Origin of the sequence: Mesorhizobium sp. M0292 (assembly GCF_040321695.1) — a bacterium.
Taxonomy (GTDB): Bacteria; Pseudomonadota; Alphaproteobacteria; order Rhizobiales; family Rhizobiaceae; genus Mesorhizobium.
In genome coordinates, this window is record NZ_JAMYSB010000003.1 from 1 (window position 1) to 55,148 (window position 55,148).

The following is a 55,148-nucleotide window of genomic DNA, read 5'->3' on the forward strand; positions in this document are numbered from 1 at the left end:
TCGCTCTTCGAGCTTCGCAGGACAAGCCCAACCCTCAGCGCGAAGCAGGATGGCGGAGAGGATGCCCTCCGAAGCCTTGGCGTAGAAGGGCCGGACCGTGTGGTGTGCTACGTGCCGCACAGCGTAAGCCCAGACAATCCCTTGCAAAATTCGATTGGCAGTCCTGCTTCGCTCTTCGAGCTTCGCAGGACAAGCCCACCTCAGCGCGAAGCAGGATGGCGGAGAGGATGCCCTTCGACGCCCGGCAAAGGAGAGCAGCTCATGTGGTAAGAGCAGCTCATGTGGTATGTGTATCTTCTGGAGAGTGCGGCTGCCGAACGCGAACGCTATATCGGCATAACGACGGACCTGAAACGACGGCTTGTCGAGCACAATGCGGGGAAATCCAGCCATACATCCAAGTTTCTGCCGTGGCGGATCGTCACCTATATGGCCTTTTCGAACCAGGGCAAGGCAGCTTCATTCGAGCGCTATCTCAAATCCGGTTCAGGGCATGCCTCCGCAAACAAGCGCCTGTGGTGATGGCCGCATCACCCGCAGCAAAGTTCCATTTTTCAATAGACCTCAACAATAACAACTGATTACAGCGAAAACGCCTGTCGCCGGCTTCACTGTCTTGTTCGATTCTGACTGGAGGTCAGAAAATGAACATTAAGAGCCTTCTCCTCGGCTCCGCTGCGGCCCTGATCGCAGTTTCCGGTGCGCGTGCCGCCGACGCCGTCGTCGTCGCCGAGCCGGAACCGGCTGAATACGTCAAGATTTGCGACGTCTACGGCGCCGGCTACTTCTACATTCCCGGCACCGAAACCTGCCTGCGCATCGGCGGCTATGTCCGCTACGACATCGGCGCCGGCGACGTCGGCTCGTTCGACGGTGCGAGGTCCTTCGACCATAAGGATGGCGACGAGCAGGATACCTTCTACAAGAACGCCCGCTTCACGCTGAAGACCTGGACCGGCCAGGAAACCGAACTCGGCACCTTGAAGACCTACACCGAGACCCGCTTCAACTTCGGCAATCGTAACGGCTATCCGTCGGCAGACGATCCGGCAACGGAAGCAGACGAGTTCAACTCCAACCCTGCCGGCAACAAGAACGTTTCGCTGAACTTCGCCTGGATCCAGCTCGGTGGTCTGCGCGTCGGTAAAGACGAATCGGCCTTCGACACGTTCATCGGCTACGCCGGCAACGTCCTTCAGGATACGCTCGTTCCCTACGGCGACTTCGACACCAACGTCGTCCAGTACTACTTCGATGCGGGCAACGGCTTCTCGGCCGTCATCTCTCTCGAAGAAGGCTCGGGCTTCGACACCATCGACAGCTACGTTCCGCATGTCGTCGGCGGCGTGAAGTACACGCAGGGCTGGGGCGCCATCACCGGCGTCGTCGCTTATGACAGCAACTATGAAGAAGTCGCCGGCAAGGTTCGGTTGGACATCACCCCGATGCAGAACCTGTCGCTGTTCATCATGGGCGGCTACGGCACCGACGACAATTTGACGGACTCGAGCTATGCGATCGACGCTGGCGGCCGCGGCTTCTACAAGCAGTGGGGCGGCAACTGGGCATTCTGGGGTGGCGGCACCTACACCATCAACGAGAAGACCTCGTTCAATGCCCAGGTCTCGTATGACGAATGGAAGAATCTCGGTGTTGCCGCCAACATCGCCTACGACGTTGTTCCCGGCTTCACGGTCACGGCCGAAGTCGACTACCTCAATGCAGGCAAGTTCGACGACGCCAATTTCTCCAACTTCACCAACGCCGACAAGAAGAGCAGCATCGGCGGTCTCCTCCGCTTCCAGCGCTCGTTCTAAGACGCTCAGCCTGGCTGAAAATCGAACCCGGCGGGCAACCGCCGGGTTTTCTTTTTGAAGCGCCCGTCGCCATTGGCTGCAGTGCTGGCCTTCAAAAGGGTTGCCGCCTACCGGCGGTCAGGTCGTAGAGCGTGGCCACCCGCGCCGATTTCATCACGGGCGTGATGGCCACTATTTCCAGCCGCGCCAGAACTTGCGCCGTCCTATTGGGCACGCTAGCAAGAAGGCCCATCTTCTCGTGAGCCTTTGCCATGCGCCAGCGCCCTGCCCTCACGCCGCTTGTCGGCGCGCTTCCCTCGACGGTGCCGTTTGTCGGACCGGAAGCGCAGGAGCGCGAGCGCGGACGTGCTTTTCGCGCCCGCATCGGCGCCAATGAAAGCAGCTTCGGGCCTTCGCCGCGCGTTATCGCCCGTATGGAGCGCGTCGCGCGTGACCAGTGGATGTATTGCGATCCCGACAATTACGAGCTGAAGCAGGCTGCGGCCGCCCATCTCGGCATCGGCGCCGAAAACGTCGTGGTCGGCGAAGGCATAGACGGGCTGCTTAGCCTGGTGGCGCGCATGTATGTCGCGCTTGGCGACGCGGTGGTCACCTCGCTCGGCGCCTATCCGACCTTCAACTTCCACGTTGCCGGCGTCGGCGGCCGGCTGGTCACGGTGCCTTACGAGAACGACAAGGAAAGCCTGGACGGCCTGCTCAAGGCAGTCATCAAGGAGAAGGCGCCGCTGGTCTATCTCTCCAATCCGGACAATCCGATGGGCAGCTGGTGGGAAGCAGGAAATATCACCCGCTTGGTCGAAGCGTTGCCGGAAACCACCATGCTGGTGCTCGACGAGGCCTATGGCGAATTGGGGCCGGCCTCGGCGCTGCCGCCGATCGATGTCGCGCGACCCAATGTCATCCGCATGCGCACCTTCTCCAAGGCATACGGGCTGGCCGGCATACGCTGCGGCTATGCGGTGGCGGAAGCCGAGGTGATCCGTGACTTCGAGAAGATCCGCAACCATTACGGAGTCAGCCGCATGGCGCAGATCGCCGGCGTCGAGGCGCTGGCCGACCAGGACTGGCTGCACAGCGTGGTGGCGCGAGTCGCTGCCGGCCGCACACGTATAGCCGGGATTGCGGAGACGAACGGGCTGAAGCCGCTGCCATCGGCGACCAATTTCGTCACCATCGACTGCGGCCAGGACGGCGCCTTCGCGCTGAAAGTGCTGCAAAACCTTTTGTCGCGCGACGTTTTCATCCGCAAGCCGATGGCGCCAAGGCTCGAACGTTGCATCCGGGTCAGCGTCGGCCTCGATCATGAACTCGACATCTTTGCCGAGGAACTGCCCGGCGCACTCGCCGCGGCGCGGGGAAACTAGCCCCGCCGATTGCCATCGCAACAGAGCCTGCCGAGGCCGCCAAGGCCAAAACAGAATCAGCCGCGACCCCGACTCCGTCGATCCAGCAGCAATCCGACACTCAAGCCTGTTGCTTTCGTCCGATTCCGCGCCAGTTTCTGTGCATGGGAGGCAACGATGGATGACCGGCAAAGGGCAGTGCAGGCGCGTGTGCATGGCAAGGTGCAAAGCGTCGGCTACCGGATGTGGGCGCGAGGCGAAGCGACAGGGCTTGGCCTCGTAGGTTGGGTACGCAATGAACGAGACGGCACCGTGACGGCCTGGATTGCCGGTGCCGATGCTGCGGTTTCCACAATGATCGATCAGCTCCGGCAAGGGCCAAGGGGAGCTTCGGTTTCGAAGGTCGAGACCAAGGAATTCGAACTCCTCGACGCGCCCATCGACTTTCGGATCATCGTCTAGACGGAACCACTTTATTGCCGCTTGAATTAATTGAACGTTCGTTTTATTATTGGTATCGGGAGACGTTCATGGCACGCACAACGGGATCCGACGGCGAAAAAACTGAAGCGGCCGTCCGGGAGGCTGCGGTCAGCCTGATCGCCCGCTTCGGCTACGAGGCAATGTCGATGCGGCAGCTTGCCGCCGAGGTCGGCGTTCAGGCCGCCGCGCTCTACCGCTATTTTCCGACCAAGGAAGACCTCCTGTTCACGCTGATGCGCGAGCATATGGAAGGGCTGATCGAAGCGTGGGACGCCGCACGCCCCGATGCCACCGATCCGGCAACGCGACTTGCCGCCTATGTCGAAAACCACATCGCTTTCCACATCGAGCGCCGCCACTCCACCCATGTCTCGAACATGGAATTGCGCAGCCTGTCGCATGAACGGCTGACGCAGATCCTGCGCATGCGCACCGCCTATGAGAAGGAGTTGCGCGCCATCCTGCGCGACGGCGCGGAGGCCGGCGCCTTCAGTGTCGATGACACCGGGCTCACTGCCATGGCCCTGATCCAGATGATGACCGGCGTCATCGTCTGGTTCCGGCCGGGCGAGCGGCTGTCGATGGCTGAAGTCACGGCGACATATCTTTCAATGACAATGCGCCTAGTTGGCGCGAACATAGACGATAGTTCCGGGAGGGAACGGCATGTACACGAACACACTCAGCTTCGGGCATGACGAGGACATCGAGGCGCTGCGCGATCTGGTGCGCCGCTTTGCCCAGGAGAAAATAGCGCCGATCGCCGCCGAGATCGACCGCAGCAACCAGTTCCCCGCGCATCTGTGGAAAGAACTCGGCGCGCTCGGCCTGCTTGGAATCACCGCCGATCCCGATTTCGGCGGTAGCGGCATGGGCTACCTCGCCCATGTCATTGCGGTGGAAGAGATTTCTCGCGCCTCGGGCTCGGTCGGCCTTTCCTACGGCGCCCATTCGAACCTCTGCGTCAACCAGATCAACCGCTGGGCGACACCTGCGCAGAAGGAGAAATTCCTGCCGGCACTTTGCTCGGGCGAAAAGGCCGGGGCGCTGGCCATGTCGGAATCGGGCGCCGGCTCGGACGTCGTCTCGCTCAAGCTGCGGGCTGAAAAGCGCAACGACCGCTATGTGCTCAACGGCTCAAAGATGTGGATCACCAACGGCCCCGACGCCGAAACGCTGGTCGTCTATGCCAAGACCGATCCGGAGCGGAAATCGCGCGGCATCACCGCCTTCATCGTCGAAAAGACGATGGCCGGCTTCTCGGCATCACCAAAGCTCGACAAGCTCGGCATGCGCGGCTCCAACACCGGCGAACTGGTGTTCGACAATGTCGAGGTGCCCTATGACAATATGCTGCATGAGGAGGGCCGCGGCGTCGAGGTCCTGATGTCGGGCCTCGACTACGAGCGCACCGTGCTCGCCGGCGGCCCGCTCGGGCTCATGGCGGCCTGTCTCGACGTGGCGATCCCCTATGTGCATGAGCGCAAGCAGTTCGGCCAGCCGATCGGCGAGTTCCAGCTCGTGCAGGGCAAACTTGCCGACATGTATTCGACGATGAACGCCGCGCGCGCTTACGTTTATGCTGTCGCGGCTGCCTGCGATCGCGGCCAGACGACACGCAAGGATGCCGCTGGCTGCGTGCTGTTTGCCGCCGAAAAAGCGACGCTGATGGCGCTCGACGCCATCCAGCTGCTTGGCGGCAACGGCTATACCAACGAGTACCCGACCGGCCGGCTGTTGCGCGACGCCAAGCTCTACGAGATCGGCGCCGGCACCAGCGAGATCCGCCGCTGGCTGATCGGGCGCGAGATCATGGCGGAAGGGGTTTAGTGCCTGCCAAGATGGCAGGCTGTTGTTTTGCGGGTATCGAGAGACAAGTAGGGCGATAGATGGTTACGTCATCGGGACATCCAGTCACAAGGCGGGGGATATTTGCGATGGCTTTGTTTTCCACAATCGCTGGCTTTCTCGGGCGCGCGAAGGCTCAGAAGCGTCGCTTTTCTAATATGGCGGAATTCAGAGAGCTCGTAATTGCCGAACTCAAACGGCAGCCAGGTGTCGATAGCGCTGTCGCTGACCCATCGGATCCTGCAAAAATCGGTGCAAAACTCGATGGCGCAGAAGTGACGGCAGACGTCACAAACGTGTTCGGGCACTTGAACTCATACCCCGACGAAGACGCCGATGCGGCCATACGCAGGCTAGTCCGAGGCCTCGCCGAAATACGACCTAGGGCGAGTGAAGAAAGTCTGATCGCGGTGATACGGACCCAGCAGTATGTCGAGCACCTCAGATCGATGGGTCTGGATTTATTGTGCGAACCGCTGGTTGGTGAAATTGCGGTCGTATACATGGCCGACCTTCCCGATTCAGTCTCACCTGTTGCTCCGAAGGACTTCCCCGGCCGGGCGCTTTCGGATTTGCGCGATGTCGCACTAGGCAATGTGAAGAAATGGCTGCCGAAAATTGTCTCCGACGGCCAGATTGGCACATTTTATCTCTATTACGTCGACGGCAATACGATGCTCTCCACGAGCCTTGTGCTGCTCGACGAGTTCTGGCTGTCGATCAAAGCACAGTTTCCCGGCGATGTTTTATTTGCGCTGCCGCGCCGGGATCAATTGTTCATCTTCGATGCGAGCAATCCGAAGGCCCAAAGCGTGGCCAGACAGATGATCGACGTCACGTTCGAGGATGGCTTCAATCTGCTATCCGATAAAATTTTCGAACGCCGCAACGGCAAACTCCTAGCGCAGGTGTAGAGATCGATATGGCCGTACTTCAAACCCAAATCTCGCCCTCCTCCGAAACCTTCCGCGCCAATGCCGAGCGCATGCGGGCGCTGGTTTCCGACATTGCGGAAAAGGCGGCCAGCATCGAGCGCGGCGGTTCGGATGAGGCGCGCGAGCGTCATGTTTCGCGCGGCAAGCTGTTGCCGCGCGAGCGGCTCGCACAATTGCTCGACACCGGCTCGCCCTTCCTCGAGATCGGCCAGTTCGCGGCATGGTCGATGTATGGCGAGGAGATTTCCTCGGCCGGCATGATTGCCGGCGTCGGCCGTGTCGAAGGCACCGAAGTGATGGTCGTGGTCAACGACGCCACGGTGAAGGGCGGCACCTATTATCCGCTGACCGTGAAGAAGCATTTGCGCGCGCAGGAGATCGCGCTGCAGAACAATCTGCCTTGCGTCTACCTCGTCGACAGCGGCGGCGCCAATCTGCCCAACCAGGACGAGGTGTTTCCCGACCGCGAGCATTTCGGCCGGATCTTCTACAACCAAGCCAACATGTCGGCAGCCGGCATTCCGCAGATCGCCTGCGTCATGGGCTCATGCACGGCAGGTGGCGCCTATGTGCCGGCAATGTCGGACGAGACGATCATGGTGCGCAACCAGGCGACCATTTTTCTCGGCGGCCCGCCGTTGGTGAAGGCCGCCACCGGCGAAGACGTCAGCGCCGAGGAGCTTGGCGGCGCCGACGTGCACACCAGGTTGTCCGGCGTCGCCGACCACTATGCGCTGGATGACGAACATGCGCTGGCCATCTGCCGGCGCATCGTGAAAAATCTCAACCGGCGCAAGACCGTAAGCCTGACCTTACAGAGCCCCACGCCGCCGCTTCACGACGCGCGGGAACTCTACGGCATCGTGCCGACCGATCTGCGCCAGCCCTATGATGTGCGCGAGGTGATTGCGCGGGTCGTCGACGGCTCCGAGTTCGACGAGTTCAAGCAGAATTACGGCACCACGCTGGTCACCGGCTTTGCCCATCTCCAGGGCATGCCGGTCGGCATCATCGCCAACAATGGCGTGCTGTTTTCGGAAAGCGCGCTGAAGGGCGCGCATTTCATCGAGCTATGCTGCCAGCGCAAGATCCCGCTGATATTCCTGCAAAACATCACCGGCTTCATGGTCGGGCGAAAATACGAGGCCGGCGGCATCGCCAAGGACGGCGCCAAGCTGGTGATGGCGGTCGCCACCGCGCGCGTGCCGAAGATGACGATGATCATCGGCGGCTCGTTCGGCGCCGGTAATTACGGCATGTGCGGGCGCGCCTATTCGCCACGCTTCCTGTGGATGTGGCCGAACGCCCGCATTTCGGTGATGGGCGGCGAACAGGCCGCAACCGTGCTGGCGGTGGTCAAGCGCGAGGGCATCGAGCGCAAGGGCGGCGAGTGGAGCGCAGACGAGGAAGCAAAATTCAAGAAGCCGATCCTGATGAAATACGAGCATGAGGGCCATCCGCTTTATTCCTCGGCAAGGCTGTGGGACGACGGCATCATCGATCCGGCGAAAACACGCGAGGTGCTGGCGCTCAGCCTGTCGGCCGCGCTCAACGCCGACATCGAAGAAACGAAGTTCGGCGTGTTCAGGATGTGAGATGAGCACGCTCGACCAACGCATCAGCATCCACACCGGCGATATCACAAGGCTTGCGGTCGATGCCATCGTCAATGCCGCCAATTCCTCGCTGCTTGGCGGCGGCGGTGTCGACGGCGCGATTCACCGCGCGGCCGGCCCGGAGCTCGAATTCAAATGCCGGATGCTCAATGGCTGCAAGGTCGGCGATGCAAAGCTCACCAAGGGCTACAGGCTGCCGGCGCGCTACATCATCCACACGGTCGGGCCAGTCTGGCAAGGTGGCAGCAGGGGCGAAGCCGGACTGCTCGCTTCCTGCTACCGCCGGTCGCTTGAAATCGCATTCGACCATAATTGCCGGACGGTGGCATTTCCGGCGATCTCGACCGGCATCTACGGCTATCCGAAAGACCAGGCGACCGGGATCGCCGTTGGCGCCGTAAGCGCCTTCCTGCAACTGAATGCAGTGCCTGATACAGTTACCTTCTGCTGCTTCGATGATCAGACGGCCGAACTATATCAGCGTGCCGTTGCCGCTCTTGGGGAGGGCTGAACTCATGGATCAAACGACTGCTATAGAGACGACTTCGATAGGGCGCTCCCTTGGTAAGGGAGAGGTCGGTAATGCACGAATGGTTGCCCTGACACGCTGGCGGGACAGCGCGCCCCTCTGTCCTGCCGGACATCTCCCCCACTTGGAGGGAGATCGGACGTCACGCCGGCTTTCGCCAATCGCCACCGTTGAAAGAAGGGCAGCAGCCTCAAAGCTGCCAATCTCCCCCCTCGTGGGGGAGATGTCCGGCAGGACAGAGGGGGGCGCGAAGGGATGCCGACGTCGACCAACGCAAAACCGGGAGGCTCCATGTTCGCCAAGATCCTGATCGCCAATCGCGGCGAGATCGCCTGCCGTGTGATCCGCACCGCGCGCAGGCTCGGTGTGCGCACCGTCGCCGTCTATTCCGACGCCGATGCCAAGGCCATGCATGTCGAAATGGCCGACGAGGCGGTGCATATCGGCGCTTCGCCCGTCGGCGAAAGCTATCTGCGCGGCGACAAGATTGTCGCGGCCGCGCTGGCGACAGGTGCCGAAGCGATCCATCCCGGTTACGGTTTCCTCTCGGAAAACCCTGATTTCGTCGACCAGGTGGTGGCGGCAGGGCTCACCTTCATCGGCCCGTCGGCCGCCTCGATCCGCGCCATGGGCTTGAAGGACGCGGCCAAGCGGCTGATGGAAAAGGCCGGCGTGCCGGTGGTGCCGGGCTACCATGGTGAGGCGCAGGAGATCGTGCTGCTGGCGTCCAAGGCGCGCGAGATCGGCTATCCCGTGCTGATCAAGGCGCGTGCCGGCGGCGGAGGCAAAGGTATGCGGCGGGTCGAACATGCCGACGATTTCTCCGAGGCGCTTTCGGGCGCACGGCGCGAAGCCAAGGCCGCGTTTGGCGACGACCGCGTGCTGGTCGAAAAATATGTCGACAAGCCGCGCCACATCGAGGTCCAGGTGTTCGGCGACAATTTTGGCAACGCCGTGCATCTCTTTGAGCGCGACTGCTCGGCGCAGCGCCGGCATCAGAAGGTGATCGAGGAAGCGCCGGCGCCCGGCATGACGCCGGCGCTGCGCAAGGCGATGACGGAAGCGGCGGTCAAGGCCGCCAAGGCAATCAGCTATTCCGGCGCCGGTACCATCGAATTCATCGTCGATGCCTCGCAAGGGCTGAAGGCCGACCGCTTCTGGTTCATGGAAATGAACACCCGCCTGCAGGTCGAACATCCCGTCACCGAAATGGTCACCGGCACCGATCTTGTCGAGTGGCAGTTGCGGGTGGCATCCGGCGAAAAGCTGCCCAAGACGCAGGGCGAGATCGCACTTTCGGGTCACGCCTTCGAGGCGCGCATCTATGCCGAGGACGCGGCAAAAGGGTTTTTGCCGGCGACCGGCACGCTGCATCACCTGAGATTTCCCGACAAAGCTCCCGAAGGCGCCACGATGCGCATCGAGACCGGCGTGCGGGCCGGCGATGCGATCTCGCCCTTCTACGATCCAATGATCGCCAAGCTGGTGGTCCACGCCAGGGACAGGCAGGCGGCGCTCGATGCGCTCGGCACAGCGTTGTCGCAGACCGAGATTGCCGGCTCGACCGTCAACACCGCCTTTCTCGCGGCACTTGCCGCGGACGCCGATTTTTCCGTCGGCGACGTCGATACCGGCCTGATCGGCAGGCATCAGGAAGCGCTGACCGCGGTCGCCCCGCCGCGCAGCGAGATCGTTGCCGCGGCGGCCCTTGCCGCGGCGGGCGCCGGTGCCTTGCCGCCGTCGAACGATCCGTGGTCGTCGCTTGCCGGCTATGCGCATTTCCACAGCATTGCGCGCCGCACGCGCCTGCGCCATGGCGAGGACGATATACTGGCGCGTGTTTCAGTGCGGCCGGACGGGCGCTTCGAGGTGGCGCTGGACGCGCCCTATGACAGCGTCAATTCGCATGATCTTCGCGCCGCCCCTCGCCTTGCCCGCTGGCCAGGCCACGTCACCGTATTCGAAGGCGCGGTCGGCTACAGTTTCCTCGTCCCGGATCCGCTGGCGCGCACCGACGAGGCGGCCGCCGCTTCCGGCAGCCTGCCCGCGCCGATGCCAGGCGTGGTCAAGCTGGTGCGCGCGGCAAAGGGCGAAAGGGTGATCAAGGGCCAGCCGCTACTGATCCTGGAAGCGATGAAGATGGAGCACACGATCGCGGCCAGCCATGACGGCGTGATCGCGGAAATCGCCACCGAGGGCGAGCAGGTCACCGACGGAACGGTGCTGGTGCGCTTCGTTGAAGAGGCTTCATAGCCGGCTGGAGGCTTGAATGAAAAATGGCCGGGACAAGCCCGGCCATTGCCATGAGCACGCGGCCGCTTACTGCGCGATCGGTGCGTATTTGCCGTCGTGCCACTGGTTGATGTCGTAGCTGGCGTTCTTCAGATCGCCCTTCTCGTCGAAGGTCACGTCGCCGACCACGGTGCTGAACGGCGTGCCGTTCTTCAGCGCTTCGGCTACCTTGACCGGATCGTCCGTTCCGGCGCGCTTGACGCCCTCTGCAAACGCCTGAACGACGGCGTAGGAGAACAGCGTAAAGCCTTCCGGCACGAAGCCGCCCGCCTTGATCTTGGCGATGGCCTCCTTGGCTTCCGGCTTGGCCTGCGGGTCCGACGGGAAGACGAACAGGGTGCCTTCACCGGCGGGGCCGGCGACCTGCCAGAATTCTGGCGAGGCGATCGAATCCGGCATGATCAGCTGGAACTTGACGCTCTGCTCGGCCGACTGACGCAGGATAAGCCCGGCTTCCGGGTGATAGCCGCCGAAATAGACAACGTCGGCCTTGAGGTCCTTCAGCTTGGTGACGAGAGCCGAATAATCCTTCTCGCCGGCATTGATGCCTTCATAGTCGATCTCCTTGAGGCCACCGGCATTCATCGTCGCCTTCACGGCATCGGCAACGCCCTGACCGTAGGCGCTCTTGTCATGCAGGATAACGACATTCTTGCCGGCATATTTCTTGGCGATCCACGGGCCAATGAAGGCGCCCTGCGCGTCGTCACGCGTATAGAGACGCATGATCGTCGGCCAGCCGGCCTTGGCGGCGGCATCGGTCAGCTCGGGATTTGAAGAGGCCGGGCTCATCATCAGCGCGCCGGCCTCGGCGTAGACGGCGGAAGCCGGGATGCTCGAACCTGAACAGGCATGGCCGTCAATAAACTTGACGCTGTTGGCAACGATCCGGTTGGCCACAGAAACCGCCTGCTTGGGATCGCACTGGTCGTCCTCGATGTCGAGCTTGATCATGGAGCCGTTGACACCGCCGGCGGCGTTGATCGCATCGGCGGCTGCCGTTGCGCCCTGCTTGAACTGATCGCCGATCGTGGCGAGCTGTCCGGTCATCGGGCCGACCACCGAAATGGTGATGTCATCGGCAAAGGCAACCGGCGCGCTCATCATCAGGCCAAATACGGCCGCGCTCAAAATACCCGTTTTTTTCATGGTGATAGAACTCCTCCCACACTCGCGCAGCCGCTCTGGCCGCGCTTCTTTCCGAAGGCGGGACAATTTCATCCTTCATTGGGCCTGTCTAGGCGCATCGGCGCCGCTCGATTGGGCCTCATCAACGCAAAAAGCCACGCCAGCCTGATCCGGCCGGTCGTGGCTTTTTGCTCGTAGCAGTCCCCATGCGCCCCCGCGCCACGAAAACCTGCCCGCCGTCCCCATTGTGCACGACTGGACCGTGCCGGCCTGCCGCGTTCTTGTTCTTTCATGGTCGGCCGTCTTGTCGCGGCCTTGTTGTCTACCGGTTCCGGCCGTCTATGCGGTCTTGATCCCGGAGCTTCCCTGTCTTTCGTATATCTGCTCGAGATCGCCGATCTCAGTGCATGGTCATCCATTCGCGGGCTTCGCGCAGCGCCTTGGCGATCTCGGCCTTGGACATCGCGGCCGACAGTTCCGAGCGCAGTTCGGCGGCGCGGACCGAGCCCTTGATGGCGGCGATGTTGAACCATTTGTGGGCGGCAACGACATCGGTCTCGCAATCGCGGCCGGTCGCATACATCATGCCCAGTTCGAAAAGAATGTCGGCCTGGGCAGTTGCCCCCATGGCGCCGAAGCCGGCTTCAAGCATTTCAAAACGTGCCATTTTAGTCCCCTGTCTGGCTCCCGAGAGCGGGCCTCTTCTGTCCCCCGGTGTTCCCTGGGGAGCCGCTCTTTCGATGCTTCCGAGAATGAGGCCGAGCCTTGAATCCGTCGTTAAATGGCGTGCTTAATTTGGAGAAAACAAAGCTAAAACAAGAGGTAAACGCGGAAATTCGTTAAGGATACAAAGTCAGCAATCCCGCCGTTTCTCGACCGATTTGACGAAAATTTGCAAGGCGCCGATCAACACTCTGCTAACCACGCGAACCAAAGCCAACGCCTCGATCGTTTCATTTCCACGGGCTGCACTCTCCCGACCCTGCATGAAAATTGCGAAACCTTCCGTCGCGGTACGCTTTTGTTTTGCCAGGAGCTGGATTAGCTTACGTTTGCGTAAGGGGCAGAGAGGCGGCTGCCCCATCTAACCAGGGAGGACAGATATGTTTCGCAAAGTGAGCTTGGCCCTGGCGGCCGCCGTGATGATGGCTGGTGCGGCTTGGGCCGATCCGATCGAAGGCAATTGGAAGACACAAGCCGGCGACACAGCAGTTATCGGCGGCAGCGGTTCATTCTCCATCACCCTGAAGACCGGCAAATATGCCGGGAAGACCATCGGTTCGCTCAAGGCGGCCGGGGCCAACAAATATGCCGGCAACATCACCGATCCGGCAAACGACAAGACCTATTCGGGCAAGGCAACACTGTCGGGCACCTCGCTCAAAATGAGCGGCTGCGTGCTCGGCGGGCTGATCTGCAAGAGCCAGACCTGGCACAAGCTCTGATCTTGCTGCTTTGAGTTGACCAACGGGGCCTTCACAGGCCCCGTTTTCTTTTGCAGGACGGTCCGCGCCATAGCGACGACCGTGCCGTTTGCGGCGGCGCAAACCCAAACCGACGCTCTCTCTAAGACCTCGTCAATCACTTTGAACCGCAGATGAACGTCGGCATCAGCGCCGGTTCAGTCGCATCAGGGCATTTTGATGGCGTGTTCAAGGAGACACTACGCAAATGCTCGCTCGCCGCTTCACCATCGTCTGCCTGTTGATGAGCCTGTTCGGGATGCTCTTCGCCATCCTCGTGGCCGAAGCCGGCCGCCCGGCCCGTTCCTGGGATGCAGCCAGTTCCTGCCAATTCGATTGCATGAACCATTTTCGCCCCTGAGACGACAAAGACATAGATCCAAACAGAAAAGCAAAAGCCATGAACCGCATCGCCATCAACGCCCTCCAGACCCTTCGGCTCCTGCCGCGGGCGGCGCTCGTCCTGGTCGTGCTGTCGGCGCCGGTCCTGGTCATGCCGATGATGCGGGCCAATGCCGACACGACGATCGACGCGCCGGCGACGAAGAAGCATGGCGTCGGCTTTGTCTTGCTGGTCAGTCTGCAGCGCGGGTAAGGTGTGCCGGTATTAAGGTGATGCCGGCCTGCAAGTGGCGGCCTTTGGTGCTCACATACTTCGAGTACGCTCCGCTCCGGTTCTCGAAGCCAACCAGTTTGGTCGCTTCGCGCCCGTCTTCGACTCCGGCTCAGCCTTACCTGAATCTCAGCACACCTTGGGCGTGGACGAATAAATCGACCACTTGGCGGCCATCCTCCCCTCCCAAGTGCGGCCTCAAGTCTCTATATTGAGCCATGGAAAAGCGAATCTACCCACAAGCTATCGAATCGGTCGTCATGCCTGAGCCTTTCGGCAAGCAGAGCTTCGACGACGCCAAAAAGGCCGTGGCCGCCTTGCAGGTGCTCTACGACCGCAACACCAAGTTTCTGCGCGACTCCTTTGCCACGCTTGCCGCCGGCGGCGACGAAAGCAAGCGCTACCGCGCCTTCTACCCGGAGATCGGCGTCACCACCAATTCGTTCACCCAGATCGACTCGCGCCAGGCTTACGGCCACATGCCGACCCCCGGGCATTTCTCGACCACCATCACCCAGCCGGTGCTGTTCGAACGCTATCTCGTAGAGCAGCTTCGCCTGATCATGCGCAATCACGGCGTGCCGGTAACGGTTTCGGAATCGACCACGCCGATCCCGCTGCATTTCGCGTTCCTTGAAGGAACCCATGTCGATGGCGCCGCCGCCGACCGCATCAAACGGCCGATCCGCGACCTGTTCGACGTGCCGGATCTTGACGGCACCGACGACCAGATCGCCAACGGCACCTTCGAGGTCGCGTTCGGCGAACCAAGGCCGCTGGCGCCGTTCACGGCGCAGCGCATCGACTATTCGCTGCACCGCATGACGCACTACACGGCGACCAGCCCGCAGCATTTCCAGAACTTCGTGCTGTTCACCAACTACCAGTTCTACATCGACGAGTTCGTCGCCCGCGCGCGGGCCCAGATGGCTGAAGGCGGCCACGGCTATACCGAATTCGTCGAACCGGGCAATGTCATCACCAAGGCAGGGCAAAACGCACCCAGCGAAGGCGTGGCGGCGCCGCGCCTGCCTCAGATGCCAGCCTATCATCTGAAGAAGCCGAACCATGGCGGCATCACCATGGTGAACATCGGCGTCGGCCCGTCCAACGCCAAGACGATCACCGACCATGTCGCGGTGCTGCGGCCACATGCATGGCTGATGCTCGGCCATTGCGCCGGCCTGCGCAACACTCAGGCGCTGGGCGACTATGTGCTGGCGCATGCCTATGTCCGGGAAGACCATGTGCTGGACGATGACCTGCCGGTGTGGGTGCCGATACCGCCGCTGGCCGAGATCCAGGTGGCGCTGCAGGAGGCGGTCGCCGAAGTCACCGGACTTTCCGGCTACGATCTCAAGCGCATCATGCGCACCGGCACCGTGGCCACCATCGACAACCGCAACTGGGAACTGCGCGACCAGCGCGGACCGGTGCAGCGGCTGTCGCAGTCGCGCGCCATCGCGCTCGATATGGAATCGGCCACGATCGCCGCCAATGGCTTCCGCTTCCGCGTGCCCTACGGCACGCTGCTTTGCGTCTCCGACAAGCCGCTGCATGGCGAGTTGAAGCTGCCCGGCATGGCGACCGAATTCTACAAGCGGCAAGTGGCGCAGCATCTGACCATCGGCATCAAGGCGATGGAGAAGCTGGCGGAAATGCCGATGGAACGGTTGCATTCGCGCAAGCTGAGAAGCTTTTCGGAGACGGCCTTTCAGTAGACCGGCTTGCCGTAAATGTTTGCCGCGAGGCGTTTCGTCATCTTGATTGGGCCGCATTTCAGCCGATAAAGGCCTGATACCTCGGCAATGTATTACCCGGTCTATGGGCAAAACCCGGTCTGATGGCACGCGTGCGAAAGATGATGGCTTCAATGGCGTTCCTGGCAATGCTCGGCCTCTCGGCCGCGCTTGTAGCCGGGTTCTTTGGCGCACTGCATCCGGCCTTCGATTCCTTTGCCCATTTCCGCATCCATTTTGCCGTGCTGATGGGGCTGATTGCGCTGCCGCTGCTCGCCACCTCGTTTCGCCTGCAGGCGGGCGTGGGCCTGCTGCTGGCCGTGGCCGCCTTCGCCAGCACGTTGAGCACCTTGCCGCGCCTGTGGCCGGTGCAGGCCGCCAATGACGCCGCGCCCGGCAACGAACCGGTCTACCGGCTGCTGCAGATGAACCTGCGTTTCAACAATCCGACGCCCAAGAAGGTTCTTTCGCTGATCGCCAGGACCAACCCAGACGTGATCACGCTCGATGAAGTATCGGCCATGTGGGCGACCGAACTCGGCTATATCCAGAACGCCTATCCCTATCGCATCCTGTGCGCCCATCCCGACGGCGTGTGGGGCGTGGCGCTTTTGTCCCGGCGACCTTTTGCGGCCGGCACCGAGCCGCATTGCGAACCGCGCGGCGCGATGGCGGCCGCCACCGTCGATTTCGGCGGCACTCCGGTCGATGTCGCGGCGATCCATTTGAGCTGGCCGTGGCCGAAGGAACAATACTGGCAGATCGGCGAGTTGACCGAGACGCTCACCTCGCTCGGCGAGACGGCGATCATGGCCGGCGACTGCAATGCCGTGCCGTGGAGCGCCGCGGTACGGCGCGTTGCCTCGCTCGGCGGACTGACCGTGATGCCGTCGGCCGGACCGACCTGGATCCACCGGACCCTGCCCGATTTCCTGCGGCGCTATGTGGGCCTGCCGATCGACCAGGTGTTTTCGAAGGGCGGGGTGACCATCCTGTCGTCGACGCAGATGGAAGAGACCGGCTCCGACCATCTGCCGGTGATGGTGGAATTTTCATTGATGCGCGACGAGACCAAGCCGGCCGACGAGGATTCTACCGCGACTGTGTCGCTGATCCAGCCCAGCATGGGCGGCTAGATCGTACGCCACGGGGCTTACGGTTTCACAAGCCTACCAAGGCCTCGATGATGCGCTCGACATGGCCGCCTTCACTGTGCTCGCGCGCGTCGAACGCGATCTGTTTTGCCTCATAGAGCTTGGAAGTGGCTTGCAAGCGCCGCGTGGCTTCGACGCGCGTTTTGTTGCATTGCGGATCGTTGGCAAATTTCAGGCCGCGAACCGACCGCTCGGCAGCCTGCATCATCTGCCCGGCGATACGGCCATGGGTTCCTTCATGAGCGAGAACGCCTGTGAAAAACCGGTTCCAGCGTTTGCGCAGCGCCGGCGTGACGGCCGAGGCGACGCGCGGGTAGGTGTAGGCGATGTTGAGCGTTCCATTGGCCTGGCGCAGGCGGCAGACGCCGTTGACCTGACCCAGGTCCAGGCTCCAGTCGGCGGTGTAGCTTGTCTGCGCGATGGCGTGGGTCATGAAACCGTGCTTGGGGCCTCTGCGGTTCATGGCGATAACCAGACCGGCACCTGTCGTGCCGGTGATGTCATAGGTTCGCGTCTTAACGACGGTTTTCACCCCGGCCGACGCCGTCCCGACGACGCCGCAGGCCGCGCTTATGGCGGCGACGCAAAACAAGACCAACACGCGCATGCCATTTTCCCCATGGACGCGGCAATGAGACCACAAGCAGACGACGGTTTCAACAATCTTTGGCGCCGAGCGCCTTACATGCCTTGGTAAACCCGGCCATCGCCGCCATTTTTTGCTAGTCGAGACGGCCCCGGTCGGTGAGGCTCACATGCCCTGATAGACCGGGCCTTCGCCGCCTTGTGGCGGCACCCAGTTGATGTTCTGGTTGGGATCCTTGATGTCGCAGGTCTTGCAGTGCACGCAGTTCTGCGCGTTGATGACGAAGCGCACATCCTTGGCAGACGGATCGGCGGCGGCGTTGCCGTCCTTGTCGACCCATTCGTAAACACCGGCCGGGCAATAGCGGGTCGAAGGCCCGGCAAAGACATCATGCTCGGAACGCTTCTGCAACTCCATGTCGCCGACGATGAGATGCACCGGCTCGTTTTCCTCGTGATTGGTGTTGGACAGGAACACCGAGGACAGGCGGTCGAAGGTCAGCACGCCGTCCGCTTTGGGATAGGCGATCTTCTTGTGCTTGGCCGCGGGCTCAAGCGTGGCGTAATCGGCCTTGCCATGTTTCAGCGTGCCGAAGGGCGAGAAGCCGAACAGCGTGTTCAGCCACATGTCGAGACCACCGAGGCCGACGCCGATAATGGTGCCGAAGCGCGACCAGAGCGGCTTGACGTTGCGGACCTTCTTCAAATCCTTGCCGATATCGGTCGCGCGCCAGGCGTCCTCATAAGACGACAGCTCGTCATTGGCGCGGCCGGAGCCGATCGCTTGCGCGACATGCTCGGCCGCCAGCATGCCGGACAGCACCGCATTGTGCGAACCCTTGATGCGCGGCACGTTGACGAAGCCCGCCGCACACCCCATCAGCGCGCCGCCGGGGAAGGAGAGTTTCGGCACCGACTGCCAGCCGCCTTCGGTAATGGCCCGCGCGCCATAGCCGATGCGCTTGGCGCCCTCGAAGGTGCGCGATATCGCCGGATGCGTCTTGAACCGTTGGAATTCCTCGAAGGGCGACAGCCAGGGGTTCTTGTAGTTGAGATGCAGGACGAAGCCGACCGCGACCTGGTTATCCTCGAGGTGGTAGAGGAAGGAGCCGCCGCCTGTCTTCAGGTCGAGCGGCCAGCCGAAGGAGTGCTGCACCAGGCCCGGCCGGTGGTTCTCGGGCTTGACCTGCCACAGCTCCTTGAGGCCGAGGCCGTACTTGCCGGGCTCACGCCCGTCGGACAGTTTGTATTTTGCGATCAGCTGCTTGGACAGCGAACCGCGCGCGCCCTCGCCGATCAGCACGTATTTGCCCATCAGCGCCATGCCCGGCGCAAAGCCCGGGCCATGTGTGCCGTCTTTTTCGACGCCCATGTCGCCGGTGATGACGCCCGTGACCGCGCCGGCATCGTTGTAGACGAGGCTGGCGGCAGCAAAGCCCGGATAGATTTCGACGCCCAGCGCTTCAGCCTTGGTTGCCAGCCAGCGGCAGACATTGCCGAGCGAGACGATGTAGTTGCCGTGATTGTTCATCAGCGGCGGCATCAGGATATTGGGCAGACGGAACGAGCCGGCGGGGCCGAGCACCAGGAAATCGTCGGCCGTAACCGGCGTCTTGAAGGGGTGGCCATCTTCCTCGCGCCAGCCCGGCAACAGGCGGTCGATGCCTATGGGATCGACGACGGCGCCTGACAGAATATGGGCGCCAACCTCGCCGCCCTTTTCCAACACCACGACGGAAAGCTCGGGATTGACCTGCTTGAGACGGATCGCTGCGGCAAGGCCCGCCGGACCGGCCCCGACGATGACCACGTCGAATTCCATGCTCTCGCGTTCGATCTCGCTCATCAACCCCTCCGCACTGGCCAACCGTTTCCGGCATTTTGCTGGCTCCTGCGCTGCATAGCGCATCAATCCGCGACAGGAAACCGGCGCTGACGTGACAATGCCGATTTCGACAAAAAGTCGCGGATGACAACTCTGCCGCAAGCGTTTTGCGCGCGACCGCGCTCAGCGTCCCATATTTTAATTGTTCGACGGCTCTCTTATCGGCCATACTTATTTCCATGCGCACGCCGTCCGGCTATTCATTGACGCGCTTCCCCCTTCCGCCCGGCCGGACCTGCCGAGCGATCCTTCTCGCCCTTTCAATGCTTACGCCGGTTCGCGCTCAGGCCGAGCCGGTGAAGGTGTGGGCGACCGGCGCCTATTCCTTTTCCGACGAGCTTGGCGGTTTCCACATCACCGGCGCCTCGGGCACCGGCACCAAGGAAGATCCGTTGGTCATCTCCGAGGAGCTGAATTCGTCGACGCCGGTGACGCTCACCATCCGCACCACCAAACCGATCCAGCCGTTCAGCACCAACGGCGAATTCGCCAGCGGCATCCTGTACATGCGTATCGAGGTGCTCAACAACAGCGGCCAGGCCTGGGTTGAATTCCAGTTCGAGCTGCAGGAGATACTCAACCAGCCGAGCGTGTTCGGCGACGGCCTGTCCTTCGACCAGCGCAACAAGACGCCCGACAACATCCTGTCGAGCGCGTACGCCGATTTCGACCGCGATTTCGAACCCTATGACCGGCTCTTGTTCAAGAGTGGACAGATCGACCCGCTGAAGAGGGGACGCTTCGAGTTTCTGATCACCGACTACACGCCGCGCTGGACGTTCTATCTGGTGCAGGATCCGCGGATACCGACGGGGTAAGCGGCAGACGCCGTGAAAATCGCCACGAAATGCCCTTCGTGATTGGCGAAAGCCGACGAGCGCGTAATCTCCCTCCTTGAGGGGGAGATTACTAACCGCCCAACCTTGCAAATCACCTCTCGGCGGACGAATGTGCCCGGCATGACTGCCGCCTCCCCCAACAACCGATCCGACCTGGCCGAGTTGCTCGCCTTCTACGCCTCTGCCGGTGTCGACGAAGCGTTGGAGGACGCGCCGGTGAACCGGTTTGCCGGGGCAGCACCGGAGCGCCCCGAGCGCACAACGGCGCCTGCCGCGCCGCCTCGCGAAAACAAGTTTCCGGAACAAGCCGCCGCCAGCCCCGGGCTGGACGCAAGCCGGGTGCCGGACGCGCCGGCGCGTTCCGTTCCGGCCATGGCGACGGTGCCCGACGAGGCACAGGCGGCCCTGGCCCGGCAAATGGCGGCAAGTGCCTCGACGCTCGACGAACTGCGCCAGCACATGGCGTCGTTCGATGGCTGCAACCTCAAATTCACCGCCAAGAACCTGGTCTTTGCCGACGGCAACCCGGAAGGTTTGGTGATGTTGGTCGGCGAGGCGCCCGGCCGCGACGAGGATATTGAGGGCCTGCCCTTCGTCGGCCGCTCCGGCCGGCTGCTCGACCGCATGCTGGGGGCGATCGGGCTTGACCGGACTTCGGTCTATATCGCCAACGTCATTCCCTGGCGGCCGCCCGGCAACCGCACGCCGACGCCGCACGAGACCGAAATCTGCCGCCCCTTCATCGAGCGGCAGATCGAGCTGGTCAATCCGAAGGTGCTGGTCAATCTCGGCGGCCCTTCGGCCAAAACCCTGCTCAACACGACCGAAAGCATTCTGCGCCTGCGCGGCAATTGGCAGGTGCACACGACGGTGTCGGGCACTGCCATTCCGGCCATGCCGACGTTGCACCCGGCCTATCTCTTGCGGACGCCGGCGCACAAGAAACTGGCGTGGCGGGATTTTCTCGAGGTGAAAGCGAAGTTGCGAGAGGTGGGCTAGCTAGCTGATCTCCCCCTTGAGGGCCCTTGGAGGGGGAGATGTCGCCGAAGGCGACTGTGGGGTCGTTGCGCGTGGAGCGCCAACGTCCATTTCCGTAAGAAGGTCGCATCCCGTCGAACCCCTTCTGGCCTGCCGGCCATCTCCCCCTCAAAGGGGGAGAAGATTTCGCCTCGGCCTCCGCTATAACCTCCGACGTAATTGAAATCCCTCTCCCGCCGCCTTAATCCTGCCCGATGACAACAGCCCAAACCTCCGCCGGCAGCCTGATCCGCGAATGGCGCACGCGCCGGCGCATGAGCCAGCTTGATCTCGCAATGGAGGCTGAGATTTCCCAGCGTCATCTCTCCTTCGTCGAAAGCGGCCGCGCCGCGCCCTCGCGCGAGATGGTGCTGCATCTGGCCGAGCAGCTTGAGATTCCGCTGCGGCAGCGTAATCAGCTGTTGCTGGCTGCCGGCTTTGCCCCGAGCTTCAGCGAGCGGCCACTCACAGATACGACGCTGGCGCCGGCGCTTGCCGCGGTCGAGAGCGTGCTCAAAGGGCATGAGCCGTTCCCCGCCCTCGCCGTCGACCGGCACTGGAACCTGATTTCCGCCAATGCCGCCATCGGCCCGTTTCTGGCCGATGTTGCCGAGCCGTCGCTGCTCCAGCCGCCGGTCAATGTGCTGCGCCTCAGCCTGCACCCGAACGGCATCGCACCGCGCATCGTCAATCTCGCGGAATGGCGGGCGCATCTGCTGGAGCGGCTGAAACACCAGAACGATGCCGCCGGCGATCCCGTCCTGGTCGAGCTGGAGCGCGAATTGCGAACCTATCCGTCCGGGCTCAAGGGTGCGCGGCCGGTGCCGGTCGAGCCCAACGGCATCGTCCATCCGCTGCGGCTGGCGCATGGCGACCAGGTGCTGTCCTTCATCAGCACCATCACCGTCTTCGGCACGCCGCTTGACGTGACGCTGTCGGAACTGGCGATCGAGTCTTTCTTCCCGGCCGACGAGCAGACGCGAGCGGTGCTGGTGCGGCTGGCGAAGGAACGTGCGGAAGCTAACTGAGCCAACCCCGCGGACCTCCTCACCCCTGTGGTGGCGCTGCCTTGCGCGTTCGGGTGCGTTCCAGGCCGAGTTGGCGCTCGCGCCAGATGATGAACATGCCGGCGGCAACGACGATCACACCGCCGACGAGCGTGTTGATGGTGGCGATATCGCCAAAGGCGAAATAGCCGACGACCACGCCGAGGATCATCGAGGTGTATTCGAACGGCGCCACCACCGAAGCTTCGGCACGGCGGTACGCCGCCGTCATCAAAATCTGCGCCAGCCCGCCACAGAACCCTGCTGCGACCAGCAGACCGGCCTGCAGCGGCGTCAGCGCCTGCCAGCCGAAGGGCAGCGTAAGCAGCGCCATGACACTCGCCGTCGCCGAGAACCACAACACGATGGTCGCTGTTCGTTCAGTCTGGACAAGATTGCGCACGAGCAGGATGGCATTGGCGGAGATTGCTGCAGAAACAAGAGCAGCGATGACGCCCAGCACCTCCTGGTCGCCGAGCGCGACGCCCGACGTGAGCAGCGTCAGCTCCGGCCAGGAGATGATCAGCACGCCGACCAGACCGACCGCAACCGCGCTCCAGCGATAGACGCGAATGGCTTCGCCGAGGAATAGCGAGGAGAACACCACCACCAGCAAAGGCTGGGCATAGTTCAGCGTGATCGCCTCAGGCAGCGGCAGCCGGGTCAGCGCAAAGAAGCCGAGCCCCATGGCGCAAACGCCGACGACACCGCGCGCAATGTGGTTCAGCGGGCGTTTGGTGGCGAACGCCGTACCGAGTTTTCTCTTGAAGGCCAGGAAGGCGATGATCGGGAAGATGGCGAAGAAGGAGCGGAAGAAGACGATCTGGCCGGCCGGCAAAGTGCCGGCGGCCTTGATGCAGGTTTGCATGCCGACAAAGACCGCCACCGACATGACCTTGAGCATGATCCCGGTGAGAACATTAGAGCGCCGCGCGTCGTCTTCGACGCGCAAAGGACGCTCTGACACTTTAAATCTGCGCATCGTGCTTTCCAAAAATCGACATCGATTATTGGGCCGATGCGCGCCGGGATGATCGGACAGTTTCCCGCCCGCTTCGTCTCCAGGCCCGGCTTTCACTGTTTTGTTGCTTCCCGGATCTCCGCTGAGATGCGCGTCGAACGACGCGGTACACAGGCGCCCATGCCGAACTTCGATCTGACGACGGTCATCAAGGCCTCACGATGATGGCGGAAGGGGAACGCCCCGAAATAGGCATTGGCGCAGTTTTGTCGAGTGACCGTTTCGTGTAAAGAGCGCGCAACTTTAGATTAATGGGCCAGGACACGTCAGCGGCTCCGACAGCGACAGGGAAACCCAAGGGAATGCGAACCGATACCGGCCAGGTCTTCAAGCTCGAAGACTACCGCCCCAACGACTTTTCCATCCCGCAAACCGGCCTCACCTTCCGCCTTTCGCCAGACGCAACGCGTGTCACCGGAGTGCTGACGATCGAACGCCGCGATGGCGCCGCCGCCTCGACGTCGCTGGTGCTGGACGGCGACGGGCTGGTGCTCAAGCGCATTGCCATCGACGGTCGCGAGCTTGCCCCGGCCGAGTATCTCGCCACGCCGGACCAGCTGACCATTTTGAGGCCGCCGGCCCGTTTCCAGCTGCTGCTCGAGACCGAGATCGCGCCGGCCAGCAATGAGGCGCTGATGGGCCTCTACCGCTCCAGCAATGTCTATTGCACGCAATGCGAGGCCGAGGGCTTTCGCCGCATCACCTATTTCCTCGACCGCCCCGACATCCTGTCGGTCTATACCGTGCGTATCGAGGCGAGGCTGGACGAAGCGCCGCTGTTGCTTTCCAACGGCAATCCGGTCGAAAGCGGCGCGCTTGCCGACGGCTGGCACTTTGCAGTCTGGGACGACCCCTTCCCCAAGCCGTCCTATCTGTTTGCGCTCGTGGCCGGCAATCTCGGCAAGGTTGCGGACAGTTTCGTCACCATGTCCGGGCGCGAGGTCGAACTCGGCATCTTTGTCGAGCCAGGCAAGGAGGGGCTTGCCGGCTACGCCATGGATGCGCTGAAGCGCTCGATGCAATGGGACGAGCAGGCCTTCGGCCGCGAATACGACCTCGACGTCTTCAACATCGTCGCCGTTTCCGACTTCAACATGGGGGCCATGGAGAACAAGGGCCTCAATATCTTCAACGACAAGTATGTGCTGGCCGACCGGGAAACCGCCACCGATGCCGATTTCGCCAATATCGAGGCGATCATCGCGCATGAGTATTTCCACAACTGGACCGGCAACAGGATCACCTGCCGCGACTGGTTCCAGCTCTGCCTCAAGGAAGGGCTGACGGTCTTTCGCGACCATGAATTCTCCGCCGACCATCGCTCGCGCGCGGTCAAGCGCATCGCCGAAGTGCGCACGCTGAGGGCACACCAGTTCCCCGAGGACCAGGGACCGCTGGCGCATCCGGTGCGGCCGCGCCGCTACCGCGAGATCAACAATTTCTACACGGCGACCGTCTACGAAAAAGGCTCGGAAGTCGTGCGCATGATCCGCACTATCCTCGGGGCCGAGGCTTTCCGCGCCGGCATGGATCTCTATTTCGAGCGCCATGACGGCGAGGCCGCGACGATCGAGGACTTCCTGAAGGTGTTCGAGGACGTCTCCGGGCGCGACCTGTCGCAGTTCGCGCTCTGGTATCACCAGGCGGGCACGCCGAACCTGACCGTCAGTTCGACGCACAATCCGGCGACGCGCGAGTTTACGCTCGAGATCGAGCAGTCGGTGCCGCCGACGCCGTCGGAAAGCCGCAAGCGGCTGATGCACATCCCGCTCGCCTTCGGGCTGGTCGGCGCCGGCGGCGAACCGGTTGCCTATGGCGGCGTCGAGGGCGCCGCCGTCGAGGACGGTGTCATCCATATTCGCAAGCGCCGTCACATGGTGCGCTTCTCAGGCGTTGCCGAGCGGCCGGCGGTGTCGCTCAACCGCGGCTTTTCGGCACCGATCACGCTTTCGGTCGAGCAGAAGGCCGACGACCAGTTCTTTCTCGCCGGCCATGACAGCGATGCCTTTGCGCGCTGGCAGGCGTTCAACACGCTTTTGACCGATGCGCTGATAGCGGCCTTCCGCCAGATCCTCGGCGGCGCAAAGCCGGCCTTCACCGCCAGGCTGACCGGACTTGCCGGCAAGATCGCCGGCGACGAGACGCTGGAACCCGCTTACCGGGCACTGGCGCTTTCGCTTCCGGGCGAGGCCGACATTGCTCGCGACATCGGCAGGAATATCGACCCCGACGCCATCTTCGCCGCCCGCGAGGCGCTGGCGCTGGCAATCGCGCGCGCCAATCAGCAAACGTTCACCGACCTATACGGCCGCCTCGCCGACGACGGGCCGTTCAGCCCCGACGCGGCAAGTGCGGGACGCCGCGCGCTGCGCAACATCCTGCTCGACTACCTCTCGCTGCTGCCGAAAGGGGCTGCGCTCGCCGCCCGGCATTTCGAGGTCGCGACGAACATGACCGACCGCGCCGCAGCGCTGACCGTCCTTGCGCACCGCCATGACGGTTCGCCGGAGGCGATCAAGGCGCTGGCCGATTTCGAGGCCCGTTATGGCGCCGATCCGCTGGTCATGGACAAATGGTTCCAGATCCAGGCCAGCGTGCCGGGACCCCGGACAGTCGACACGGTACGCGAGCTGACTGGTCACGCAGCTTTCTCGATGGCCAATCCGAACCGGGTGCGCTCGCTGGTCGGCACATTCGCCAGCGCCAACCAGACCGGCTTCCACCGCGCCGATGGCGAAGGCTACCGGTTTTTTACCCAGACCGTACTCGAGGTTGAAAAACGCAATCCGCAAGTGGCGGCCAGGCTGGCGACAGCGCTGCGCTCGTGGCGCTCGCTGGAGCCGGGCAGGCAAGCCAAGGCCAGGGAAGCGCTGCTGGCCATCGCCGGTGCCGAGAACCTGTCGGCGGATTTGCGGGACATTGTGGAGCGAACGCTGGCCTGATCCCTCCCCTTGAGGGGACGGTGGACAGCCGCCGAAGGCGGATGGACGGGTGGGGTCGTTGCGGCAGTGCGCGACCTCGACCAACTTCGACCGTGATTGAGAGAGTCGAGCGCTTCGCCGAGGACCCCACCCGGCCCTTCGGGCCACCCTCCCCTCAAGGGGAGGGATTTCAGCGTTATTTCAATCAATTTTTAATGTTTTTCGGCCGCGCCTCTGGACAAGGCGAATCACCTTTGATTCTTTACAGACGATTCGGATGTGCGGTGTTGCCGGATCGTCAAGCGTACGGAAATTCGGGGAGTGCCATTTATGGCCAAGGCGGACGCGTGGGGCGCGCCCGAAGGGACGGCTTTTGAGCGGCGCAAGGCGCGAGGCGACGGCCTCGCCGGCAATACGCGGCTCATCGCTGAACCAGCCTACCGGCGGCTCCTGGCTGCCGAACCCCTTCTGCGCCGTTCGATACCGGCTCTCATCATCATCTTCCTGATCGTCATCGCCGCACTGCGCGTGCTGTCGCTGATGAACGAGCGCGACGAGGCCGAGCGCGACGGCAAGGCGGTGCTAGGTCTCGCCGCCGGCCAGATGGCGAACGCAATCTCGGCCGACCCGACCGCGGCATCCAGCGGTGCAATTGATCTTCTGGAAAGCACGAGCCGCCAGGGCGCCATGGGCAGAAGCCATGTGCTTGTGATCACCGACAGCGCCTTCAAGATCATTGCCGTGTCGCCGCTGTCGACCGGCTGGCAAGGGCGATCGCTGGACAGCCTGGTGCTGGACGGCCAGCCGCTGTTCATGTTCGGCGACCGCGCCGGGGTCATGGATGTCAGCATCGGCGGCCAGGACTGGTACGCGGCGGTGAGCCTGACCCGGGACCGCAAGAACGCCGCCGCCGTGCTGGTGCCGCAGGAAGCGGTGTTCGACAACTGGCGCAAGACCGTCTCGCTCAACGTCACGCTGTTTGTGCTGACAGCCGGCGTGCTGATCATCATCCTCTACGCCTATTTCGGCCAGGCATCGCGCGCCCAGACAGCCGACCGCATCTATCTCGAAGCCCATCAGCGCATCGACATGGCGCTGGTTCGCGGTCGCTGCGGCCTGTGGGACTGGGACATGGTGCGCGGCAAGATGTACTGGTCGCGCTCGATGTACGACATGCTGGGCTACGAGCCCTGCAACTCGATGCTGTCGTTCGGCGAGGTCGACGACATCATCCACCCCGAGGACGGCGACCTGTTCGAGCTGGCCAACAAAATCGTCGAGCGCGAGATCGACCATATCGACCAGGTGTTCCGGATGCGTCACGCCGACGGCCAGTGGGTGTGGATGCGCGCCAGGGCCCAGGTGATCGACCCGGAAGCGCCTGAGATCCAGCTGATCGGCATTGCCGTCGACGTCACCGAGCAGCGGCATCTGGCGCTGCGCTCGGAGGCGGCCGACCTGCGCCTGCGGACCGCGATCGAAAACATCAACGAATCCTTCGTGCTGTGGGATGCCGCCCAGCGCCTGATCATGTGCAATTCCAAATACCAGAAGGACAACGGCCTGTCGGACCGCGACGTCATGCCGGGCGCTGCGCGCGCCGTGCTTGAAGAGCGCATGCTGGCCTTCGCCTCTGAACGGCGGCTGGCCAACACCAACGGGCCGCAAGGGGGCGCAACCTTCGAGCGGCAGCTCTCCGACGGCCGCTGGCTGCAGGTCAACGAACTGAGGACCCGGGACGGCGGCACGGTCTCCGTCGGCTCCGACATCACCCAGATCAAGCTGCACCAGGAAAAGCTGGTCGACAGCGAGCGCCGGCTGATGGCGACCATCCACGACCTCAGCCTCGCCCGCCGGGCCGAGGAAGAGCGCGCCAAGGAACTGGTCGAGCTCAACCGCGAATATATGAAGGAAACCGAGCGCGCCGAGGCCGCCAATCGGGCCAAATCCGAATTCCTAGCCAACATGTCGCACGAGCTGCGCACGCCGCTCAACGCCATCATCGGGTTCTCCGAACTGATGGAACAAGGCCTGTTCGGGCCGCTCGGTTCGCCGCGCTACGAGGAATATGCCAACGACATCAACGGCAGCGGCAAATATCTGCTCGGCGTCATCAACGACATACTCGATATGTCGAAGATCGAAGCCGGCCAATTCTCGGTGGACCGCGAGGAAATCGATCTCTGCCCGCTGATCCGCGAGACGGTGCGGGTGATCTCGCTGCAGGCGGCGGAGAAATCGATCACGGTCGAAACCCGCATCGCCGATACGATGACGCTGTTCGCCGACCGCCGGGCGATCAAGCAGATCGCCATCAATCTGCTGTCGAATGCGGTGAAGTTCACCGGTCAGGGCGGCCATATCTCGGTGCGCGCCCGCAACACGTCAGGCGCGCTGGTGCTGACCATCGAGGACAATGGCTGCGGCATTCCGAAGGAGGCACTGAGCAAGCTTGGCCGCCCCTTCGAACAGGTGCAGAACCAGTTTTCGAAGAACCACGCCGGCTCCGGCCTCGGCCTTGCCATCTCGCGCTCGCTGGCCGAGCTGCAGGGCGGCGCGCTGAAAATCCGCTCGACCGAAGGCGTCGGCACGATCGTGTCGGTGCGCATTCCGGTGAAGAAGCCGGCGCTGGCGGTGAAGGCGGCGGCCTGACGGCCCGCCAATGCGAGCGGTGCTCTCCGCCGCGTTCAAGGACTGAGTAGCCCCGGTCATGTAAGGGCTCCGGCGGCTTTCGCCGCCGGAGACATATCGCCATTTCACTCCATGCTGTCGTCGCCGCCGTCCCATTGGTGGTGGCGGCCCATGCGGCCTTTCTTTGGCAGTTCGTTGCGCTCGATCTTGCCGTCATTGTTGCGGTCGAGCATGGCGAACACCTTCTTCTCGCGCCCGGTGATGTCGTCCGTGGTCAGCGTGCCGTCGCCCTTGCTGTCGTAGCGGGCAACTATGCGCTTGGCCATTTCCTCGAACCGCGCCTTCTCCAGCGCGTCAGCGAGCTGGGCGACTGTCAGCTTGCCGCCATTATCGGCGACCAGCTTCTTCAGCCGCGCGTTCATGGCGTCGGAAAACTGGTCGAAGCTGATGGTGCCGTTGGAATCCTTCATCGCCTTGTCGAGGCGCATCATCGCGCCCTCGCGCATTCTGGCGCTGGCATTGTTCTCGGCATAGGCGGTGGTGCCAACGGCGCCGGCAAGCGCGACAAAGGCAAGGGCAAGTCCGGTTGTCTTTCTCATGGGTATCTCCTGTTGCATCGTCACCCCCGATGCGATCCGAAACAGCCGCCAACGCTTCACGCCCTCACGACCGTTTCGTACGAAGCAAAAGGTTGAAATCCTTTCTGACCTTTTGCGACGTTTCCTTGAGATGTGCTTCCAGCACACCGAAATCCGGCAGGTCAGTCACCGCCAGAAGCAGATCCGACAATCCCGGCGGAACGTCATCGCGTTCGAATGCACCGGTGAGGCAAAGCCGCGTCATCTGGGTCAGCGCCAGATAGAGTTGGTAGGCTTCGCAAAGCTGCTGCCTGACGTCAGCCTCGGCGAAATCCGGCGACAGATGCGCCAGGATTTCGCCGGTCGCGGTCACCCTGCGGCCGGCTTCGACCTGCCCGGTTATAACCGCCACCTGCGCGATGAATTCGAGGTCGATGAGGCCGCCGGAGATGAGCTTGATGTCCCAGAGATCGCGCGGCGATTTTTCCTTCTCGATCAGCGCGCGCATCTCGGATGCCTCCGCCCTCACCTTGGCGGCGTCGCGCGGCAAGGCCAGAAGTGCCGCCACCTCGGCCTCGACCTCGGCGCAAAGGGCCGCGTCGCCGCCGATGGCGCGCCCCCGGGCCAGGGCCATGTGCTCCCAGGTCCAGGCCTCCTGGCGCTGGTATTTCTTGAAGGCATCGATGTGGGTGGCCACCGGCCCCTTGTTGCCGGATGGCCGCAAGCGCAGGTCGAGCTCGTAGAGAACGCCTTCGGCGGTCGGCGCCGAGACAGCCGCGATCAGCCGCTGCGTCATCCTGGTATAGTAGTGCGATGGTGCGAGCGGCTTGTCGCCGTCGGACTCGTCGGCATTCGCGTCGTGGTCGTAGAGCAGAATGAGGTCGACATCGGAGCCGGCGGTGAGCTCGCGGCTGCCGAGTTTGCCCATGCCGAGCAGCGACACGGTGCCGCCGGCGATACCGCCGTGGCGCAGCGCGAATTCGGTGGTCACCGCCTGCAATGCGGCGTCGATGGTGAGGTCGGCGAGATCGGAAAAGGCGCGGCCGGCGCGCGCCGGGTCGATCGAGCCGGCGAGCAGCCTGACACCGATCAGGAATTTCTGCTCGGAGGCAAAGATGCGCAGCCGGTCAAGCACATCCTCGTAGGGCCTGTCGCCATCGATGAAAGCGGCCAACCGCGCTGAGAGATAGGCGCGGTTGGGCAGTTCGGTGAGCAGCGCCGGGTCGAGCAGACCGTCGAAGACATGCGGGCGCCTTGTGATGATTGCCGCCAGCCGAGGCGCGGCGCCCATGATCGTCGCCATAAGCTTCAGCAGAGCGGGATTCGACTGCAGCAGCGAAAACAGCTGGATGCCGGCGGGCAGGCCGGCGAGGAGTTCATCGAAGCGAACCAGCGCCTCGTCGGCCCGGCGCGTCTGGCCGAAGGCTTTGAGCAGCGCCGGCGTCAGTTCGGTCAGCCGCTCGCGCGCTTCCGCCGACTGGGTGGCGCGATAGCGGCCGAAATGCCAGCCCCGAATCACGCGGCAGATGTCGCTTGGCCGCTGGAAGCCAAGGCCGTGCAAGGTCTGCAGCGTGTCGGGATCGTCGACATCGCCGGTGAAGACCAGATTGCCGACGCCGGCCGACAATTCAGGCGCGGTCTCGAACAGCGCGGCGTAATGGCGCTCGACCTCATGCAAAGCCGCGCGAAAGGTTTCGGCAAATCTGGCGGCATCGGCAAAGCCCAGCATATGGGCGATGCGTTCCAGCCCTTCATCATCGTCGGGCAGAATATGCGTCTGCTCGTCGGCGACCATCTGGATGGCGTGTTCGACGCGGCGCAGAAACCAATATTGCTGCGTGAGCGCGTCGCGTGCATCGGCGGTGATCCAGTTGCGCGCCGCCAGCGCACCCAGCATCGGCACCGTCTCGCGGCCGCGCAGCTCCGGAAAACGGCCGCCGGCGATCAGTTGCTGGGTCTGGACGAAGAACTCGATTTCGCGAATGCCGCCGCGGCCGAGCTTGACGTTGTGTCCTTTGACCGCGATCTCGCCATGACCCTTGTGGGCATGGATCTGGCGCTTGATCGAATGAACGTCGGCGATCGCCGCATAGTCCATGTATTTGCGCCAGACATAGGGCTGCAATTCCCGCAGGAACGCATCCCCGGCATCGAGATCGCCGGCCACGGGACGCGCCTTGATCATGGCGGCGCGCTCCCAGTTCTGGCCGCGCGCCTCATAGTAGCGAAGTGCTGCCTCGACCGGGATCGCCAGCGGCGTCGAGCCTGGATCGGGACGAAGCCTCAAATCGGTGCGGAAGACATAGCCGTGCCCGGTGCGGTCCTGCAGGATGCGGACCAGCCTGCGGGTCAGGCGCGCAAACAGCTCTGTGGCGTCGAGCGGATCGACGATCGCCGGCGCATCCGGATCGAAGAAGACGACGAGGTCGATGTCGGAGGAGAAATTCAGTTCATGCGCGCCAAGCTTGCCCATGCCGAGCACGATCCAGCCGGATTGCCGTGACGGATTTTCGGGATCGGGCAATTTGAGCTTGCCTTGGCTGTGCGCCTCGCGCAGCAGGAAGTCGACCGCCGCGCAGGTGCAGGCATCGGCGAGATTGCTGAGGCGCCTTACCGTCAGCGCGGCATCGGCCTCGCCGGAGAGGTCTGCAAGTGCGATCAGGAAGTGAGCTTCACCCTTCCACTGCCTGAGTTCCATCATCAGGCTGGATTCGGAAACGGTCTCGGAAAAGGCGGCCTTGCCGATCGCTTCGGCGATGGCGAGCAGCCGAGCCTCGACACTGCCATCGAACAGCGCGTCGAGGATTTGCGGCCGGCGGCGCGCAACATCGCGGAGGAAGGGCGAGAGATCGAAGACGGCAGCGAGAAACTCCTGTGCGGTGCCCTTGCCTCCTAGGAATTTCGCCAGCCGCGGCAGGTTCTCGTCCTTGGCATCGCCAGCGATCTCCGACAGTTCACGCCGGGCGCGGGCCTCATCCAGCGGCGCGAGCTGCGCCGCCAGTTGCAGGCGCCATTCGGTCTCGATCCGTTTCGCAGCCATCCTCACCGCCATCAATGGTCCTCCCGCGCCGGGAAGCTCATGATAACGGACAATCCGGGATTGGCAGGCAGAAGTTCAAGCCGGCCATTGTGAAAAGTCGTGATCGCCTTGGCGAGGCTGAGGCCAAGACCGGATCCCGGCTGCGAGCGGCTCTTTTCCAGCCGCACGAAGCGCTCGGTCGCCCTGGCGCGGTCGGCATCGTCGGGGATGCCATGGCCATTGTCGGAAACGGAAAGGCGGATTTCGTGACCGACGCGCTGCAGGGCTACGCGCACGGCAGGCTTTTCCGTCGCATCGGTCGAGTATTTGATGGCGTTGTCGACGATGTTCGACAGTGCCTGGCCGATCAGCTCGCGGTTGCCATCGACGGAAAAATTCCCGTCCGCGGCAGTTTCAAGCACCACGCCAGCCTCCTCCGCCACCGGCTCATAAAGCTCGACAACGTCATGCACCGCGGCGGCGAGATCGACCTTGCTGGTGCTCTCCGAGGAATAGCCGGCCTCCAGCCTGGAGATCATCAGGATGGCGTTGAAGGTTTTTATCAGCTGGTCGGATTCGGCGATGGTGCCTTCCAGCGCCTGCCGGTAGTCGGTGGTCTTGTGCTTGCCCGAAAGTGTCGCCTCAGCGCGGTTGCGCAGTCTGGTCAGCGGCGTCTTCAAATCATGGGCGATGTTGTCGGAGACCTGCTTCAGCCCTTCGTTGAGCGTCGCTATCCTGGCCAGCATGGTGTTGAGGTTTTCCGACAGGCGGTCGAACTCATCGCCGGCGCCGGTCACCGGCAGCCGTCCCGTGAGATCGCCGCCCATGATGCGGCGGCTTGCCTCCGAGACGCTGTCGATGCGCTTCAGCGCGGCGCGGCCGACAAGGAACCAGATCAGCAGCCCGCCCAGGCCCATCATGCCCAGCGCCAGCATCAGGGCGCGGCGGACGACGGCGCGGAAGCGCTCGGGCTCGCCGAGATCGCGGCCGACCAGCATGATCATCTGGTTGGGCAGCCGCAGCACCAGCGCGATGGCGTTGTGGCCCTTCTCGCCCTCGGGCTGAATTTCGGTCTCGCCGGGCTGCGCGCCATTCGGGTCAGAAGCCTGGTTGCGCTGCCGTTCGAGCTCACCTTCGCCGAAACGGCGATAGGAGAAGGGTTCGGTCGTCCAGCCATCGGTCTCGAGCACCCCCGGTGCCAGGCTCTGCACGTTGCCGGTGAGGATCTGGCCGTTGACATCGGCAATGAGATAGAGGTTGGCGCCGGGCTGGCGCGAGCGCTGCTCGACGACGCGCACCAGCCGCGGCAGGCCGCCGCTCTGATAGGCACGAGCGAGGCCGAGCACCTCGTCATTGATGGTCTGCTGGGTCTGGCCGGTCAGCATGCGGGCCGACAACGACGTCATGTAGAAGACCAGCAACACGGCACATAGCGCGAAAAGCAGGAAATAAAGCGCTGAAAGCCGCGCCGCCGTAGTCCTCATGATGGCCGGCAGGGAAAGGGCCATCGAGTTCTAGCTCATGATGAGATTTGGCTGAAATCTCACCATGACCTACCCCTTTGTTGGAGCATGATCTTCTCCAAAAACCGGTACCTACTTTTTGGGATCATGCTCTAGCCGCTCTTCAGCATATAGCCGGCGCCGCGAACCGTATGCAGGATCGGCTTGTCGAAACCCTTCTCGATCTTGCCACGCAGGCGCGAGACGTGAACGTCGATGACGTTGGTCTGCGGATCGAAATGATAGTCCCAGACATTTTCGAGCAGCATGGTGCGCGTCACCACCTGGCCGGCATGGCGCATCAGATATTCGAGCAGGCGGAATTCGCGCGGCTGCAGCGTGATCTCGCGCGCCGCGCGCTTGACCGAATGGGACAGCCGGTCAAGCTCGAGATCGCCGACCCTGTAGACGGTTTCGGCCTCCCTGGCGCTGGCGCGGCGGTTCAGCACCTCGACGCGGGCGAGCAATTCGGAAAAGGCATAGGGCTTGGTCAGATAGTCGTCCCCGCCGGCGCGCAGACCGGTGACGCGGTCATCGACTTCGCCCAGCGCCGACAGGATCAGCACCGGCGTGGTGTTGCCGCGCGAGCGCAGGCCGGCAATGACGGAGAGCCCGTCGCGGCGTGGCATCATGCGGTCGACGACCATCACGTCATAGTCGCCGGCATCGGCCAGCGCAAAGCCGGTTTCGCCGTCGCCGGCTACATGGGCGGTGTGCCCAGCCTCGGCAAAGGCCTTCTGCATATAGTCGGCCGCCTCGCGATCGTCTTCTATGACGAGAATCTTCATAGAGCCGTTATACGCGATTTCGCCGGAAGATTGAGAGGCCGCCATAAGCGCAAAAGCTTTCGTTCAAGCATGTCGTTTTGCCAAACCGCCGTGCACTTTGGGCGACATGCTTCGATGTTAGAGCGGCAGCGGGCGATGGGGGCCCGCTGCCGCCGGGGGCAGAACACGATGACTGACTAACGCGTTCGGCCCCTTGCTTCCCGTGCGGCGGCTCGGGGGTGTTGAAACCGCCGCACTGGAAACTGTGTGATGTCAGCCTTTGGCGACTGGCAGCGCGACGAAGCGGTTTGAATCGTCGCGGGTGATCTGCATCAGCACCGCCTTGCGGCCGGACTTGACCGCATCGGCCATCGCCTTGGCGACGTCTTCGGTGCCGTTCACCTCCGTCGAATTGACCGAGGTGATGACATCGCCGGGCTGGATGCCGCGGTCGGCGGCATCGCTGTCGGGATCGACATCGGTCACCACCAGGCCCTTGCCGTTTTCCGACTTGGTGACGGTGAGGCCGAGATCGGCCAGCGCGGCGGGCTTTGCCGGTGCCGCGGGCTGCTGCGGGTCGGCCGAGGCCTGCTTGTCAGTGGATGGCAACGTGCCGAGATCGACCTTGATGGTCTGGCTCTTGCCGTCGCGCCACACCGTGACGTCGACCGACTTGCCGGGTGGGTACGCGCCGATCAGACGAGCCAGTTCCTTCGGCGATGCGACGTCCTTGCCTTCGACCTGGGTGATCACGTCACCGGCGGTGATGCCGGCCTTCTTGCCGGGGCCACCGTCCTGGGCGCCCGAAACCAGAGCCCCGTTCTGCGACTTCAGGCCCAGCGATTCGGCGATGTCCGATGTAACCGGCTGGATTTCGACGCCGAGCCAGCCACGCTGCACCGAGCCGCTCTTCATCAGATCCTGCACCACCTGCTTGGCGGTGGAGGCCGGAATGTCGAAGGCGATGCCGACGCTTCCGCCCGACGGCGAGAAGATCGCGGTGTTGATGCCGACGACCTGGCCGTTGAGGTTGAAGGTCGGGCCGCCCGAATTGCCGCGGTTGACCGAGGCGTCGATCTGGATGAAGTCGTCGTAGGGACCGGCGCCGATATCACGGCCACGGGCCGAGACGATGCCGGCGGTGACGGTGCCGCCGAGGCCGAACGGATTGCCGACGGCCACCACCCAGTCGCCGACGCGAACCTTGGAATCGTCGGCGAAATCGACATAGGTGAACTTGCCGACGCCATCGACCTTGAGCACCGCCAGATCGGTGCGCGGATCGGTGCCGATCAGCTTGGCGTCAAGCTCCTTGCCGTCATTCATTACCACTGTGAAGGCGGAGCCTTCCTCGACGACATGGTTGTTGGTGACGAGATAACCGTCATCGGAGATGAAGAAGCCCGAACCCTGGGCTACCGGACGCGGCTGGTCGTTGTTATGGTCGCGGTGGCTGAAGCGACGATTGCCGCCGCCCTGGCCGTTCTGATCGCCAAAGCCCCGGAATTGCTTGAAGAACTGGCGCAGCTGCGGATTGTCGGGCAGGTTGTTCATGCCGTCCGGATCGTCGGACTGGTCGGAGCCGTCATCGGCGGCAGGCTCGATCTTGGCCTTGACCTTGACGCTGACCACGGCCGGCGAAACGCGCTCGACGACGTCGGCAAAGCCCGGTACCTGCGGCGCTTCGACCCGCACGGCATCGGCCAGAACGGGAGCTGTACCAGTGGCAACGGCGCCGAAACCGATGCCGCCGGCAATGGCCAGCGAAGCGGCGGCGGCCAACAGGCGCTTGCGGGTCCGGGAATATGGGTTGGGGGCGATAGTCATGGGTCTCATATCCTCTTTTCACTGGATGCGGCTCAGGCAGAGCATCCTCGGACAAGAGAAATAGAGAGGCGCACATTACCGCGCCATTTCCGAAGCATGAAAGTTTTGTAATGTTGGGCGGACGCACAAATCGCTTGGTTGCGCTCGCCTGCTGCGCTATGGTGTACACAACTCAGCACAAGGCTTTCACAATGACAGCAAGCACCACCATGACCATTCGAGTCTCGTCCGAGACCAAGCTGAAGCTGGAGCAGATCGCTACCGATACCAGGCGTAGTAAATCATTCCTCGCCGCCGAGGCGGTCTCAGCCTATGTCGATCGCGAGCTGGATATCATCGAAGGCATAAAACGTGGCATGGCCGACGCAGAGGCTGGCCGCGTCGTGCCCCACGACGACGCCATGGCGGAGGTCGACGCGGTGATCGAAGCAGCGAAAGCCAGGCGCGCAGGCAAGGCGTGAAGCGGTTCGTCACCTGGTCGCGAGAGGCGCTGGACGATCTCACGCAGCAAGTTGCCTTTATCGCTCAGGACAATCCTGCCGCCGCCCGACGCCTCGCGGACCGTATCCGTGAAATGGGCCGGGGCCTTGGTGATATGGCGACGGGCCGACCTGGCCGGGTAACAGGCACTTATGAGAAGCCCATCGGCCGCCTGCCCTACATCATTGCCTATGAATTGCGCCTGATCGCCGGCCGTCAGAGCATTGTTATCCTGCGCGCCATCCACACGTCGCGGGACTGGCCTTTGGAGGAATGGCCGAGCTAGTCGCTCAGCATCTTGTCCAGCGCCGCCTGTTCCTCGGCGCTCAGCGCCTTGGTTGCCAACGAGCGGCGGGAGCGTGTGGTCAGCACAATGAAAATGCCGCCGACTAGAAGCAGAAGCACCGGCGTGCCCCAAAGCAAGGCGTTGCGCGGGCTGAAGCGCGGCTTCAACAGCACGAACTCGCCGTAGCGCGACACGATATAGTCCATCACCTGCTGGTCGGTATCGCCGGCAACCAGGCGCTGGCGCACCAGGATGCGCAGGTCGCGGGCGAGGTCTGCATCGGATTCGTCGATGGACTGGTTCTGGCAGACCATGCAGCGCAGGCCTTCCGACAGTAGCCGCGCCCTCGCCTCGAGCGCCGGATCGGTGAGAACCTCGTCCGGTTTCACCGCTTGCGCCGCGCCGGCAAACAGCAGCGCCAGAAGCAGGGTGAGCGAGGCCAACGAGAACCTGGTGCTCACGGCGCGCCTGCCGACGGCATGGAGGCTGCCTGCTTGCGGCGGCGCGAGGGTGCGCCAACCCGCAGGCGCCGGTCGAGCAGCGACATTGCGGCTCCCGCCATCATCACCAGAGCTCCGCCCCAGATCAGCGTCACCAGCGGCTTCCACCACAGGCGCACCACGACCGACCCATCGGTGCCCTCATCGCCCAGCGACAGATAGAGTTGGCTGAAGCCGATCGTCTCGATGCCGGATTCGGTCGTCGTCGTCTGCCGCACCGGAAAGAAGCGCTTGGCCGAGGTGATCTCGGCTGAAACGCCGCCACCGGCGCCGATCACGGAAAAGCGGCCGCGCTGCTCGCTGTAATTCGGACCCTGCGCCGGGAAGAGGCCGTCGAAACGCAGCGTGTGGCCGGAGAGTTCGACGCTCTCGCCGGCATGCATCGACAGTATCCTTTCGGTGCCGAAGCACAGCGTGCCGACAATGCCGAGCGTCGTCAGCCCGAGGCCGAGATGGGCAAGTGCAGTGCCGAACACCGAACGCGGCAGGCCGGCGAAACGGCGCAGCATGATGGCGGGCGACACATTGCCAAAGCCGGACTTGACGGCGAGGTCGGTAAGCGCGCCGCAGACCAGCCAGCAGGCGAGGCCGACACCAAGGGCGGCGAACACCGACGCGCCGTCGATGAACAGCCCCGTGACCAGCATCGCCAGGAGAGCGGCGCCGAAAGCCGCCATCAGGCGCTGGGCGACGGCATAGAGGTCACCGCGCTTCCAGGCTAGCAGCGGCCCGAACGGAACCACGACCAGCAGCGGCACCATCAGCGGGCCGAATGTCAGGTTGAAGAAGGGGGCGCCGACCGAGATCTTGCCGGCCGAAAGCGCTTCGACCGCGAGCGGATAAAGTGTGCCGACCAGCACGGTTGCGGTGGCCGTGGTCAGGAACAGATTGTTGAGGACAAGCGCGCCTTCGCGCGAGATCGGGTGGAACAGGCCGCCGGCCGTCAGCCGCGAGGCGCGCAGCGCAAACAGGGCCAGCGAGCCGCCGATGAACAGCGTCAAAATGCACAGGATGAAGATGCCGCGGGTCGGATCGGTGGCGAAAGCATGCACCGAGGTCAGCACACCGGAGCGCACCAGGAAGGTGCCGAGCAGCGACAGCGAGAAGGTGAGGATGGCTAGCAGCAGCGTCCAGATCTTGAGCGCCGAGCGCTTTTCCATGACGATTGCCGAATGCAGAAGAGCCGTGCCGGCCAGCCATGGCATAAAGGAGGCGTTTTCAACCGGATCCCAGAACCAGAAGCCGCCCCAGCCGAGCTCGTAATAGGCCCAGTAGGAGCCCATCGCGATGCCGCCGGTGAGGAACATCCAGGCGACCAGCGTCCACGGCCGCACCCAGCGCGCCCAGGAGGCATCGATGCGGCCTTCGATGAGGGCGGCGACCGAGAAGGAAAAGCAGATAGAGAACCCGACATAGCCGAGATAGAGCAGCGGCGGATGGATGGCGAGGCCAAGATCCTGCAGGACCGGGTTGAGATCGCGGCCCTCGATCGGCGCCGGATTGAGCCGGGTGAACGGATTGGATGTCGCCAGGATGAACAGGAAGAAGGTGGCGCCGATAGCCCCCTGCACGGCCAGCACATTGGCGCGCAGCGTCGCCGGAAGGTTGGAGCCGAAGACAGCGACCAGCGCACCGAAGAAGGTCAGGATCAGCACCCAGAGCAGCATCGAGCCTTCGTGATTGCCCCAGGTTCCGGTGATCTTGTAGATCAGCGGCTGCAGCGAATGCGAGTTTTCCCACACGCTCGCCACCGAGAAATCGGAACTTGCATAGGCGCCGGCGAGTGCTGCGAACGATAGCGCCGTGAGCGCGAAGCCTGTGACCGTGACGGGACCGCCGACAGCCATCAGCCTCTGGTTGCCGGTACGGGCGCCGATCAGCGGCACCAGCGTCTGCACCAGCGACAGCACAAAGGCGAGGACGAGCGCGAAGTGTCCGGTCTCAACCATTACTGGCTCTTGCTCTCTTGCCACACGCCCTTGGCCTTCAGCCCGTCAGCGACTTCCTTGGGCATGTAGCGCTCGTCATGCTTGGCCAGCACGCTGTCGGCGACGAAAACGCCGTCGGCGCCAAAGCTGCCTTCGGTGATGACGCCCTGCTCCTCGCGGAACAGATCGGGCAGGATGCCGGTATAGCTGACCTTGACCGATTTGTGCGCGTCGGTGACCGAGAACGCAACCGTCGCGCCCTGCCCGCGCACGACCGTGCCCTTTTCGACGAGGCCGCCGAGCCTGATGCGCTGTCCCGGCTGCAAGCTGGCGGTGGTCAGATCGGCGGGCATATAGAAATAGGAGGCCTTCTGGCCCAACGCATAGAAGGTCAGCCCGGTGGCGGCGCCGAGGAAGGCAAGACCTCCGACAATCACCGACAATCGCTTCTGCTTGCGCGTCATGTCCTACTCCGTCGCCGTCAGGCCGAGCGAGGCGGCAAAGGCGGTGAATTTCTTCGCTTCCTCACTGTCGGCGCCAAACACGGCAATACCGCGATGCAGCGCGTCGCGCGCCTGGTCGGCCTTGCCCAGCACAACATAGGAACGAATGAGCCGCATCCATCCTTCCGTGTCGCGCGGATTTTGCCGCAATTTTTCGTCGAGGCCGGCGACCATGGTTTCGATCATGGCCTGCCTGTCCTGCGGCGCCATCGACGAGGCGGCGTCGACGGCCGCGGCATCGGGGCCTTTCGCCGGCTCTCCTGAGGCGACGCTGCGGTTGGCAGCCTCGGCTAACGCCTGTTGGACAGCTCCGCGCCATGGTGAATCCTGCGGCAGGGAATCGAGCATTTTCTGCCACGCCGCGGTTGCCTCGGGTATGCGGCCTTCCTGGGCCAGCGCCATCGCCAAATAGAACGAGGCTTTCGCGTTTGCCGGGTCGAGTTTTAGCGCCTGTCCGAAAGCGGATTGCGCATCGGCCGAAACGATGCCGCCGGCCGCATTGGCAATCGCTTCGCCGAGGCCGGCCTCGCGGGCGGCCGTGTCGCCATCGAGGCGGATGGCATTGCGATAGGCGGTCACGGCATCGGGAAAGCGCTGCAGGCGCAGATAGATCGGGGCGAGCACGTCCCAGCCGCGTCCATCGCCAGGGTTGGCGGCAAGATGGGCCTCGGCGCGCGCCACCAACTCGTCGACCGAACTATCGGCCGGATTCTTGGCCAGCCGTTCGGCAAGCGGCTGCGACGGCAGATCCGGCGAGCCGAGCTGGCTGTACAGGCCCCAGCTGAGCAGCGGGACCACCAGCACCGCTGATGTTGCCATCAACCTGGCCGCCCTCGACGGCTGCCGCGCGCCAGGTGCATCGGCTTGACCGACATTGGCTTGACCAACATCTCCCAGGCGAAGGATGCGGCGGGCGATCTCAGTGCGCGCCTCCTCGGCTTCGGCCGGCTGAATCAGGCCGCGCGCGGCGTCACGCTCAAGCTCGGCCAATTGGTCGCGATAGACTTCGAGATCATGGTCGCTGCTGGTCGGAGCGCCCTTGCCGCCGCTGGTCAGCGGCAGCAGCACCGCCAGGCTTGCGCCCAGCGTGAGGAGTGCGGCTATGACCCAGAACAGCATGGTTCTTTCAATAGAGCGAGAGCCCTGCTCTCACAACATGAGGGTGCTGCGACGCTTTGACGGATTCCGACCCCGGCCCAATGTTCAGGTCAGCGGCGTCCAGCTGCCGTCGGCGTTGCGGCATGCGGTGCCCCGCGCGGTCTGGCCGGCCGTGCCGGTAAACACCGTATGGGTGTACTGGCGGCAATCCTGCGAGCCGACGCGGTAGGGCTGGGCCGCGACGACTTCGCCGGAATGAGCCGAACTGTCGCTCTTCCACGTCACCTTCTGGCCGCTCCCCGTATATTCGAGCGCCTTGTATTCCGCCTCGAGCGCCTTGCGCTTCTCGGTGCTGTTCAGGCCGCTGCCGATCGATCCGCCGACGAGCCCGCCGGCCATGGCCGAGATGATCGTCGTCGCGACTTTGGCCCCTGAAGGAGGCGACGCGGGCGGGTTGGTGATGGAGATATCCGGGCCACTGCCCTTGCCCAACGTTCCGCAGCCGGAAAGAGCGAGCAGTGCGGAAACGAGCGCAACGCGAATCTTCATGCCAACAACCGGTTTTCTTGAACGGGATGCGCTGGGGGCCGCGTCATCGGGGCGTCAGGACGTCATACTATTGATATTTGTCGGAAATTTGGCCGTTCTTAACGGCTTTTGCGCAATCGAGGGGCCGCCATAACACAGGCATTCGGCCGTGTCGATTGGCCCTGGGCAGTACATCATTGCAAGCTCCGCAAGCGCACAACCGCCTTCAGCCCGCCCATCGTGGAGCGTTCCAGCGCCAGCGCCCCGCCATACTCGTTGACGAGGTCGGCAACGATGGCAAGTCCGAGCCCGGTTCCCGGCTTTGTCTCGTCGAGGCGCCGGCCGCGTTTCAAGACATCGCGGGCCTTGTCCTCGGGGATGCCGGGACCGTCATCCTCGATCGATAGCTCGAACAGGCCGGCTGCGGCCGGCGTGACGGATACGGCAACAGTGCTCCTTGCCCATTTCATCGCATTGTCGAGGAGGTTGCCGACCAGTTCCTCCAAATCCTCGCGCTCGCCAGCAAAGACGATGTCGGCCGCCGGCAGCGTAAGCGACAGGCTGACATCAGGCTTGAGTTTTTGCAGCACGCGCACCATGCGCTGCACCAGCGGGGTCACCGGCGTGCGGTAGACGACGCTGTCGCGCTGCGCGGCGACCCGAGCCCGCTGCAGATAATGGTCGACCTGCTTCTGCATCGAGGCGGCCTGGTCGGCGATGAGCTGGCCCTTGGCGCCGCCGAGCGCCCGGCCCTCGTTGATCAAAACTGCGAGCGGCGTCTTCAGCGAATGGGCGAGGTTGCCGACCTGCGTGCGTGAACGCTCGACGATGCGCTTGTTGTTTTCGATCAGCGCATTGGTCTCGTTGGCGAGCGGCTCGATCTCGGCGGGAAACTGGCCGTCGAGCCGTTGCGCCGTGCCTTCGCGCACCTGGGCAAGCGCGTTGCGAACCCGGCGCAAGGGCTGCAGGCCGAGCAGGATGGCGATCGCATTGATGGCGATCATGCCGACGCCGAACAGGCTGAGATAGGTCAACAGGCGGCCCTGGAAGGTGGCGATCTCGTGCTCGAGCTCGGTCTTGTTGCCCATTACGCGGAAGCGCGCGGCGCGGTTCTTGGCATCGAGGACGAATTCGCTTTCGAACACTTGCAGTTCCTCGTCACCGATGCCGTCGGTGGAATAGCTGCGCTGGAAACTGGAATTGAAAGGCACCTCGGCAACGGTCGGCGACGGGATCGTCGTGGTCATCGAGGACGAATGAAGGTTGCCGTGCACGCCTTCGGAAGCCGGCTCCACCGACCAGTACCAGCCCGAATTCGGCTCCGAGAAGCGCAGGTCGCCAAGGTCGGGAGCACCGGTGAGCTGGCCGGATTCGGAAACGCCGACCGAGCCGATCAGATTGAACAGATGCGCCGACAGCAGGCTGTCGAAGCCGCGCTCGCTGGCCTGGCGGTAGAGCGTGGTGATCAGAGTGAAGATGACGATCAGGGTGAGGATCGCCCAGATCGTGGAAAATCCGATGACGCGGAAGGCCAGCGAGCGCGGCCAGAGCCGCGCCGAAAAAGGCTTCCTTGCTGGTATGGGGAGCGGTTCCGCCTTACGCCTCCGGCTCACGCATGCGATAGCCCATGCCGCGCACGGTTTCGATCATGTCGATGCCCATCTTCTTGCGCAGCCGGCCGACAAAGACCTCTATGGTGTTGGAATCGCGGTCGAAATCCTGGTCGTAGAGATGCTCGACCAGCTCGGTGCGCGACACCACCTCGCCCATATGGTGCATCAGATACGCCAGCAGGCGGAACTCATGCGAGGTCAGCTTCAGCGGCACGCCGTTGACATCGGCCTTGGAGGCCTTGGTGTCGAGGCGCAGCGGCCCGCAAGTGAGCTCGGACGAGGCATGGCCGGCGGCGCGGCGGATCAGCGCCCTCACCCTGGCCAGCACCTCCTCGATGTGGAACGGCTTGGTGACATAGTCGTCGGCGCCGGCATCGATGCCCGACACCTTGTCGCTCCAGCGGTCGCGCGCTGTCAGGATCAGCACCGGCATCTTGCGGCCGTTGCGGCGCCAGCGCTCGACGACGCTGATGCCGTCCATCTGCGGCAGGCCTATGTCGAGCACGACGGCATCGTAGGGCTCGGTGTCGCCGAGGAAATGCCCCTCCTCGCCGTCATAGGAGCGGTCGACGACATAGCCGGCATCGACCAGCGCGTCGGCCAGTTGCCGGTTGAGATCCTTGTCATCTTCGACGACGAGTACGCGCATGATCGGTCAGGCCTGTTGATGGGTCAGCTATAGGCCGATTCCGGTGGTCTGGGAAACGACCCTGCAAGGGGGAAGATTGGATCAGTTCGCCGGGACGACGATCTCGGAGCGGCGCGGACGCTGGCCGTCCTTGCCCGGCACAAGCACGACGATGACGCAGACCTCCTGGCCGCCACGCGTCGTCTGCGAAGCCTTGGCCAGCGTGCCGCCATTCTGCTCGGCAACCTGCTGGCCGATCGCGTAGCAATCCGCCGCGGCTGCCGGCGTCGCTTGCGACGCCAACAGGCCGGCCGCTGTGAGCGCCAGTATCGCGGTTCTGACATGAGAGCGAAGCGTTTTCATGGTCGGCGTTGTAACGCAACTGTGCTGAACGTGAAATGAACGGTGAACGGGTGAAAATCCATCCCCGCAATACCCCCTGCGCGCGCAACGAATGAATGCGATCCTACCGCCCAGTCCCTCAGACCGGGCAATGGATTCATAACCGGAAAACCGGCTGCGCGGCTATGGTGTTTGCGCGCAGGTTCTCAATTCGCAGCCAGATTGGGAACAGGTCAAGGCGAGACCATTCTGGGGCCGCCGTAAATAGCGCGGGAAAACGTCAAATCATCGGAGTGCGCCATGACGGATAAACACCTTGCCGACCTTTACCGGGGCTATATCGCTTGCCTGAATGCCCAGGACTGGGCGAAACTTGGAGACTTTGTCGGCGACGAGGTGCAGCACAATGGCGAAATGCTGGGCCTGTCGGGTTATCGCCGTATGCTCGAAGGCGATTTCGAGGCGATTCCCGACCTCCGCTTCAACATCGAACTGCTGGTCTGCCAGCCGCCGCGCGTGGCGGCGCGCCTGCATTTCGACTGTCATCCCAAGGGCGTGCTGTTCGGCCTGCCGGTGAACGGCAAGCGCGTGTCGTTCGCTGAGAATGTTTTCTACGAATTCGGAGAGGGTCGCATCCGCGAGGTGTGGTCAGTCATCGACAAGGCCGAGATCCAGGCGCAGATCTAGGTTGCTTCAATCACTTTGTTCGGTGAGAGCGCGTATCCGCAGCACCCCGTGGTAGAGCGCCAGGTCCTCGTCGTAGCGGGCCTCGGCGAACTCCAGCGACAGGCGGGTCTGGTCGCGCGAGCCGGTGGCGAAAGCGGCGCCGTCAAGGCGCGCCCGGATGCTGTCCATAATCAGACGCGTCTCGGCCTCGCCTTGCGCCTTCGACCAGACATGCAGCGTGATGAGCTGGTCGTCATCATTGTCGGCGCCGGTGTCCAGATCGAATGCGCTGGTCCTGCCATAGGTCACATAAGGGAAGGCGGCACTGTCGGCCGCCTGCTCGCGCAACCCGGCGCCGCCGAGCAGCGCCGTCAGCGGGGCATCGCTCTTCAATCTCATGAACAAGGCTTGCAGCAAATCGCCGGGCGCCGTCATCGTCGTCTCCGTTCGCCTGTCACGCTTTGAACAACCTCAGTTTCGCGCGCAACCTAACCGCGTTGCACGGATTTCGCCAGATGACGATCCGCCTGATGGAAGGCGGCGAATCGGGCGGCATGGCCCTTTCACGGACCGGGTTCTATTTGGCATGCGGGGAGTTTCAAGAAGGGTGTTATGAGGAGCCCTGTTTTCTCCGGCAATTCGAGGTCATTTCATGCGAACGCCACCGCTGCTGCCGGCTTTTGGAAAGCTTGGCGTCAAGCCCCCGGTCGCGATTGCGGCAGCACCCGCCCTGTCGAAGAGCACCGTGGCCCTGCGCATGCGCGAGATACTTTCAATGCATGGCGGCCTGGCCTTGAAGCTGTCGGTGGTGGCCTGGACAATCCTGATCCTGGCGGCGGCATTTTTCATGTCAAGGGCCTGATGCCGATATGACAAACCGCTACGCGTTGCGCATGTACGAGCCCGAGAGCTGGACTATCTTCGACATCTTCACCGGCCAGCCTGTCGAGCTTAAGCAACAGGTAATGGTGGCCATGAATTTGCGCGATGCGGAAGCGATGGCCGACCGCCTGAACAGCCGGGACGTCAAGCGGCGGGCAAAAGCCGACCGCAAGTCCTGACGCACGCTGATCTCAGCCGCTCTGATGCAAGACGAACGCGCGCTAGCCGAAATCCGCGGCTGTGAGCACATAAATGCTCTTGCGGGTGCGGGCGTAGGCCTTGCTGGCAATGTCATGGATGGAGCTGGACGCGGTGTCGAAGGCCGCCAGATAGGTGGCTTCCGCGGTCGCCGTCCCTGATGGCGCCTTCGAGAGGGCATCGGCGGCGACAGAGAAGGAAATCTGGAACATGCCGTCATGGCCGACAAAGCGGATGCGCTTGCCGGCCTCGTCATAGAAGCGGCTTGGATTGGGGAATGTCAGGCTCATGACGTGCCCCCCTTCGGCGCGGCGGCGGCTTTCTTGACGGTAGCCCGCTTCTTCTTCGGTGTCGGGTTCAAGGCTTCCGCGACGCGGTCGGCCTCTTCCTTGGCCAGGCGCAATTCCCTGAGCCTTGCCGTCTTGATCTCCCTGGCCCTCGCTTCGGACATGTAGTCGGAGGTTGCCTTGTTGCGCTCGGCCGTCTTCTTCTGCTTGTCCATGAAGCGGGCTTCAGCTTTTTCCATGATGCTCTGATTGCCTTCGGCCATCGCCTAAATCTCCTTCGTGCCTGAAATTGTGAAATCGAACTTACGATATAAATAGTCACTTTTGCCTCGAAATTCAATTTTTTGAAATATCTAGGCGCCTCGCGACGTTTCGAACCCTGCATACATCATAATACTTTTTAATATTTAATTTTGGCCACGAACAATTTTTGGCACTCCTATCTATCGAGTGCCAACACGCCTATAAGAACGGCGCGGTCGCCTATGCCGGCCCCAGAAAGAAGTTCTCATGAAGTTTCGGCCACTCCACGACCGCGTCGTCATCCGGCGCGCCGAAGGCGATGTCAAATCCAAGGGCGGCATCATCATTCCCGACAATGCCAAGGAAAAGCCGCAGGAAGGCGAAGTCATCGCCGTTGGGCCGGGCGCACGCGACGAAAACGGCGCGCTTGTTCCGCTCGACGTCAAGGCCGGCGACTTCATCCTGTTCGGCAAATGGTCGGGCACCGAGGTCAAGATCGACGGCGAGGACCTGCTGATCATGAAGGAAGCCGACATTATGGGCGTCATCGACAAGAGCGAGACGGCCGCTATCGGCAAGAGCGGGACGGTCGTCACCGAGAAGAGCGTCAAAGCCAAGAAGGCTGCCTGACCGGCCTGGCTTTGCCAGGCTCCGGCGAGCCGCTTGCTTCACCACACCAACGGGATTAAAAAAAATGTCTGCCAAGGAAATTAAATTCGCCACCGACGCGCGCGACCGCATGCTGCGCGGCGTCGAGATCCTCACCAATGCGGTGAAGGTCACGCTCGGCCCCAAGGGCCGCAACGTCATCATCGACAAGGCCTATGGCGCGCCGCGCATCACCAAGGACGGTGTGACGGTGGCCAAGGAAATCGAGCTTGCTGACAAGTTCGAGAACATGGGCGCGCAGATGGTGCGCGAAGTGGCTTCGAAGACCAACGACCTCGCCGGTGACGGCACCACCACCGCCACGGTGCTGGCCGCATCGATCCTGCGCGAAGGCGCCAAGCTGGTTGCCGCGGGCATGAACCCGATGGACCTCAAGCGTGGCATCGACCAGGCTGTCGCCGCCGTGGTCAAGGACATCAAGGCGAAGGCCAAGAAGGTCAAGTCGTCGGCCGAGATCGCGCAGGTCGGCACCATCGCCGCCAATGGCGATGCCAGCGTCGGCGCCATGATCGCCAAGGCGATGGACAAGGTCGGCAATGACGGCGTCATCACCGTCGAGGAGGCCAAGACCGCCGACACCGAACTCGACGTCGTCGAAGGCATGCAGTTCGACCGCGGCTATCTCTCACCCTATTTCGTCACCAATGCCGACAAGATGCGCGTCGAACTGGAAGAGCCTTACGTGCTCATCCACGAGAAGAAGCTCGGCAATCTGCAGGCGATGCTGCCGATCCTCGAAGCAGTGGTGCAGAGCGGCAGGCCGTTGCTGATCATCTCGGAAGACGTCGAAGGCGAAGCACTGGCGACGCTGGTCGTCAACAAGCTGCGCGGCGGCCTCAAGGTCGCGGCCGTCAAGGCGCCGGGCTTCGGCGATCGCCGCAAGGCGATGCTGGAAGACATCGCCGTGCTGACATCGGGCCAGATGATTTCCGAGGATCTCGGCATCAAGCTCGAAAACGTCACCATCGAGATGCTTGGCCGCGCCAAGCGCGTACTGATCGAGAAGGACACCACCACGATCATCGACGGCGCCGGCACCAAGGCGACCATCCAGGCGCGCATCGCGCAGATCAAGGGCCAGATCGAGGAGACCACGTCCGATTACGATAAGGAGAAGCTGCAGGAGCGGCTGGCCAAGCTCGCCGGCGGCGTCGCCGTGATCCGCGTCGGCGGCGTCACCGAGTCTGAAGTGAAGGAAAAGAAGGACCGCATCGACGACGCGCTGAATGCGACGCGCGCGGCGGTGGAAGAAGGCATCGTGCCCGGCGGTGGCGTGGCGCTTCTGCGCGCCAGATCGGCGCTGGCCGGGCTGACTGGCGCCAATGACGATGTGACGGCAGGCATTTCGATCGTGCTCAGGGCACTCGAAGCGCCGATCCGCCAGATCGCCGAGAATTCCGGTGTCGAAGGCTCGATCGTCGTCGGCAGGCTGTCCGACAGCAAGGACCACAATCAGGGCTTTGATGCCCAGAACGAGGTCTATGTCGACATGATCAAGGCGGGCATCGTCGATCCGGCGAAAGTGGTGCGCACCGCACTGCAGGATGCCGGCTCGATTGCAGCGCTTCTGATCACCGCCGAAGCGATGATCACCGACGTTCCGGCCAAGGATGCGGCGCCTGCGGGCGGCGGTGGCGGCATGGGCGGCTACTGACCATCGCCCGAAAATTGCCCGCCTGGGAATCTGGGCGGGCATAAATCAGAACAGGCTGCCGGGGACATTTCCCCGGCGAGCCAGGAATTTCCGTCAGTCAGTCAAGACCAGTCAGCAACGACAGGGAGATCGACAGATGATCACATTTGCCCCGAAGCCAAACGCTGTATCCGCGACCAAGCCGGCGGAGGAGAGCCGCTTCGATCGCATCCGCCGGATCGCCGCCGACAAGCACACGCAGGCCGATGCCGGGCCGATTGGCCGCGAGCCGTCGAAGACCGGCGACAAGCGGCCGATGTGACGGCTGCCAACCTCACGACATCGGCAACGCTCCGCCCTCTTCGGTGCGGCGGGCAATGAACTCGTCGAGCACATCGGATGTGGCAACGGCCGACGCCGGCGGCTGGAACTCGGCCAGCGTCCGCTTCCAGATGCCGGTGGCGCGCTCGGTGGCCGACTTCGAACCGGACTGCGTCCAGCTGCCGAAATTCGACCAGTCGGCGACCAGCGGCTCGTAGAAGGCGGTGCGGTAGCGCGTCATGGTGTGGCCGGCGGAGAAGAAATGCCCGCCCGGCTGGACTTCGGCGATCGCCTCGAAGCCGATAGAATCCTCGTCGCCGGGGGTCCTAGCGCAGAGTTCGGCAACCGTCTGCAATGCCTCGACATCGGTGATCAGCTTCTCGTAGGAGACGCTGAGGCCACCCTCCAGCCAGCCCGCGGCATGGATGCAGACGGTGGCGCCGGCAAGCACCGAGCCCCACAGCGCGAACTGCGTCTCGTGCGCCGCCTGCACATCGGAAATGTTGGCCGCACTGCCGCCGCCGGACCGCCAAGGCAGGCCGGTGAAGCGGGCCAGCTGACCGGCGCCCAGCGTCGCCTTGACGTGCTCGGGCGTGCCGAAGGCCGGTGCGCCGGACTTCATGTCGACATTGGAGGAGAAGGATCCGTAAACCACCGGTGCGCCCGGCCGCACCATCTGCGCCAGCGCGAGACCAGCCAGCGCCTCGGCATGCTGCAGCGTCAATGCGCCGGCGACGGTGATCGGCGCCATGGCGCCGGCCAGGCAGAAGGGCGTGATGATGGACACCTGGCCGGCCTTGGCGAAGTCGATGATGCCCTGCGCCATCGGGATATCGAGCTGGCGCGGCGAATTGGTGTTGATGACGGTATAGCAATGGACGCCGGCAAGGAACTCGTCCTGCGAGAGGCCGCGCGCCAACCGGATCATCTCGAACCCGTCCTCGACCTGCGGCGTGCCACGGGCGAAGACGAAGGGAAACTTGTCCGACAGGGTCAGCTGCGCACGGTTGACGGCATAGTGGCGCAAATGGTTGTCGACATCCTGCGGCTCGATCCAGGGGCCGAGCATATGCAGCACATCGAAATTCTGAACAAGCTTGGTCAGTTCTTCGAAAGCGGCGAGCGTGCCCGGACGCCGTCCGCGTTCGAGATCGGTGACGTTGGGCGCCCCGGCCCCGGCGAGGAACGTCATCGAGCCGAGCTCCAGCATGAGATCGCGGCTACGGTTGCCCGCCAGCGCCCGGATGGATTTCGGCGCCGAGGCCAGTGCGGCGGTGACGATATCGCGGCCGATGCGCACCATCTGGCTGTCCTCATCGACCAGCGCACCGGCTTTGGCGTAGATCGCCCGTGCCTCCGGCGGCAGCACCTTGATGCCGAGCTCTTCCAGCACGCGCAACGCCGTGCCGTGGATGGCCGCGACCTGGTCGTCCGAAAACACCGGCTGCGGCAGGAACGGGTTTTTGAGCGAGCGATAGTTCGGGTGGCGGCTTGACCCGCTGCCGGCCACGCCGGTGTGCCCGCGCCGGCGCTCGCGCCTGGTCTCCCTTATGATGTCATCGACCATGGCCAAAACTCCTCATTGCCGCATCGCCTGCCCTCGGGCCGTATGGCGAGCCGGAATAATTCGCGCCGGCCGCTCGACGCCGCCGACAATGTGCACCCAAAGCGCGGTCCCCTCCCCGGCGAATTCGTCGTCCAGCAACGCCAGCGCGACGCTTTTGCCTATTGTGTAGCCATAGCCGCCTGAGGTGACGAATCCGACCCGCCGGCCCTTGTGCCAGTCTGGCTCGAAGCCACTGGCGTCGGCATCGACGGAGCAGAACTCCAGCGTCACGATGCGGGCGGCGCTCAACAAACCGTGCGGTGTGGCCTGGCTGCCCTTGTGAGCCGGGCTGAAATGGAAGAATAGTCTTCGCCGGGTATGCCCGCCCTGAAATTGCCCGCTTGCGGTTCTCAGGTGGGTTGGGTGAGTTTCGGGAATGGCCAGTCCTTTAGAACGACGTCCAAGACGAAGAGGTCCGATCGCCGCCGCACTGCTGGCGGTGGACGCGTGGATCGATTCCTCGCTCTACGAAATCGGCTTCAAGGCCGGCCAGTTCTGGGAATCGGCAACCATTTTTTCGCGGCGCTTCCGAGTCACCGGCTGGCGACGCGGCATCATCGAGGTGCTGAGCGAAGGTTTTACGATGGGCGCCGGCGGCGTCGTCGTGCTGCTCGCACTCGCGATGCCGGCCTTCCAGATCACCACCGGCGACTGGCGCAGTCAGGGCGATTTCGCCGTCACCTTCCTCGACCGCTACGGCAACGAGATTGGCCAGCGCGGCATCATCCAGCGCGATTCCGTGCCTGTCGACGAGATGCCGGACCATGTCATCAAAGCGGTGCTGGCGACCGAGGACCGGCGCTTCTTCGAGCACTACGGCATCGACGTGCTCGGCCTGTCGCGCGCCATCTTCGAGAATGTGCGGGCCAATTCCGTCGTCCAGGGCGGCTCCAGCATCACCCAGCAGCTGGCCAAGAACCTGTTCCTGTCGAATGAGCGTACCTTCCAGCGCAAGATCAAGGAAGCCTTCCTGTCGCTGTGGCTGGAGGCCAATCTGTCGAAGAAGGAGATCCTGCAGCTCTATCTCGACCGCGCCTATATGGGCGGCGGCACGTTCGGCATCGAGGCGGCGGCGGATTTCTATTTCGGCAAGAGCGTCAAGGATCTGAACCTCGCCGAGGCGGCGATGCTGGCCGGCCTGTTCAAGGCGCCGACCAAATACGCCCCGCACATCAACCTGCCCGCCGCCCGTGCTCGCGCCAATGTGGTGCTGTCGAACCTCGTCGATTCCGGTTTCATGACCGAAGGCCAGGTGCTGCAGGCAAGGCTGCATCCGGCCGAGATCGTCGACCGCGGCGAGCAGAAGAGCCCGGACTATTACCTCGACTGGGCCTTCGATGAGGTCAAGAAGATCGCCAAGCCCGGCCAGCATTCGCTGGTCGCCCACACCACTTTCGACGCCAACATCCAGAAAGCGGCGGAGGAATCCGTCGAATTCCATCTCCGCCAGTTCGGCAAGGAATACAACGTCACCGAGGGCGCCGTTGTAGTGATCGAGACCAATGGCGCGGTGCGGGCCATTGTCGGCGGCCGCGACTATGGCGCAAGCCAGTTCAACCGCGCCACCAAGGCGCTGCGCCAGACCGGCTCCTCGTTCAAACCTTACGTCTACGCCACCGCCATGGAGCACGGGTTCACCCCGGACTCCGTCGTCTCAGGCGGGCCGATCAGCTGGGGCGGCTGGTCACCGCACAATTACAATGGCGGCTCGGCCGGCAATGTGACGCTGATCACGGCGATCGCCAAATCGATCAACACCGTGCCGGTACGGCTGGCCAAGGACTATCTCGGCATCGGCCCGATCAAGGCGATGGCCGAATCATTCGGCGTGGAATCGCCGCTGGAGTCGCACAAGACCATGGTGCTCGGCACATCGGGCATGACGGTCATGGACCAGGCGACGGGCTACAGCGTGTTCGCGCAGAACGGCTTCGCCGGCTCGAGGCACGGCATCACCCAGCTCGTCACCCGCACCGGCGACGTCGTCTACGACTTTGCCAAGGATGCGCCGGCGCCGCATCGCGTTTTGTCGGAACAGGCGCTGAAATACATGAACACCATGCTGGCTGCCGTGCCGGCGATCGGCACCGCGCGGCGCGCGCAGCTGCCCAACATCGTCGTCGCCGGCAAGACGGGGACGACGCAATCCTATCGCGACGCCTGGTTCGTCGGCTTCACCGGCAATTACACGGCTGCCGTCTGGCTCGGCAATGACGACTTCACCCCGACCCGCAACATGACCGGAGGCACGCTGCCGGCGATGGTGTGGCAGCGGCTGATGGTCTACGCGCACCAGAATATCGACCTGAAGCCGATCCCCGGCCTCGACAAGCCCTTCGTCGACGAAGAGATCGCGGCCAAAGCCGAGGAAGCGGAGAAGAAAAACGCCGATCAGGCAGCCGCCGATGCCGCGGCCGAGCGCCCGGCGGTGCTGTCCAGCCGCACGACACAGACGCTGCGCGAGATGACCAAGGTGTTCCAGGCCGCGCCCGTGCTCGGCTCGCCGCAGACACCGGAGACCCTGTCGGCGCTTTGATTCCACAGCGCTGCTTGCTCTGCGGCCTGCCCCGCTATATCCCCGAACGATAATTCACTCGTCCCGGTTCTTCATGCTCAAGACCGCCTTTTTCACGCTGCTTTCGCTTGCCATAGCCATCGGCCTCGGCGGCGGCAGCGTCTGGTATGCGCTGCAGGCGCAGAGCGGCGTCGGCGCGATCAGCATCGGCCAATGGACCGCCTTTCCCGAGATCGGCACGCAAGATGCCGACCCCTATTCCAAGGCGCGCGTGGCGCGTGAGGGCGTGCTGGCGCTCGGCAAGGCGGAAGGCTTGTCCTTCATCGCCGAACGCGATGCGGCCGGCGATGAGCTTCAGCGGCAATGCGACTACAGGATCGAAGGCAGTTTCCCGACCGCCCGGTTCTGGACGCTCTATGCCGCGGATCAATCGCTCGGCGTGGTCGACACCGGCAAGCCGAGGCTGGCGGCGCTGCAATCCTACCAGGTGCTGCGTCAGCCCGACAATTCGGTGATCATCGCCGTCGGCAACCGTCCGGCCCCCGGCAACTGGCTTCTGACCGAAGGTTTTGGCCGGATGTATTTCGTGCTCACCTTCTACGACACGCCGATTGCCTCAAGCACCGGCCTTTCCGACGTGTCGCTGCCCCGGATCGTCAAGGCTGGCTGCAATGCGTAGGCTGCTGCACGCCATCCTGCTCGGCCTGGTCGGCGCCGGCATCATCCACATCGTGGTGCTTTTGCTGGTGCCGGAATTTACCGAGCGCGATGCCTGGTCACGGCTGGCGATGGCGTCCGACCTCTACAAGATGACCAGGCTGGATGCCGAGGCGGGCGGCGCGCCGGTGGTGAAGTCGGTGGATCCGCTGTTTTACGCCGCCGCCTGCCGCTTCGACCTTGCCGAAGGCATGGTGCGGATCAAGGCGCCGGGCAGCGTGCCGTTCTGGTCGGTGTCGGTCTATGACCGCAACGGCCACAATTTCTATTCATTCAACGACCGCACGGCGACCGGCAGCAAGCTGGACACCGTGGTGCTGACGCCGGCACAGATGATCGACGTGCGCAGGGAGCTTCCCGAAGACCTGCAAGGGGCGATCTTCGTCGAGGCGCCGATCGAGGAAGGCATCTTCGTCATCCGCGCCTTCGTGCCTGACGACAGCTGGAAGCCAGTTGTGTCGCAGTTCCTGGACCAGAGCTCCTGCGAACTGCAGGACTACTGACCTCACCCCGACGACCAGCAAATTCAGTGGTGCGGAACAGGCGTCCGTGGTGTGCCCGGCTGGTCCGCCGGTCGCGCCTGGCCCGCCAATGGCGGATGCTCGTAGCGGACGCCGGGAAAAATGATCACCGCCGCCGGCGTACCGGTGTCCTGAACTGCTCGATTGACTGGTGCCGATCGCGGCACGAAAGACAGTACCATGCCCATGGTTCGCGTATTCCTCTCGGTTGCCCCGGAGCACAACGCAACGCCTCCAAATGTGATTAAGGCCGGCAGAGGGTTAACGGAGCGCTAACGGATCGCGGCTAATTTGATGTTTGTTCCAGGCCTAGCGCGAAACCGACACAGTTGCGGTTGAGCATGGTCCGGGTTGTGTCGAGTGTCAGGCGTATCTTCCGTGTCAGC

General features: G+C 63.3%; 56 protein-coding genes (1 of these 56 running past the window's edge). 32 read left to right on the top strand and 24 right to left on the bottom strand.

The features are described from left to right. Window positions 1–279: 279 nt before the first annotated feature. Both NKI96_RS04935 and NKI96_RS04940 read left to right on the top strand, forming a co-directional pair. Complete coding sequence (locus NKI96_RS04935; RefSeq protein ID WP_023747471.1) at window positions 280–522, top strand: GIY-YIG nuclease family protein; 243 nt, start codon at window positions 280–282, stop codon at window positions 520–522. A 122-nt stretch (window positions 523–644) separates the two neighbouring features. Continuing rightward, entirely contained in the window at window positions 645–1,817 is a 1,173-nt protein-coding gene (locus NKI96_RS04940; protein ID WP_352803170.1) for a porin, read from the top strand. Between the two features lie 91 nt (window positions 1,818–1,908). Here NKI96_RS04940 and NKI96_RS04945 read toward each other — a convergent pair whose 3' ends face one another. Next, complete coding sequence (locus NKI96_RS04945; RefSeq protein WP_023687272.1) at window positions 1,909–2,070, bottom strand: hypothetical protein; 162 nt, start codon at window positions 2,068–2,070, stop codon at window positions 1,909–1,911. On the opposite strand from NKI96_RS04945, the gene NKI96_RS04950 reads away from it, so the two are divergent. The 8 genes from NKI96_RS04950 to NKI96_RS04985 all read left to right on the top strand — a co-directional run bounded on the left by NKI96_RS04950 (window position 2,069) and on the right by NKI96_RS04985 (window position 10,824). After that, complete coding sequence (locus NKI96_RS04950) at window positions 2,069–3,181, top strand: pyridoxal phosphate-dependent aminotransferase (RefSeq protein ID WP_352803172.1); 1,113 nt, start codon at window positions 2,069–2,071, stop codon at window positions 3,179–3,181. The two genes, NKI96_RS04945 and NKI96_RS04950, sit on opposite strands and share 2 nt — an antisense overlap. A gap of 156 nt (window positions 3,182–3,337) precedes the next feature. Then, the gene (locus NKI96_RS04955) at window positions 3,338–3,622 is read left to right on the top strand and encodes an acylphosphatase (protein ID WP_023687270.1); all 285 of its coding nucleotides are present in this window, start codon (window positions 3,338–3,340) and stop codon (window positions 3,620–3,622) included. A 68-nt stretch (window positions 3,623–3,690) separates the two neighbouring features. Continuing rightward, a complete protein-coding gene (locus NKI96_RS04960) occupies window positions 3,691–4,341 on the top strand; it encodes a TetR/AcrR family transcriptional regulator (protein WP_352803175.1) in 651 nt (216 codons plus the stop codon). After that, window positions 4,310–5,473: an isovaleryl-CoA dehydrogenase gene (locus tag NKI96_RS04965; protein WP_352803178.1), complete on the top strand. Its 1,164-nt coding sequence runs from the start codon at window positions 4,310–4,312 to the stop codon at window positions 5,471–5,473. Before NKI96_RS04960 ends, NKI96_RS04965 begins: the two co-directional genes overlap by 32 nt. Before the next feature lie 107 nt (window positions 5,474–5,580). Then, window positions 5,581–6,405: a DUF1444 family protein gene (locus NKI96_RS04970; protein ID WP_196815222.1), complete on the top strand. Its 825-nt coding sequence runs from the start codon at window positions 5,581–5,583 to the stop codon at window positions 6,403–6,405. An 8-nt stretch (window positions 6,406–6,413) separates the two neighbouring features. Continuing rightward, window positions 6,414–8,021: a carboxyl transferase domain-containing protein gene (locus NKI96_RS04975; RefSeq protein ID WP_352803180.1), complete on the top strand. Its 1,608-nt coding sequence runs from the start codon at window positions 6,414–6,416 to the stop codon at window positions 8,019–8,021. Window position 8,022: 1 nt separating this feature from the next. Next, window positions 8,023–8,553, top strand: coding sequence for an O-acetyl-ADP-ribose deacetylase (locus NKI96_RS04980; protein ID WP_023821081.1), 531 nt, complete (start codon window positions 8,023–8,025; stop codon window positions 8,551–8,553). 309 nt (window positions 8,554–8,862) lie between these two features. Beyond that, window positions 8,863–10,824: an acetyl/propionyl/methylcrotonyl-CoA carboxylase subunit alpha gene (locus NKI96_RS04985; protein WP_352803183.1), complete on the top strand. Its 1,962-nt coding sequence runs from the start codon at window positions 8,863–8,865 to the stop codon at window positions 10,822–10,824. 66 nt (window positions 10,825–10,890) lie between these two features. Here the strand turns inward: NKI96_RS04985 and NKI96_RS04990 are convergent, their stop codons facing one another. Together NKI96_RS04990 and NKI96_RS04995 are read right to left on the bottom strand one after the other, a co-directional pair. After that, complete coding sequence (locus tag NKI96_RS04990) at window positions 10,891–12,012, bottom strand: ABC transporter substrate-binding protein (protein WP_023687260.1); 1,122 nt, start codon at window positions 12,010–12,012, stop codon at window positions 10,891–10,893. 379 nt (window positions 12,013–12,391) lie between these two features. Continuing rightward, window positions 12,392–12,658 carry a sel1 repeat family protein gene (locus tag NKI96_RS04995; protein ID WP_023821079.1) on the bottom strand — a complete coding sequence of 89 codons (267 nt, stop codon included), beginning with the start codon at window positions 12,656–12,658 and terminating at the stop codon, window positions 12,392–12,394. Window positions 12,659–13,094: 436 nt separating this feature from the next. On the opposite strand from NKI96_RS04995, the gene NKI96_RS05000 reads away from it, so the two are divergent. The 5 genes from NKI96_RS05000 (at window position 13,095) to NKI96_RS05020 (ending at window position 16,942) form a co-directional block, all read left to right on the top strand. Next, window positions 13,095–13,436 carry a DUF2147 domain-containing protein gene (locus tag NKI96_RS05000; protein ID WP_023687258.1) on the top strand — a complete coding sequence of 114 codons (342 nt, stop codon included), beginning with the start codon at window positions 13,095–13,097 and terminating at the stop codon, window positions 13,434–13,436. Between the two features lie 226 nt (window positions 13,437–13,662). Beyond that, window positions 13,663–13,815, top strand: coding sequence for a hypothetical protein (locus NKI96_RS05005; protein WP_023692826.1), 153 nt, complete (start codon window positions 13,663–13,665; stop codon window positions 13,813–13,815). Window positions 13,816–13,854: 39 nt separating this feature from the next. Further along, window positions 13,855–14,049, top strand: a complete 195-nt coding sequence (locus NKI96_RS05010; RefSeq protein ID WP_023702175.1) for a hypothetical protein — start codon at window positions 13,855–13,857, stop codon at window positions 14,047–14,049. 278 nt (window positions 14,050–14,327) lie between these two features. Next, window positions 14,328–15,788, top strand: a complete 1,461-nt coding sequence (locus tag NKI96_RS05015) for an AMP nucleosidase (RefSeq protein ID WP_023731828.1) — start codon at window positions 14,328–14,330, stop codon at window positions 15,786–15,788. Between the two features lie 140 nt (window positions 15,789–15,928). Continuing rightward, on the top strand, window positions 15,929–16,942 hold the full coding sequence (locus NKI96_RS05020; RefSeq protein ID WP_502900250.1) for an endonuclease/exonuclease/phosphatase family protein: 1,014 nt from the start codon (window positions 15,929–15,931) through the stop codon (window positions 16,940–16,942). A 25-nt stretch (window positions 16,943–16,967) separates the two neighbouring features. Here the strand turns inward: NKI96_RS05020 and NKI96_RS05025 are convergent, their stop codons facing one another. After that, window positions 16,968–17,567, bottom strand: coding sequence for a DUF922 domain-containing protein (locus NKI96_RS05025; RefSeq protein WP_023742637.1), 600 nt, complete (start codon window positions 17,565–17,567; stop codon window positions 16,968–16,970). Between the two features lie 144 nt (window positions 17,568–17,711). Continuing rightward, window positions 17,712–19,391 carry an electron transfer flavoprotein-ubiquinone oxidoreductase gene (locus NKI96_RS05030; RefSeq protein ID WP_352803188.1) on the bottom strand — a complete coding sequence of 560 codons (1,680 nt, stop codon included), beginning with the start codon at window positions 19,389–19,391 and terminating at the stop codon, window positions 17,712–17,714. Between the two features lie 302 nt (window positions 19,392–19,693). Between NKI96_RS05030 and NKI96_RS05035 the strand changes: the two genes are divergently transcribed. The 3 genes from NKI96_RS05035 to NKI96_RS05045 all read left to right on the top strand — a co-directional run bounded on the left by NKI96_RS05035 (window position 19,694) and on the right by NKI96_RS05045 (window position 22,314). Beyond that, window positions 19,694–20,248, top strand: a complete 555-nt coding sequence (locus NKI96_RS05035) for a hypothetical protein (RefSeq protein WP_033003810.1) — start codon at window positions 19,694–19,696, stop codon at window positions 20,246–20,248. Window positions 20,249–20,389: 141 nt separating this feature from the next. Then, complete coding sequence (locus tag NKI96_RS05040; RefSeq protein ID WP_352803191.1) at window positions 20,390–21,268, top strand: uracil-DNA glycosylase; 879 nt, start codon at window positions 20,390–20,392, stop codon at window positions 21,266–21,268. Window positions 21,269–21,501: 233 nt separating this feature from the next. Beyond that, on the top strand, window positions 21,502–22,314 hold the full coding sequence (locus NKI96_RS05045; protein ID WP_023687252.1) for a helix-turn-helix domain-containing protein: 813 nt from the start codon (window positions 21,502–21,504) through the stop codon (window positions 22,312–22,314). A 19-nt stretch (window positions 22,315–22,333) separates the two neighbouring features. Here the strand turns inward: NKI96_RS05045 and NKI96_RS05050 are convergent, their stop codons facing one another. Beyond that, a complete protein-coding gene (locus NKI96_RS05050; RefSeq protein WP_245261986.1) occupies window positions 22,334–23,236 on the bottom strand; it encodes a DMT family transporter in 903 nt (300 codons plus the stop codon). 419 nt (window positions 23,237–23,655) lie between these two features. Here NKI96_RS05050 and pepN point away from each other — a divergent pair, with 419 nt between their 5' ends. Both pepN and NKI96_RS05060 read left to right on the top strand, forming a co-directional pair. Then, window positions 23,656–26,295 (top strand): aminopeptidase N, encoded by a 2,640-nt coding sequence (pepN, locus tag NKI96_RS05055; RefSeq protein ID WP_352803194.1) that lies wholly within the window; start codon window positions 23,656–23,658, stop codon window positions 26,293–26,295. A gap of 309 nt (window positions 26,296–26,604) precedes the next feature. Further along, window positions 26,605–28,926: a PAS domain-containing sensor histidine kinase gene (locus tag NKI96_RS05060; RefSeq protein WP_352657467.1), complete on the top strand. Its 2,322-nt coding sequence runs from the start codon at window positions 26,605–26,607 to the stop codon at window positions 28,924–28,926. Between the two features lie 104 nt (window positions 28,927–29,030). Here the strand turns inward: NKI96_RS05060 and NKI96_RS05065 are convergent, their stop codons facing one another. The 5 genes from NKI96_RS05065 to NKI96_RS05085 all read right to left on the bottom strand — a co-directional run bounded on the left by NKI96_RS05065 (window position 29,031) and on the right by NKI96_RS05085 (window position 36,598). Then, complete coding sequence (locus NKI96_RS05065; protein ID WP_023702181.1) at window positions 29,031–29,504, bottom strand: EF-hand domain-containing protein; 474 nt, start codon at window positions 29,502–29,504, stop codon at window positions 29,031–29,033. A gap of 64 nt (window positions 29,505–29,568) precedes the next feature. Continuing rightward, window positions 29,569–32,535, bottom strand: a complete 2,967-nt coding sequence (locus tag NKI96_RS05070) for a bifunctional [glutamine synthetase] adenylyltransferase/[glutamine synthetase]-adenylyl-L-tyrosine phosphorylase (protein ID WP_352538487.1) — start codon at window positions 32,533–32,535, stop codon at window positions 29,569–29,571. Continuing rightward, window positions 32,535–34,010 (bottom strand): sensor histidine kinase, encoded by a 1,476-nt coding sequence (locus tag NKI96_RS05075; protein WP_352803197.1) that lies wholly within the window; start codon window positions 34,008–34,010, stop codon window positions 32,535–32,537. Before NKI96_RS05075 ends, NKI96_RS05070 begins: the two co-directional genes overlap by 1 nt. 107 nt (window positions 34,011–34,117) lie before the next feature. After that, window positions 34,118–34,792 (bottom strand): response regulator transcription factor, encoded by a 675-nt coding sequence (locus tag NKI96_RS05080; protein ID WP_023670185.1) that lies wholly within the window; start codon window positions 34,790–34,792, stop codon window positions 34,118–34,120. 252 nt (window positions 34,793–35,044) lie between these two features. After that, a complete protein-coding gene (locus tag NKI96_RS05085) occupies window positions 35,045–36,598 on the bottom strand; it encodes a Do family serine endopeptidase (protein WP_023670184.1) in 1,554 nt (517 codons plus the stop codon). Between the two features lie 191 nt (window positions 36,599–36,789). Here NKI96_RS05085 and NKI96_RS05090 point away from each other — a divergent pair, with 191 nt between their 5' ends. Then, window positions 36,790–37,059: a CopG family ribbon-helix-helix protein gene (locus NKI96_RS05090; protein ID WP_023670183.1), complete on the top strand. Its 270-nt coding sequence runs from the start codon at window positions 36,790–36,792 to the stop codon at window positions 37,057–37,059. Further along, complete coding sequence (locus tag NKI96_RS05095) at window positions 37,056–37,364, top strand: type II toxin-antitoxin system RelE/ParE family toxin (protein WP_023670182.1); 309 nt, start codon at window positions 37,056–37,058, stop codon at window positions 37,362–37,364. The genes NKI96_RS05090 and NKI96_RS05095 overlap by 4 nt, the downstream gene beginning before the upstream one ends. On the opposite strand, the gene NKI96_RS05100 is transcribed toward NKI96_RS05095, so the two are convergent. The 8 genes from NKI96_RS05100 to NKI96_RS05135 form a co-directional block, all read right to left on the bottom strand. Beyond that, complete coding sequence (locus NKI96_RS05100; protein WP_023670181.1) at window positions 37,361–37,825, bottom strand: cytochrome c-type biogenesis protein; 465 nt, start codon at window positions 37,823–37,825, stop codon at window positions 37,361–37,363. The genes NKI96_RS05095 and NKI96_RS05100 overlap by 4 nt on opposite strands. Continuing rightward, on the bottom strand, window positions 37,822–39,813 hold the full coding sequence (locus NKI96_RS05105; RefSeq protein ID WP_023738550.1) for a heme lyase CcmF/NrfE family subunit: 1,992 nt from the start codon (window positions 39,811–39,813) through the stop codon (window positions 37,822–37,824). The genes NKI96_RS05100 and NKI96_RS05105 overlap by 4 nt, the downstream gene beginning before the upstream one ends. Then, window positions 39,813–40,256, bottom strand: coding sequence for a cytochrome c maturation protein CcmE (gene ccmE / locus NKI96_RS05110; RefSeq protein ID WP_023705431.1), 444 nt, complete (start codon window positions 40,254–40,256; stop codon window positions 39,813–39,815). The genes NKI96_RS05105 and ccmE overlap by 1 nt, the downstream gene beginning before the upstream one ends. 3 nt (window positions 40,257–40,259) lie before the next feature. Beyond that, on the bottom strand, window positions 40,260–41,414 hold the full coding sequence (gene ccmI, locus NKI96_RS05115) for a c-type cytochrome biogenesis protein CcmI (RefSeq protein ID WP_023821069.1): 1,155 nt from the start codon (window positions 41,412–41,414) through the stop codon (window positions 40,260–40,262). 84 nt (window positions 41,415–41,498) lie between these two features. Beyond that, complete coding sequence (locus NKI96_RS05120; RefSeq protein WP_023821068.1) at window positions 41,499–41,942, bottom strand: RT0821/Lpp0805 family surface protein; 444 nt, start codon at window positions 41,940–41,942, stop codon at window positions 41,499–41,501. Between the two features lie 173 nt (window positions 41,943–42,115). After that, window positions 42,116–43,534 carry an ATP-binding protein gene (locus tag NKI96_RS05125; RefSeq protein WP_023821067.1) on the bottom strand — a complete coding sequence of 473 codons (1,419 nt, stop codon included), beginning with the start codon at window positions 43,532–43,534 and terminating at the stop codon, window positions 42,116–42,118. Then, a complete protein-coding gene (locus NKI96_RS05130) occupies window positions 43,518–44,183 on the bottom strand; it encodes a response regulator transcription factor (protein WP_023670175.1) in 666 nt (221 codons plus the stop codon). Before NKI96_RS05130 ends, NKI96_RS05125 begins: the two co-directional genes overlap by 17 nt. 81 nt (window positions 44,184–44,264) lie before the next feature. After that, on the bottom strand, window positions 44,265–44,525 hold the full coding sequence (locus NKI96_RS05135) for a hypothetical protein (protein ID WP_023670174.1): 261 nt from the start codon (window positions 44,523–44,525) through the stop codon (window positions 44,265–44,267). Window positions 44,526–44,804: 279 nt separating this feature from the next. On the opposite strand from NKI96_RS05135, the gene NKI96_RS05140 reads away from it, so the two are divergent. Next, window positions 44,805–45,191 carry an ester cyclase gene (locus tag NKI96_RS05140; protein WP_023732030.1) on the top strand — a complete coding sequence of 129 codons (387 nt, stop codon included), beginning with the start codon at window positions 44,805–44,807 and terminating at the stop codon, window positions 45,189–45,191. A 6-nt stretch (window positions 45,192–45,197) separates the two neighbouring features. Here the strand turns inward: NKI96_RS05140 and NKI96_RS05145 are convergent, their stop codons facing one another. Further along, a complete protein-coding gene (locus tag NKI96_RS05145; RefSeq protein WP_023821066.1) occupies window positions 45,198–45,605 on the bottom strand; it encodes a DUF3168 domain-containing protein in 408 nt (135 codons plus the stop codon). Between the two features lie 217 nt (window positions 45,606–45,822). On the opposite strand from NKI96_RS05145, the gene NKI96_RS05150 reads away from it, so the two are divergent. Together NKI96_RS05150 and NKI96_RS05155 are read left to right on the top strand one after the other, a co-directional pair. After that, a complete protein-coding gene (locus NKI96_RS05150; protein WP_023692810.1) occupies window positions 45,823–46,032 on the top strand; it encodes a hypothetical protein in 210 nt (69 codons plus the stop codon). 7 nt (window positions 46,033–46,039) lie between these two features. Further along, window positions 46,040–46,231 carry a hypothetical protein gene (locus NKI96_RS05155; RefSeq protein ID WP_023692809.1) on the top strand — a complete coding sequence of 64 codons (192 nt, stop codon included), beginning with the start codon at window positions 46,040–46,042 and terminating at the stop codon, window positions 46,229–46,231. A 42-nt stretch (window positions 46,232–46,273) separates the two neighbouring features. Here the strand turns inward: NKI96_RS05155 and NKI96_RS05160 are convergent, their stop codons facing one another. Next, a complete protein-coding gene (locus tag NKI96_RS05160) occupies window positions 46,274–46,540 on the bottom strand; it encodes a DUF1488 family protein (RefSeq protein ID WP_023670170.1) in 267 nt (88 codons plus the stop codon). Then, the gene (locus NKI96_RS05165) at window positions 46,537–46,800 is read right to left on the bottom strand and encodes a hypothetical protein (RefSeq protein ID WP_023670169.1); all 264 of its coding nucleotides are present in this window, start codon (window positions 46,798–46,800) and stop codon (window positions 46,537–46,539) included. The genes NKI96_RS05160 and NKI96_RS05165 overlap by 4 nt, the downstream gene beginning before the upstream one ends. Window positions 46,801–47,047: 247 nt before the next feature. Here NKI96_RS05165 and NKI96_RS05170 point away from each other — a divergent pair, with 247 nt between their 5' ends. The 3 genes from NKI96_RS05170 (at window position 47,048) to NKI96_RS05180 (ending at window position 49,404) form a co-directional block, all read left to right on the top strand. Further along, window positions 47,048–47,410 (top strand): co-chaperone GroES, encoded by a 363-nt coding sequence (locus NKI96_RS05170; protein WP_023698577.1) that lies wholly within the window; start codon window positions 47,048–47,050, stop codon window positions 47,408–47,410. 64 nt (window positions 47,411–47,474) lie between these two features. Beyond that, complete coding sequence (gene groL / locus NKI96_RS05175) at window positions 47,475–49,103, top strand: chaperonin GroEL (RefSeq protein ID WP_023684537.1); 1,629 nt, start codon at window positions 47,475–47,477, stop codon at window positions 49,101–49,103. Window positions 49,104–49,239: 136 nt separating this feature from the next. Further along, window positions 49,240–49,404, top strand: coding sequence for a hypothetical protein (locus NKI96_RS05180; protein ID WP_023698576.1), 165 nt, complete (start codon window positions 49,240–49,242; stop codon window positions 49,402–49,404). Between the two features lie 12 nt (window positions 49,405–49,416). Here the strand turns inward: NKI96_RS05180 and NKI96_RS05185 are convergent, their stop codons facing one another. Both NKI96_RS05185 and NKI96_RS05190 read right to left on the bottom strand, forming a co-directional pair. Then, window positions 49,417–50,970 carry a trimethylamine methyltransferase family protein gene (locus tag NKI96_RS05185; protein WP_023752746.1) on the bottom strand — a complete coding sequence of 518 codons (1,554 nt, stop codon included), beginning with the start codon at window positions 50,968–50,970 and terminating at the stop codon, window positions 49,417–49,419. Window positions 50,971–50,982: 12 nt separating this feature from the next. After that, entirely contained in the window at window positions 50,983–51,258 is a 276-nt protein-coding gene (locus NKI96_RS05190) for a glycine cleavage T C-terminal barrel domain-containing protein (RefSeq protein ID WP_031244206.1), read from the bottom strand. Window positions 51,259–51,385: 127 nt separating this feature from the next. Here NKI96_RS05190 and NKI96_RS05195 point away from each other — a divergent pair, with 127 nt between their 5' ends. The 4 genes from NKI96_RS05195 to NKI96_RS05210 all read left to right on the top strand — a co-directional run. Continuing rightward, a complete protein-coding gene (locus NKI96_RS05195) occupies window positions 51,386–53,545 on the top strand; it encodes a transglycosylase domain-containing protein (RefSeq protein ID WP_023684539.1) in 2,160 nt (719 codons plus the stop codon). A 73-nt stretch (window positions 53,546–53,618) separates the two neighbouring features. Next, entirely contained in the window at window positions 53,619–54,203 is a 585-nt protein-coding gene (locus NKI96_RS05200) for a DUF1214 domain-containing protein (protein WP_023670163.1), read from the top strand. Beyond that, window positions 54,196–54,744, top strand: coding sequence for a DUF1254 domain-containing protein (locus tag NKI96_RS05205; RefSeq protein ID WP_352803204.1), 549 nt, complete (start codon window positions 54,196–54,198; stop codon window positions 54,742–54,744). Before NKI96_RS05200 ends, NKI96_RS05205 begins: the two co-directional genes overlap by 8 nt. Before the next feature lie 396 nt (window positions 54,745–55,140). Then, window positions 55,141–55,148, top strand: the start of a protein-coding gene (locus tag NKI96_RS05210; protein WP_352803206.1) for a hypothetical protein. Its footprint extends 1,003 nt past the window's final position; 8 of the gene's 1,011 nt are visible here — the first part of the coding sequence; the start codon lies at window positions 55,141–55,143; the stop codon falls past the right edge of the window.

Bases quoted from the DNA above. Each gene is read 5' to 3' on its own strand.
- NKI96_RS05185 (WP_023752746.1), bottom strand. From the start codon at position 50,970: ATGGTCGATGACATCATAAGGGAGACCAGGCGCGAGCGCCGGCGCGGG.
- NKI96_RS05015 (WP_023731828.1), top strand. From the start codon at position 14,328: ATGCCTGAGCCTTTCGGCAAGCAGAGCTTCGACGACGCCAAAAAGGCC.
- NKI96_RS05040 (WP_352803191.1), top strand. From the start codon at position 20,390: ATGACTGCCGCCTCCCCCAACAACCGATCCGACCTGGCCGAGTTGCTC.
- NKI96_RS05150 (WP_023692810.1), top strand. From the start codon at position 45,823: ATGCGAACGCCACCGCTGCTGCCGGCTTTTGGAAAGCTTGGCGTCAAG.
- NKI96_RS04955 (WP_023687270.1), top strand. From the start codon at position 3,338: ATGGATGACCGGCAAAGGGCAGTGCAGGCGCGTGTGCATGGCAAGGTG.
- NKI96_RS04975 (WP_352803180.1), top strand. From the start codon at position 6,414: ATGGCCGTACTTCAAACCCAAATCTCGCCCTCCTCCGAAACCTTCCGC.
- NKI96_RS05140 (WP_023732030.1), top strand. From the start codon at position 44,805: ATGACGGATAAACACCTTGCCGACCTTTACCGGGGCTATATCGCTTGC.
- NKI96_RS05195 (WP_023684539.1), top strand. From the start codon at position 51,386: ATGGCCAGTCCTTTAGAACGACGTCCAAGACGAAGAGGTCCGATCGCC.
- NKI96_RS04935 (WP_023747471.1), top strand. From the start codon at position 280: ATGTGGTATGTGTATCTTCTGGAGAGTGCGGCTGCCGAACGCGAACGC.
- NKI96_RS05050 (WP_245261986.1), bottom strand. From the start codon at position 23,236: ATGCTCAAGGTCATGTCGGTGGCGGTCTTTGTCGGCATGCAAACCTGC.
- NKI96_RS04985 (WP_352803183.1), top strand. From the start codon at position 8,863: ATGTTCGCCAAGATCCTGATCGCCAATCGCGGCGAGATCGCCTGCCGT.
- groL (WP_023684537.1), top strand. From the start codon at position 47,475: ATGTCTGCCAAGGAAATTAAATTCGCCACCGACGCGCGCGACCGCATG.
- NKI96_RS05085 (WP_023670184.1), bottom strand. From the start codon at position 36,598: ATGACTATCGCCCCCAACCCATATTCCCGGACCCGCAAGCGCCTGTTG.
- NKI96_RS05025 (WP_023742637.1), bottom strand. From the start codon at position 17,567: ATGCGCGTGTTGGTCTTGTTTTGCGTCGCCGCCATAAGCGCGGCCTGC.
- NKI96_RS05205 (WP_352803204.1), top strand. From the start codon at position 54,196: ATGCGTAGGCTGCTGCACGCCATCCTGCTCGGCCTGGTCGGCGCCGGC.
- NKI96_RS05030 (WP_352803188.1), bottom strand. From the start codon at position 19,391: ATGAGCGAGATCGAACGCGAGAGCATGGAATTCGACGTGGTCATCGTC.
- NKI96_RS05080 (WP_023670185.1), bottom strand. From the start codon at position 34,792: ATGAAGATTCTCGTCATAGAAGACGATCGCGAGGCGGCCGACTATATG.
- NKI96_RS05135 (WP_023670174.1), bottom strand. From the start codon at position 44,525: ATGAAAACGCTTCGCTCTCATGTCAGAACCGCGATACTGGCGCTCACA.
- NKI96_RS05045 (WP_023687252.1), top strand. From the start codon at position 21,502: ATGACAACAGCCCAAACCTCCGCCGGCAGCCTGATCCGCGAATGGCGC.
- ccmE (WP_023705431.1), bottom strand. From the start codon at position 40,256: ATGACGCGCAAGCAGAAGCGATTGTCGGTGATTGTCGGAGGTCTTGCC.
- NKI96_RS04950 (WP_352803172.1), top strand. From the start codon at position 2,069: ATGCGCCAGCGCCCTGCCCTCACGCCGCTTGTCGGCGCGCTTCCCTCG.
- NKI96_RS05155 (WP_023692809.1), top strand. From the start codon at position 46,040: ATGACAAACCGCTACGCGTTGCGCATGTACGAGCCCGAGAGCTGGACT.
- NKI96_RS04965 (WP_352803178.1), top strand. From the start codon at position 4,310: ATGTACACGAACACACTCAGCTTCGGGCATGACGAGGACATCGAGGCG.
- NKI96_RS05020 (WP_502900250.1), top strand. From the start codon at position 15,929: ATGATGGCTTCAATGGCGTTCCTGGCAATGCTCGGCCTCTCGGCCGCG.
- pepN (WP_352803194.1), top strand. From the start codon at position 23,656: ATGCGAACCGATACCGGCCAGGTCTTCAAGCTCGAAGACTACCGCCCC.
- NKI96_RS04960 (WP_352803175.1), top strand. From the start codon at position 3,691: ATGGCACGCACAACGGGATCCGACGGCGAAAAAACTGAAGCGGCCGTC.
- NKI96_RS05065 (WP_023702181.1), bottom strand. From the start codon at position 29,504: ATGAGAAAGACAACCGGACTTGCCCTTGCCTTTGTCGCGCTTGCCGGC.
- NKI96_RS04980 (WP_023821081.1), top strand. From the start codon at position 8,023: ATGAGCACGCTCGACCAACGCATCAGCATCCACACCGGCGATATCACA.
- NKI96_RS04995 (WP_023821079.1), bottom strand. From the start codon at position 12,658: ATGGCACGTTTTGAAATGCTTGAAGCCGGCTTCGGCGCCATGGGGGCA.
- NKI96_RS04990 (WP_023687260.1), bottom strand. From the start codon at position 12,012: ATGAAAAAAACGGGTATTTTGAGCGCGGCCGTATTTGGCCTGATGATG.
- NKI96_RS05075 (WP_352803197.1), bottom strand. From the start codon at position 34,010: ATGGCCCTTTCCCTGCCGGCCATCATGAGGACTACGGCGGCGCGGCTT.
- NKI96_RS05200 (WP_023670163.1), top strand. From the start codon at position 53,619: ATGCTCAAGACCGCCTTTTTCACGCTGCTTTCGCTTGCCATAGCCATC.
- NKI96_RS05120 (WP_023821068.1), bottom strand. From the start codon at position 41,942: ATGAAGATTCGCGTTGCGCTCGTTTCCGCACTGCTCGCTCTTTCCGGC.
- NKI96_RS05160 (WP_023670170.1), bottom strand. From the start codon at position 46,540: ATGAGCCTGACATTCCCCAATCCAAGCCGCTTCTATGACGAGGCCGGC.
- NKI96_RS05060 (WP_352657467.1), top strand. From the start codon at position 26,605: ATGGCCAAGGCGGACGCGTGGGGCGCGCCCGAAGGGACGGCTTTTGAG.
- NKI96_RS05070 (WP_352538487.1), bottom strand. From the start codon at position 32,535: ATGGCGGTGAGGATGGCTGCGAAACGGATCGAGACCGAATGGCGCCTG.
- ccmI (WP_023821069.1), bottom strand. From the start codon at position 41,414: ATGCTGTTCTGGGTCATAGCCGCACTCCTCACGCTGGGCGCAAGCCTG.
- NKI96_RS05130 (WP_023670175.1), bottom strand. From the start codon at position 44,183: ATGCGCGTACTCGTCGTCGAAGATGACAAGGATCTCAACCGGCAACTG.
- NKI96_RS05010 (WP_023702175.1), top strand. From the start codon at position 13,855: ATGAACCGCATCGCCATCAACGCCCTCCAGACCCTTCGGCTCCTGCCG.
- NKI96_RS05035 (WP_033003810.1), top strand. From the start codon at position 19,694: ATGCTTACGCCGGTTCGCGCTCAGGCCGAGCCGGTGAAGGTGTGGGCG.
- NKI96_RS05105 (WP_023738550.1), bottom strand. From the start codon at position 39,813: ATGGTTGAGACCGGACACTTCGCGCTCGTCCTCGCCTTTGTGCTGTCG.
- NKI96_RS05090 (WP_023670183.1), top strand. From the start codon at position 36,790: ATGACAGCAAGCACCACCATGACCATTCGAGTCTCGTCCGAGACCAAG.
- NKI96_RS05180 (WP_023698576.1), top strand. From the start codon at position 49,240: ATGATCACATTTGCCCCGAAGCCAAACGCTGTATCCGCGACCAAGCCG.
- NKI96_RS05005 (WP_023692826.1), top strand. From the start codon at position 13,663: ATGCTCGCTCGCCGCTTCACCATCGTCTGCCTGTTGATGAGCCTGTTC.
- NKI96_RS05145 (WP_023821066.1), bottom strand. From the start codon at position 45,605: ATGACGGCGCCCGGCGATTTGCTGCAAGCCTTGTTCATGAGATTGAAG.
- NKI96_RS05000 (WP_023687258.1), top strand. From the start codon at position 13,095: ATGTTTCGCAAAGTGAGCTTGGCCCTGGCGGCCGCCGTGATGATGGCT.
- NKI96_RS05165 (WP_023670169.1), bottom strand. From the start codon at position 46,800: ATGGCCGAAGGCAATCAGAGCATCATGGAAAAAGCTGAAGCCCGCTTC.
- NKI96_RS04945 (WP_023687272.1), bottom strand. From the start codon at position 2,070: ATGGCAAAGGCTCACGAGAAGATGGGCCTTCTTGCTAGCGTGCCCAAT.
- NKI96_RS04940 (WP_352803170.1), top strand. From the start codon at position 645: ATGAACATTAAGAGCCTTCTCCTCGGCTCCGCTGCGGCCCTGATCGCA.
- NKI96_RS05170 (WP_023698577.1), top strand. From the start codon at position 47,048: ATGAAGTTTCGGCCACTCCACGACCGCGTCGTCATCCGGCGCGCCGAA.
- NKI96_RS04970 (WP_196815222.1), top strand. From the start codon at position 5,581: ATGGCTTTGTTTTCCACAATCGCTGGCTTTCTCGGGCGCGCGAAGGCT.